This is a genomic window from Clostridium sp. 1001283B150225_161107_B6 (assembly GCF_015556325.1).
Taxonomy (GTDB): domain Bacteria; phylum Bacillota; class Clostridia; order Lachnospirales; family Lachnospiraceae; genus Enterocloster.
In genome coordinates this window covers 1-57,671 of the sequence record NZ_JADNMD010000003.1, presented here as the reverse complement: position 1 = coordinate 57,671, position 57,671 = coordinate 1, and the positions used below count along the sequence as shown (strand labels likewise).

The window sequence follows — 57,671 nt, the reverse complement described above, 5'->3', positions numbered from 1 at the left end:
GCTCCTTACCGCGTGGTGGATAAGACCACTGACCCGGCGAGCCCGAGGGTAACGGATGAGGTGGTGTACCTGACTGCTGACGAGGAAGATAACTTCGTTGTGGCACAGGCAAATGAGGCCCTGGATGAGGAAGGCCACTTCATACACAACAATGTATCCGGACGTTTCCGTACAGAGACATCCGAGTTCCAGAAAAAGACCATTGACCTGATGGACGTATCTCCCAAGATGGTATTCTCCGTTGCTACGGCCATGATTCCTTTCCTGGAGAACGACGATGCCAACCGGGCCCTGATGGGTTCCAACATGCAGCGTCAGGCAGTGCCCCTTCTGACCACAGAGGCTCCTGCCGTTGGTACTGGTATCGAGGCCAAGGCGGCTGTTGACTCCGGCGTGTGTGTGGTAGCCAGGAATGCAGGGGTGGTAGAGCGCTCCGCATCCAATGAAATCATCATCCGCAGGGACAGCGACGGCAACCGCGATGTGTACCATCTGACCAAGTTTAAGAGAAGCAACCAGAGCAACTGTTACAACCAGAAGCCGATTGTATATAAGAACGACCACGTGGAGGCCGGAGAGGTAATCGCAGACGGTCCGTCCACTGATAACGGCGAGATTGCCCTTGGCAAGAACCCGCTCATCGGATTCATGACATGGGAAGGCTACAATTACGAGGATGCGGTTCTTCTGTCCGAGCGTCTGGTTCAGGAAGACGTCTACACCTCCGTCCATATTGAGGAGTATGAGGCGGAAGCCCGTGACACCAAGCTGGGACCGGAAGAAATCACCCGCGACGTACCGGGCGTGGGCGAGGATGCCCTGAAAGACCTGGATGAGCGCGGTATTATCCGTATCGGCGCAGAAGTCCGCGCAGGAGATATCCTGGTAGGAAAGGTTACTCCCAAGGGCGAGACTGAGCTGACCGCAGAGGAGCGCCTGCTGCGCGCTATTTTCGGCGAGAAGGCAAGAGAAGTCCGCGATACCTCCCTTAAGGTGCCTCACGGCGCATACGGAATCATCGTGGATGCAAAGGTATTTACCAGGGAGAACGGAGACGAGCTGTCGCCGGGCGTGAACCAGACCGTGCGTATTTACATTGCCCAGAAGCGTAAGATTTCTGTTGGTGATAAGATGGCAGGACGTCACGGCAACAAGGGTGTTGTTTCCCGTGTGCTTCCTGTTGAGGATATGCCTTTCCTGCCCAACGGACGCCCTCTTGACATCGTGCTTAACCCGCTGGGCGTGCCTTCCCGTATGAATATCGGACAGGTGCTGGAGATTCACTTAAGCCTTGCTGCCAAGGCTCTGGGCTTCAACGTATCCACTCCGATTTTTGACGGTGCAAACGAGAATGACATTATGGATACCCTGGAAGTGGCCAATGATTACGTGAACACGACCTGGGATGAATTTAAAGCAAAATACGAGGACCTGCTGAAGCCTTCCGTTATCGACTACCTGGGCGCCCACCTGGAGCACAGGGAGCTTTGGAAGGGTGTGCCCATCAGCCGGGACGGTAAGGTGCGTCTGAGGGACGGCCGTACCGGCGAGTACTTTGACGGCGCTGTTACCATTGGGCACATGCATTACCTGAAGCTGCACCATCTGGTTGACGATAAGATTCATGCCCGTTCAACCGGCCCATACTCCCTGGTTACACAGCAGCCTCTGGGCGGTAAAGCCCAGTTCGGCGGACAGCGTTTCGGAGAGATGGAGGTTTGGGCACTGGAGGCATATGGCGCTTCCTATACCCTGCAGGAAATTATGACCGTTAAATCCGACGACGTTGTGGGCCGTGTGAAGACCTACGAGGCCATCATCAAGGGAGAGAATATCCCTGAGCCGGGCGTACCCGAGTCCTTTAAGGTACTCCTTAAGGAGATGCAGTCCCTTGGCCTGGATGTACAGGTACTGAGGGATGACGGCACCGAGGTCGAGATGAACGAGAATATTGATTACGGCGATACAGAGCTGCGGGCCATGTTAGAGGGCGACCGCCGCTTCGAAGAGAAAGAGTCCTATGCCGAATTCGGCTATCAGGAGCAGGAGTTTAAGAATGACGAGCTTGTGACTGTGGACGAGGAAGAGGAAGTAAGCGCCGATGATTACACCGAAGAGGCTGATGACGAGGATGAGTTATTCCTGGATGAAGCTGCTGACGGTGAAGACGAAGAATAGAAGGGAGTAAATGCTCATGCCAGAAACTAATGAAACTTATCATCCAATGACATTTGATGCCATTAAGATTGGTCTGGCCTCCCCTGATAAGATTCTGGAGTGGTCCCACGGTGAGGTGAAGAAGCCGGAAACCATCAACTACAGGACATTGAAGCCTGAGAAGGACGGTCTGTTCTGTGAGAGAATCTTCGGGCCTAGTAAGGACTGGGAGTGTCATTGCGGTAAATATAAAAAGATTCGTTATAAAGGTGTTATCTGCGACCGCTGCGGCGTAGAGGTGACAAAGGCAAGTGTCCGTAGAGAGCGTATGGGCCACATCAAGCTGGCTGCTCCCGTATCCCATATATGGTATTTTAAGGGGATTCCCAGCCGTATGGGCCTGATTCTGGACATCTCCCCCAGGACACTGGAGAAGGTGCTGTACTTTGCATCCTATATTGTTCTGGACCCAGGCTCCACCAGCCTGCAGTATAAGCAGGTCCTGTCCGAGAAGGAGTACAGGGAGGAAGTGGAGAAGTACGGCGGCACCGGCGGTTTCCGTGTGGGAATGGGCGCCGAGGCCATCCAGGAGCTGCTTAAGGCCATTGACCTGGAGAAGGATTCCGCTGACCTCAGAAGGGCCCTGGCGGATTCCACCGGACAGAAGCGCGCAAGAATCATCAAGAGGCTGGAGGTAGTGGAGGCATTCCTTACCTCTGGCAACCGTCCTGAGTGGATGATTATGGATGTGATTCCCGTTATCCCGCCGGATATCCGTCCCATGGTACAGCTGGACGGCGGACGTTTCGCCACCTCTGACTTAAATGACTTATACAGAAGAATCATCAACAGGAACAACCGTCTGGCAAGACTGCTGGAGCTTGGCGCGCCGGATATCATTGTCCGCAACGAGAAGCGTATGCTCCAGGAGGCAGTGGACGCCCTGATTGACAACGGACGCCGCGGCAGGCCTGTAACCGGCCCGGGCAACAGGGCTCTTAAGTCCCTTTCCGATATGCTAAAGGGTAAGCAGGGCCGTTTCCGCCAGAACCTGTTAGGCAAGCGTGTGGACTATTCCGGACGTTCCGTTATCGTGGTTGGACCTGAACTTAAGATATACCAGTGCGGTCTTCCAAAGGAAATGGCCATTGAGCTGTTCAAGCCCTTTGTAATGAAGGAGCTGGTTTCCAACGGAACCGCCCATAATATAAAGAACGCCAAGAAAATGGTAGAGAGGCTGCAGCCCGAGGTGTGGGATGTGCTGGAGGATGTTATCAAGGAGCATCCCGTTATGCTGAACCGCGCCCCTACGCTCCACAGACTTGGTATCCAGGCATTTGAGCCTATTCTGGTAGAGGGCAAGGCCATCAAGCTGCATCCCCTGGTGTGTACGGCCTTCAACGCTGACTTTGACGGCGACCAGATGGCTGTCCATCTGCCCCTGTCCGTAGAGGCCCAGGCAGAGTGCCGTTTCCTGCTCTTAAGCCCTAACAACCTGTTAAAGCCTTCTGACGGCGGCCCTGTGGCTGTTCCTTCCCAGGATATGGTGCTGGGTATCTACTACCTGACCCAGGAACGTCCGGGAGCAAAGGGCGAGGGCATGGTATTTAAGAGTGTCAACGAGGCAATCCTGGCATATGAGAACCAGGAGGCAACCCTGCATTCACGGGTTAAGGTAAGGGTCAGCAAGACCATGCCGGACGGCACGGTGAAGACGGGAACCATTGAATCCACCATTGGACGTTTTATCTTCAATGAAATCATTCCCCAGGACCTGGGATTTGTGGACAGAAGCATTCCGGAGAACGAGCTGAAGCTGGAAGTGGATTTCCACGTTGCAAAGAAGCAGTTAAAGCAGATTCTTGAAAAAGTCATCAACGTACACGGCGCAACCCAGACAGCCGTTACCCTGGATGACATCAAGGCCATTGGATATAAATATTCCACCAGGGCGGCCATGACCGTATCCATTTCCGACATGACCGTGCCTGAGAGCAAACCCAAGCTGATTGAGGAAGCACAGGCAACCGTGGACCGTATTGCGAAGAACTACCGCCGCGGACTCATCACCGAGGAAGAGCGCTACAAAGAAGTTATCGAGACCTGGAAGACCACCGATGACCAGCTGACACACGACCTGCTGACCGGCCTGGATAAGTACAACAACATCTACATGATGGCTGACTCCGGAGCCCGTGGTTCTGATAAGCAGATTAAGCAGCTGGCAGGTATGCGGGGACTGATGGCAGATACCACCGGCCATACCATTGAGCTTCCTATCAAGTCCAACTTCCGTGAGGGACTGGACGTATTGGAGTACTTTATCTCGGCTCATGGAGCACGTAAGGGTCTGTCTGATACGGCTCTGCGTACGGCTGACTCAGGTTACCTGACCAGACGTCTGGTAGACGTATCACAGGATTTGATTATCCGTGAAGTGGACTGCTGCGAGGGCAGGGATATCCCATACATGGAAATCAAGGCTTTCATGGATGGAAACGAAGTAATCGAGGACCTGGAAGAGAGAATCACAGGACGCTATATCGCTGAGACCATCACTGACCCGGATACGGGAGAGGTTGTGGTCAAGGCTAACCATATGTGTACGCCGAAGCGCGCAGCAGCTGTCATGAAGGTGCTGAATAAGACAGGACGAAAGTCTGTAAAGATTCGTACCGTCCTCAGCTGCAAGTCCCATATCGGTGTGTGCGCCAAGTGTTACGGCGCCAACATGGCAACGGGCCAGCCTGTACAGGTGGGCGAGGCTGTCGGCATCATCGCGGCACAGTCCATCGGCGAGCCCGGTACACAGCTTACCATGCGTACCTTCCATACGGGCGGCGTGGCCGGCGGCGATATCACACAGGGTCTTCCCCGTGTGGAGGAGCTTTTCGAGGCCCGTAAGCCAAAGGGCCTTGCCATCATCACCGAGTTCGGCGGCGTAGTGCAGATTAAGGATACAAAGAAGAAGCGCGAGATTACGGTAACCGACAATGAAACCGGCAATGCCAAGACCTATCTGATTCCTTATGGTTCCAGAATCAAGGTAATGGACGGCCAGGTGCTGGAAGCCGGCGACGAGCTGACAGAGGGCAGCATTAACCCCCATGATATCCTTAAAATCAAGGGTGTCCGTGCGGTGCAGGATTACATGCTCCAGGAAGTACAGCGTGTATACCGTCTCCAGGGCGTGGAAATCAACGACAAGCATATTGAGATGATTGTTCACCAGATGCTTAAGAAAATCAAGATTGAGGAGAGCGGCGACAGCGATGTGCTGCCGGGCGTATCCATGGATGTTCTGGATTATAACGAGATGAATGAGGCATTGATTGCCGACGGCAAGAAGCCGGCTGAAGGCAGACAGGTCATGCTGGGTATCACCAAGGCATCCCTGGCAACGGATTCCTTCCTGTCAGCAGCATCCTTCCAGGAGACCACCAAGGTTCTGACCGAGGCAGCCATCAACGGCAAGGTGGACCACCTGATTGGCCTTAAGGAGAACGTAATCATCGGCAAGCCGATTCCGGCAGGTACGGGCATGAAGCGTTACCGCAAGGTGAAGCTGGACACAGACGATTTGATTTCCGATGAAATCATGCTGTCTGAGGACGACGAACTGGTACTCTCCTCTGAGGATGAGAGCGGCAGCGGGCTCACTGAGGACAATGTTGCCGAGGAAGTGCTGGGAATGGACGATATGGCGGATGTGGATGAGGAAGACGCTGTCATAGAGGAAGAATAATCATAATGCTCTGGGAAGGGACATAAAATGTTTCTTCCCGGAGCATTTTTTTGTGTGCGGATTCTGCTGTTTTTTGCTGTTATTAAGGCATATACTGCCCTGCCAGGCGTGTTTCAAGGGGATTGGAGCTGGAAATTGCGAAAAAAATAAAGAAATTCCTTGACAGAATTTTTTTGCATGTATATAATGATATGGCGTGCTGAAACACGTAATGTTTTCGTGCGCAAAAAGCTGATATACAGCAACCGCAGACAATATCACAGGAGGTGAAAAGAATGCCAACATTTAACCAGTTAGTGAGAAAGGGAAGACAGACCAGCGTTAAGAAGTCTACTGCACCTGCTCTGCAGAGGGGTTACAACTCCTTACAGAAAAAGGCTACAGAGGTTTCCGCTCCACAGAAGCGTGGTGTTTGTACAGCTGTTAAGACAGCTACCCCTAAGAAGCCTAACTCAGCACTCAGAAAGATTGCCAGAGTACGTCTTTCCAATGGCATCGAAGTTACAAGCTACATCCCAGGAGAGGGTCACAACCTTCAGGAGCATAGCGTTGTACTGATTCGTGGAGGAAGAGTAAGGGACCTTCCAGGTACCAGATATCATATCGTAAGAGGTACCCTGGATACAGCAGGTGTTGCAAACAGAAGGCAGGCCCGTTCCAAGTACGGCGCTAAGAGGCCAAAAGAGAAGAAATAATTTAGTTAGACCGCAAATTTAACTTGTAGGAATTATGCCGGAATGATGATATTGACCTGTAGGTTGCAGGATTATATATTGTAGTACCGTGCATGAGACACATAAGTGGGCCAGGCGGGAGATACAAGGAAGCACCATGCGTGGTGTCGCGCAAAAAGACGCGTCCGTTTCGCAGGTGCACTTGATCGCTGGACTCGTGAGAGACCTCGTCAGGCGCTCAATGTGAGTACCTATGATTTAATGAAACGCTGTTAGGAATCTGCAGCGCAGGTTTTAACAGTTCTATTAAGGAGGGAAGTAACGTGCCACGTAAAGGACATACTCAGAAAAGAGACGTTCTGGCAGACCCAATCTACAATAACAAGGTTGTTACCAAGCTGATTAACAACATTATGTTAGATGGTAAGAAGGGTGTTGCACAGAAAATTGTATACGGCGCATTTGACCGTGTTGCAGAGACAACCGGCAGGGACGCTATGGAAGTTTTTGAAGAAGCAATGAACAACATCATGCCTGTTCTGGAAGTTAAGGCAAAACGTATCGGTGGAGCTACCTACCAGGTGCCAATCGAGGTTAGGCCTGAGAGAAGGCAGACACTGGCTCTTCGCTGGATTACCCTCTACTCCCGTAAGAGAGGCGAGAAGACCCAGAAGGACAGACTGGCAAATGAAATCATGGATGCTGCCAACAACACAGGTGCGTCTGTAAAGAAGAAAGAAGACATGCACAAGATGGCAGAAGCAAACAAGGCATTTTCACATTTCCGTTTCTAATCTCTGGAATGTGTTTAACCTGTTTGATTATTTAAGGAGGAAAATCCCTTGGCTGGAAGAGAATATCCATTGGAGAGAACCAGGAATATCGGAATCATGGCCCATATCGATGCTGGTAAGACCACAACGACTGAGCGTATTCTGTATTACACTGGTGTAAACTATAAAATTGGCGATACCCATGAAGGTACTGCTACCATGGACTGGATGGCTCAGGAGCAGGAGAGAGGTATCACCATTACTTCCGCTGCAACCACTTGTCACTGGACCCTGCAGGAAAACTGCAAGCCGAAGCCAGGTGCATTAGAGCATCGTATCAACATCATTGATACTCCAGGACACGTTGACTTCACTGTTGAGGTTGAGCGTTCCCTGCGTGTACTGGACGGCGCTGTAGGCGTGTTCTGTGCAAAGGGCGGTGTAGAGCCACAGTCTGAGAATGTATGGCGTCAGGCAGACACCTACAATGTACCCCGTATGGCCTTCATCAACAAGATGGACATTCTGGGTGCGAATTTCTACGGCGCAGTAGACCAGATTAAGACCAGACTTGGCAAGAATGCAATCTGCATTCAGCTGCCAATCGGCAAGGAAGATGATTTCAAAGGAATCATTGACCTGTTTGAAATGAAAGCCTACATCTATAATGATGATAAGGGCGACGATATATCCATCATTGATATCCCTGAGGATATGAAGGATGATGCCGAGTTATACCGTTCCGAGTTAGTAGAGAAAATCTGCGAGCTGGATGACGATTTAATGATGACATATCTGGAGGGCGAGGAGCCTGACAATGATGACCTTAAGAAAGCCTTAAGGAAAGCTACCTGTGAGTGTGCCGCTATTCCGGTATGCTGTGGTACTGCTTACAGAAATAAGGGCGTTCAGAAGTTACTGGATGCAGTTATCGAATTTATGCCTTCACCGTTGGATATCCCTTCTATAAAGGGTACTGACCTGGACGGCAACGAGGTTGAGCGTCATTCCTCTGATGATGAGCCATTTGCTGCTCTTGCATTCAAAATCATGACCGACCCATTTGTTGGTAAGCTGGCATTCTTCCGCGTGTATTCAGGAAGCCTGAACTCCGGTTCCTATGTACTGAATGCAACAAAGGGCAAGAAGGAGCGTGTTGGACGTATCCTTCAGATGCACGCCAACAAGAGAAACGAGCTGGACAGGGTTTACTCCGGTGATATCGCAGCAGCAGTTGGCTTTAAGGTGACTTCCACCGGTGATACCATCTGTGATGAGAAGAATCCGGTTATCCTGGAGTCCATGGAATTCCCAGAGCCGGTTATCGATATCGCTATCGAGCCTAAGACCAAAGCAAGCCAGGATAAGATGGGCGATGCGCTGGTTAAGCTGGCTGAGGAGGACCCGACCTTCCGCGTACGTACCGATGAAGAGACTGGCCAGACCATTATCTCCGGTATGGGCGAGCTCCATCTGGATATCATTGTTGACCGTCTGCTCCGTGAGTTTAACGTTGAGGCAAACGTAGGCGCGCCTCAGGTTGCTTACAAGGAGACATTTACCAAGGCTGTTGATGTTGACAGCAAGTATGCGAAGCAGTCCGGCGGACGTGGACAGTACGGTCACTGTAAGGTTCACTTCACACCAATGGAAGCAAACGCAGAAGAAACCTTCAAGTTCACTTCCTCCGTTGTGGGCGGTGCTATTCCGAAGGAATACATCCCTGCTGTAGGAGAAGGTATTGAAGAGGCATGCAAGACCGGTATCCTTGGCGGATTCCCAGTGCTGGGCGTTCACGCTGATGTATACGATGGTTCTTACCATGAGGTTGACTCCTCTGAGATGGCATTCCATATTGCCGGTTCCATGGCATTCAAGGAAGCTATGCACAAGGGCAACCCAATCCTGCTTGAGCCTATCATGAAGGTGGAAGTAACCATGCCGGAAGACTACATGGGTGATGTTATCGGTGATATCAACTCACGCCGTGGACGTATTGAGGGTATGGAAGACATCGGAGGCGGCAAGATGGTCCGCGCATACGTTCCGCTGTCAGAAATGTTCGGATATTCTACGGATCTTCGTTCCAGAACACAGGGACGCGGAAACTATTCCATGTTCTTTGATAAGTATGAACCGGTTCCGAAGAATGTACAGGAAAAAGTACTTTCCGACCACAAGAAATAAGATAGATTCTTGATAAAAGGCTTGTAAACTAAAGGAAAATAGAATATAATGGTTGATAGCCTGACATTAACTATAATAGCCCACTATACAGGGCGCAAATTAAGGAGGACGTTATAAAATGGCTAAAGCTAAGTTTGAAAGAAACAAACCTCATTGTAACATTGGTACCATCGGACACGTTGACCATGGTAAAACAACTTTAACCGCAGCAATCACAAAGACTCTTCATGAGAGATTAGGTACCGGCGAGGCTGTTGCTTTCGAGAATATCGATAAGGCTCCAGAAGAGAGAGAGCGTGGAATCACTATCTCTACTGCACACGTTGAGTATGAGACAGAGAACAGGCATTACGCACACGTTGACTGCCCAGGACATGCTGACTACGTTAAGAACATGATTACTGGTGCTGCTCAGATGGACGGCGCTATCCTGGTTGTAGCTGCTACCGATGGTGTTATGGCTCAGACAAGAGAGCACATCCTGCTGTCCCGTCAGGTAGGCGTTCCTTATATCGTTGTATTTATGAATAAGTGCGACATGGTTGATGACCCAGAGCTGCTTGAATTAGTAGAGATGGAAATCAGAGACCTGCTGAATGAATATGAGTTCCCAGGCGATGACACTCCTGTAGTTCAGGGTTCTGCTCTGAAAGCACTGGAAGATCCCAAGAGCGAGTGGGGCGACAAGATTCTTGAGCTCATGAAGGCTGTTGACGAGTGGGTACCAGACCCAGTTCGTGAGACAGACAAGCCATTCCTGATGCCTGTAGAGGACGTATTTACCATTACCGGCCGTGGTACTGTTGCTACCGGTAGAGTAGAGCGTGGAACTCTGCACCTGAATGACGAAGTTGAAATCATCGGTATCCATGAGGATGTTCGCAAGAGCGTTGTTACTGGTATCGAGATGTTCCGTAAGCTGCTTGACGAGGCTCAGGCCGGCGATAACATCGGCGCTCTGCTGCGTGGCGTTCAGAGAACTGAAATCGAAAGAGGACAGTGTCTGTGCAAGCCAGGTTCCGTTAAGTGCCACAACAAGTTTACCGCTCAGGTTTACGTTCTGACCAAGGACGAGGGCGGCCGTCATACTCCTTTCTTCAACAACTACCGTCCACAGTTCTACTTCAGAACAACTGACGTTACTGGCGTTTGCGATTTGCCAGAGGGTGTTGAGATGTGTATGCCTGGCGATAACGTAGAGATGACCGTAGAGCTGATTCATCCAGTAGCTATGGAGCAGGGTCTTCGTTTCGCTATCCGTGAAGGCGGAAGAACCGTTGGTTCCGGCAGAGTTGTAAGCATCATCGAATAATCCCGGTAAGCTTATACCTTTATTTATCATAAATTGATATATCTGAATTGATATTATGCCCAAACAGTAAGATTCCCCCGGAAGATAATCTTCCGGGGGTTTTTGTGATGCATGGGGTGAAGGCTGTCCCCAAGCAGTTATCAGTTTACCAAAATGTGAACCAAATCATCCCAGGCACAGGTCCGTGTCCCATGTATAGGCTCCTTTTGAGGTGTCAAAGCCATAGAAGTCAGCAAATGACAGTCTGAAGATGCTCCGGCCGTCTGTTGGCAGCTTAATCTGGTTTTTAATCAGATACTGGTAAATGCCGCTGCCGGATATATTTCCCACCAACAGTATGCTTTTCAGTACGCCGTCCTCCACCAGGGCTTTCCTGTAGTTTTTGCTGTCCTCCTCTGTTATGGTCATGGTGGTGCTGTCCAGCCGGTTAATGTCCCCGATGCAGAGAGCCGGCAGGCCGAAAAAGTTCATGGTGTTCTTCATGGCATATGTGTCCTCATAGGGAGTGGAGATGCCGTACATGTTTTTGGCGGCAATAACGCCCTGCTTCATGGCATTGGGCCAGATGCCGGACAGGCCGCATACATCCCCGGCTCCATAGATTCCTGGAACAGAGGTAGCAAGATACCGGTCCACCGTGACGGCCCTGCCTGTCTCCACGCCGCAGTGCTCCAGAAAACGGATTTCCGGGCGGACCCCTGCGGCTGCAATGATAAAGTCGCAGGCCAGCTCTTCCCCGTCTTCCAGAACCAGGGCGCTTACATTGCCCTGGGAATCCAGGCGGGTCCGGGCTGCCCTGGCTGACAGCCGGAAGCTGCATCCGTGGTCTTCAAAGAGCCTCTGGTACTCAGCGGCAGCTTTGGCATCCAGCTGCAAGGGAAGGATGCGGTCAGCCATTTCCACGATTACAGGGGAGATTCCACGCTCCATAAGGGCGTAGGCTGCGTCCATGCCCACCAGGCCGGAGCCGATTATCACCGCCTTGGTCCCGGGCTTTACAGCCTTGTCAATGGCCTGGGCGTCGGATAAATCACGGAAGCCATAGACATTTCCCGCCTCCTTAAGACCAGGTACGGGCGGAAGAAGGTAATAGGCGCCGCTGGCCAGGAGGAGCCTGTCATAGGAGAGGGAAGAGCCGTCGTCAAGACGGATGCAGCTTTCACCGCAGTCCAGCCCCACCATGGCCTTACCGGGGTGCCAGGTGATGTTATTTTCTTCAAAAAAGCCGGGAGAGATAAAGCTGATTCCCTCTGCATCCCGTTGGCCGCTCACGTATTTGTGGAGCATACAGCGGGAGTGGACCTGGCTGTCCTTTGATACCAGGATGATTTCACCGTCCCTGTCCAGCTGGCGCAGTGTCCTGGCTGCGCTGATGCCGGCAGGGCCGGCTCCTACGATAACATATCTCATGACTGCACCTCCTCAATCCAGATTGCTTTTTTGGGACAGGCCTTTACACAGCTGGGTTCGCCGCCGCTGTCTTTACAAAAGTCGCATTTGATGATGCGGCTTCTGGTGGAGGTGTCAGGCTTAAGGACACCAAAGGGGCAGTTCATCACACACATAAAACAGCCGGCGCATCGTTTTTCATCGTATTCCACCATTCCTGTTTCCGGGTTTTTTGATAGAGCGCCGCTCATGCAGGAGCTGGCGCATTCCGGTTCATCGCAGTGGCGGCAGAAGATTGGGCGGTAGGAACCGTCCGGCTGCCGCCGTATGAAGCAGCGGCTTTCATTGGAAGGGTCTGTCAGGTCCAAATCATATATACTGCCTTTGTCCGCCCTGTGGGCATTCATACAGGCAAGTGTGCAGTTCAGGCAGCCGTCGCACTTGCCGGCGTCAATCCATATCCGTTTCATAGCCACCCCTCCTATAGGTTTAATGCCTGTCTTTTCTCAATGATAATCTGTTCAAGGATATCCGCGGACCGGACAGCGTCGCTGTTTACGATTACCTGTCCGCCTGTAAGGGACTTCATGTCTTCGGTGAGGACCTTTGTCACCAGGCTGCTGCCGGTGATAAACGGAGGAAGTCCCAGATGGAGGGGCAGGCCCAGGGCCAGTCCGAAAGCGCCGTCTGCCAGTGCCTGTTCCTCCAGCCACTGGGCGGCTGAGAGCACCAGGGGGAGCTGAGGAATATCGATGTTAAGGGCCTGGGCCAGTTCCGTGGCAACCATTTCCAGCCTTCCGATGGCCAGACAGGGGCCGAAATTCAGCACCGGAGGAATTCCAAGGGATTCACAGACCGCCCGGAGTCTGGGACCTGCCAGGCTGGCTGCCTCAGGTGTCATGAGACCGCAGTTTTCCAGGCCCCCTGAGGAACATCCCGCTGTCAGCACCAGAATATCCCTGGCAATCAGCTCCTTTGTCAGTTCCACGGTCAGCACGTCATGGCCGCCTGCTGTCAGGTTGGAACATCCGACCACCCCGGCGATTCCCTTGATATCCCCGGATGCAATAAGGTCAATAAGAGGTTTCCAGCTGCCGCCCAGGAACTTTTTCAGGGATACTTCGCTGACGCCGGTGATGGTGTTGGCATTGCCGTGCTCCGGGAAAAGGTTTAAAGGAACCTCCGCTCTGCGGGTTTTATAGGATTCCAGTATCTCATCCAGGATTTCACGGCTGATGCGTTCGCGGTCCTCAAACACAAAGGGCTTTAACTGGGCATTCTGCTTCTTGGCCACGTCGTCCAGGCAGATTTGCTTTATATTCAGACGGTCGCAGATTGGCTCAATGCCCGGAAGGGTGCAGTTGAACTCGCTGAGTACAGCGTCAATGGCGCCTGTGGCCAGGACAGCCTCGCTGGTGTAGTTGTTGCCTGCATGTCCGCTGAATATATCCTGATAGTGGACGCCCCGCAGCTGCAGGTCCTGGCCCACGCAGGTGCATCCCACCAGACGGAATCCCCTGGCTCCCGCTTCCTTCGCCATCTCCTGGATTTTGGGGTCCTTAAGCTGTTCCTGGAGATGGACAAAGATGGAGTGCTGGTGTCCGGTAATCATGATGTTGATGTAGTCCGGGTCAATGACTCCAAGGCCTACCGGGGCAGGGATGATTTCGGGCTCGCCCAGCATAACGTCATTGATCAGGTTGGTCAGCATCAGCCCGTATACGCCGGTGGAAATGCCCAGCTTAAGGCAGTGCAGCAGCATGTCCGTTGGGTCTGAATTCAGGTTGGTGGAGCATTTTACCACACCTGCGCAGACCTCGGACTTGGCGCCTCCGGGCAGGATTCCCAGCTCCTTCCATCTGGCCAGCCGGGGGGCATAGGCCAGCTTCTGCTGGAGCTTCATGGGGATGTAGTCAGGAAGATATAAGTCGTCTAAAACTGCCTGGGCCACGGCTGCGGCACGGGTGTGCGGGTCGCCCTGGGGGATTCCGAAGAGTCCGCAGAGATGCTCTAAGGCATTCATTCCCTTTATGGGGCCTTTGGACAGGGCTGTCTGCTTTAAATTCAGGGCGGTTGTCTCCACTACGTGGATATAGCAGCCTGAACCTGCAGCCACGGCGCGGAGAAAATTCCTGGCCACAATTACGTCGGCGGAAGCGCCGCAGATTCCATGAGGCGCTTCAGGCGTGATGCGGCAGGGACCGTTGGAACAGAGGCGGCAGCATACGCCCTGCAGGCCGAAGCCGCATTTGACGGACTGTCCTTCAACCCTGTGGTGGGATGTTTCCATGGGAAGACCTGCTATGTAACCTTCCAGTGGTTTGTCTGCGCTTTTGCAGGTGGTGCAGCTGTAACAATGATTCATGATGGATACCTCCTGTTTAACTGTATGGTTTGGTGGGTTAATATATTGTTAAGTGGATAAAAATTATCTACTTTAGAAACGAATAAAAAGGCTGTACTGGCCGGGAATAGCTGAGACAGCCGGGGAAGGTGGGAAAGCCGGGAACAGATGGAGCAGCCGGATATCAGCACGGTCCGTTGAAAAGCTGTTCCAGAGATGTGCGCCGCAGTTCCTCCTCCAGCACATGCTGCACCCTGGCCAGTTCCCAGTGGACACTGCAGCCGTTGGAATTGGCGGCATAGCCGCACTGGAATTGACCGCCCAGGCAGGGGTTGAGAAAAAATTCCTCGTCCGCAGCCTGTATAATGTCCAGAAGGGTCAGGCCCTCCAGGCTCCGGCTCAGCATACACCCGCCACCGGCGCCCCTGCGTATGGACACCAGGCCGGACCGCTCCAGCTTTTTCAGTATCTTGTATGCAAACTGCTTCGGCACCTTTTCGCGCAGGCATATCTGCTCAATGGTAAGCTGTTCCCCATCCTTCAGGGCGCGGATGATGCGGATTGCATAGTCGGATTCACGTGTTATCATCATAGTAAGGCCACCTTATTGTTAAAAATGTAACAAATCATATATACTATTATAACAAAGTTGACAAAAATTATCAAGTATAAAAATGGTTTTTATACAAATTGTTGACACTGCGGGGGCAATGTGGTATGCTAATTCTCCATCCGGCTTTTACGCCAAAAGCACACTGTTTTTGGGGATAAAGCCCATTTGGTATAACAGGATTGTGGATAAAACGGATTGTGGATAAACAGGGGGTATCATGAGCAGAGAGCACAGCTTGACAGAGGGAAACATTCTTACATCTCTGATGGGATTTGCGCTGCCGGTTTTGGCGGCGCTGTTTTTGCAGACCATGTACGGGGCAGTGGATATGATGATTGTGGGGCAGTTCAGCCATGCCGCGGAGGTGTCTGCTGTGTCCACGGGCAGCTGGATTATGCAGACCATAACAACGGCCATTGTGGGGCTGGCCATGGGTACCACCATTCTTCTGGGAAGGAGGATTGGGGAGGGGCAGCCTGAGGAAGCCGGCCGGGTCATGGGCGCCAGCATATGGATATTCGCAGTTATCGGCATCCTGGTCACCGGGGCCATGCAGTTTTTGGCGGTTCCCTGCACTGCATGGATGCGGGCGCCCAGGGAGGCCTTTGACAGTACGGCGGTGTATGTGAAGATATGTTCCGCGGGCTCGCTGTTCATCGTGGCCTACAATCTGCTGGGCAGTATATTCAGGGGACTGGGAAATTCCAGGCTTCCCCTTATATCCGTGTCCATTGCCTGTCTGGTAAATATCGCAGGGGACCTGCTGCTGGTGGGAGTATTCCACATGGCCTCCGCCGGAGCGGCCATAGCCACGGTCTTTGCCCAGGCAGTCAGCGTGGTGCTGTCAGTTATGATTATAAAGAAACAAAAGCTCCCCTTTGCCTTTCGCAAGGAGAGCATCCGCTATGACAGACAGCTGGCCGGCCGGGTGGTAAAACTGGGATTCCCCATTGCCTTCCAGGATGTGCTGGTGTCCATATCTTTCCTGGTCATATCCGCCATTGTCAATACGCTGGGAGTGATTCCGTCCGCCGGTGTGGGCGTGGCTGAAAAACTCTGCGGTTTCGTACTGCTGGTGCCGTCTGCCTACGGACAGGCCATGTCGGCGTTTGTAGCCCAGAATATCGGCGCCAGAAGGCCGGACCGGGCCAAACGGGCCCTGGCGTACGGCATACTCACCTCCCTGGGGGTAGGGGTGTTCCTGGCATATTTTGCATTTTTCCATGGGGATGTGCTGGCAGGCGTTTTCTCCAGGGACCGGCAGGTGGTGCTGGCGGCAGCGGACTATCTGCGGGCATATGCCATTGACTGTCTGCTGGTGTCCTTCATGTTCTGCATGACAGGCTTCTTTAACGGGTGCGGAAGGACTGCCTTTGTCATGTTTCAGGGAATCGCAGGGGCCTTTGGGGTCCGCATACCGGTATCCTATCTCATGAGCCGCCTGGTACCGGTGTCCCTGTTTAAAATCGGGCTGGCCACACCTGCCTCCACCCTGCTCCAAATCCTGCTCTGCGGCATATATCTGAAGGTGCTGAACCGGGACCCGCTGCTGCGGGGAAAGGGGGATTCTACCAGTCTCCCTCGTCAGACCGGATAATCCGGATGAACCTGGCTGTAAGCGGTATATAACTTATGACAAAAGATAGGAAGACGGCTCGCAGGACCGTCTTTTTCTTTTCCGCAGGCACGGTCATGCCGATGCAGATGCCCAGGGACAGGAGACAGAATTTTAACAGTCCGATGGTTTTCCAGTCGGACTCCCAGATGTACTGGTTGGCGCAGCGAATCAGTTTTTTCATAGGTGTTCCTCCTTCTTTTGAGCGCTTATTATATGGTTTCTTATACCTACAGTTTAGCACAAGGAAGGGCCGGATGGAAGGGGTCCTTGACAGGTTCGAAAAAACATGCTACCATAAAATGCAGGATTTACTATACGGAACAGAGAACGGACAGAACATAATGGTACTGAAAGCATACAGGGAAGGGCCCGGGCAGAAACGGGAGCCTATATATAGAAGAATCGGAGCATCAGGACGGCAGAGAAATCTGCCGTCTTTTAATTTGCGAATTTATTCCGATGCAGTGAGAAAGGACTAAAATCATGGAAAAGAAAAAAACAACGGCCAGGATTGCATTCAGCCTGGGAGAGATTGTGCTGGGAAATGTGATGTATGCAGCGGCAGTGGTGCTGTTTATCGTGCCAAACGGGCTGATTACCGGGGGGACCACGGGACTGGCCCTCTTTGTGAACCATACCCTGGGCATCCCCATCAGTCTCTTTGTCAGCGTGTTCAACGCGGCCATGTTCCTTCTGGGCGCATGGGTGCTGGGGAAGCAGTTCGCCCTGACGACCGTACTCAGCACCATTATATACCCGGTCATCCTGGGCGTGCTGGAGGGAAGCGGATTCGGTGGCTTTGTGCTGGAGGAGAAGCTGGTGGCAGTGCTCTATGCGGGCCTGTTTATTGGCGGAGGAATCGGTATTGTGATGCGGGCCGGAGCATCCACCGGAGGCATGGACATACCTGCCCTGGTGCTCAAGAAAAAGCTGGATGTAAATGTGTCCATGACCCTGTATCTTATGGACTGCGTGGTTCTGGGGCTCCAGCTGATTGCGGCTGATTCCCACGCCATTCTCTACGGAATCATACTGATTATTGTATACACCATGGTGCTTAACCAGGTCCTAATGTCGGGAAATGCCAGGATACAGGTGAAGATTGTCAGCAGAAAGCATGAGGAAATCAACCGCCTCATAGCGGAGCGCATTGACTGCGGAACCTCCCTTCTGCACATGGAGACCGGTTATCTCCACAGGGAGCAGGAAATGATACTGGCAGTCATTTCCAGGAGGGACTTGCCCAGACTTAACAATCTGGTTATGGATGAGGACCCGGAAGCCTTCATGATTATCAACCAGATTAATGAAGTAAGGGGAAGAGGATTTACCCTGAAAAGGGTGTATAAGGATGCCCGGCAGTAAAGCACATGCAGCCTGCATCACATGCTGCGGAATACGGGTATGTAGAGCAGCAGGGTAATGGCCATGGCTGCCGCGCACAGCAGAATCAGCGCATTGACCGCAATTAAGGACATATGGGGGAAGAGCAGCAGGAGGAACAGCACCACAAAGAGCAGTGCGGTACAGCACTTGCCGAACCATTTGGCGCCGTTCAGCTTCTTGCCTTCCCTGAGCTTGATGGCTCCCATGACCAGCATAAAGCCTTCCTTCAGTACAAAGAGTACCAGAAGGAGCAGAATCAGGGGATAACGGCTCCACAGGCAGAGCAGGATGGCCCCGTGGGTCAGCTTATCCGCAAGCGGGTCCAGAAATTTGCCGAACTCTGTAATCATGTTGAATTTTCTGGCAATCATTCCGTCGAACATGTCGGTGATTGAGGAGACGCCCATGACAATGGCAGCCCTGTAATAGTCTGCGTCTGTGGAGGCTTTCAGGTACAGCCACACAAATACAGGAATCATGATTAAACGGAAATACCCCATCAGGTTGGGGATGGACAAAAGCTCTTTTTTCGAAATACGCCTCATAATACAGCCCCCCTCTTTGAAAATGGCAATTATTTAATTTAATTTTACTACATTTCTTGCTAAAAGAAATATTTTTTTTTATAATAAGATTAAATTAAATTTTCATAGGGCGGGCGGCATAAGGAGGAAGGAAAATGGCAGAAGATTTTTTGTTGAAAATAAGAGGCGGGTATAACCAGTTTACAAAAGCGGAGAAAAAGGTGGCTGATTATATCCTGGGCAGCCCCAGGAAAGTTCTGTTCATGTCCATCACGGAGCTGGCTGAGGCCTGCGGGGTAGGGGATACCAGTGTGTTCCGCTTTTGCAAAACCATGAACTGCAAAGGATACCAGGAGTTTAAGATGCTTCTGTCCCTGAGCCTCCATGAAGGAAAGCAGGGGTTCGGACAGATGGAGAGCGACATAAGCCTGGAGGACTCCTTCTCACAGGTGGCGGAGAAGGTGCTGAATTCCAATATAAAGGCCCTTAAGGAGACTCAGTCCCTGTTAAAGGAGGACGTGTTCAGACGGGTTATCGAGTCCTTCCACAAGGCCGGACGCATCTGCTTTTACGGAGTGGGCACCAGCATGACAACGGCCATGAAGGCGGCGGATAAGTTCCTTAAGATTGAGCCGAAGGTTTACTGCTCGCCTGATTCCCATATGCAGGCCATGATGGCATCCACCATGTCCAGGGGCGAGGTGGCTGTTATTTTCTCCTATTCCGGGGCGACCAAGGATACCATCCATGTGGCCCAGCTGGCCAGGCAGGCAGGGGCGGCCATTGTCTGCGTAACGCGGTTCATCAAATCCCCGCTTACGGCCTATGCGGACCTGACGCTCCTGTGCGGCGCCAACGAAAGCCCCCTGCAGGCAGGCTCGTCCTCGGCGGAAATCAGCCAGCTCTTTCTGATTGACATGCTGTATACGGAATATTACAGGACCTACTACGACCGGTGCAGCGTGAACAATGAAAAGACCTCGGCATCTGTCATGGCAAAGCTGTGCTGAGAGGGGGAAGGTACGAAGCCCGCGGAAACCAAACGGAAAATTATTCAGGAAACCAATCAGGAAACCAATCAGAAAACCAATCAGATACGTGTCTAAACACAGATGTTCCAGGCCGCGCCCCATAATCGGGGAGTCTGCCTGGAACCTTTGGTTTAAGACACGCTTTTTATTATAAATCAGTATGGAGGAATTGCTCATCGTACAGCTTCTGGGCATAATTCAGTGCGTCCTCTGGCGTCATGACCTGGCTGTAGGCATTTTTTACTGCCATGCCTATGATGCTCAGGAAGCTGCGCTCATCAAAGGGCTGGGTGGAGAATTCAGGAGTGCGGCGCCCGTGCGCCAGGCCGAACCCGTCCTTGGCCAGGTTCAGCCAGGGGAAGGTATTGAGTATCTCGTAATTGTCATAGGACTTGCGGCAGGGAGAAACGCTGCCCAGCAGAGTGGCTGCAGAGGCCACCGGCTCGCTGCACATCCATTTGATGAAGGAAAGGGCGTCTTCGGGCCGTCTGGTATACTTGGCCACGCCCAGGGAACCGCCTCCAATGACAGGATTGCTGCCCGGCGTCAGGGCGTACCCGATGTTTCCCGCCACACGGGAGGAGTGGCTTAAAAGGTCCGAGGCATAGTTACTGTACAGGATGGCCATGGCCACATTGCCTCCGGCAAAGGTGGTGGCTGTGTTGGTCCACCAGGAACAGTACTTGGGGTCCGAGTATTCCTTCAGGGCAATGAGCTCCTTCAGGGAGCCGATGGCTGCAGGGGAATTAAGCGTGACCCGGCAGTCCCCGCCGTACAGATTCTCCTGGTGGCTGAACAGGCGGGCCAGGTATTCGGAACCAGCCACTCCGGTGGAGCCAAGGGTCATGGTGGCCCCATATTCCACCGGGGAGGATGGGGTACAGGCCTTGGTGAAGAACCGTGCAATCTGGTTGAACTCCTTGAAATCCTGGGGCGGCCTCAGCTCCTGGCGGTAGGTTTCGTGGTACATCCTGCGGTAGATGGGACTTTCGAACAGATCCTTGCGGTAATAAAGCAGCTGTACGCTGGGGGTGGACGGCAGGGCGTATACCCTTCCTCTGACAATGGAATACTGGTTGATGGTCCCGTCCAGGAAGGTGTCCAGGCAGCTGGAGATGTGGGGGTCAATCTGGTCCAGGGGCTGCAGAATTTTGTCCGCAAACCAGGACAGCCACGTCACATCCAGACGCAGCACGTCAAAGACCGAGTCGTGGCGCATGTGGTTGAATGCCTCGTATATCTCCTCATAGGAATAGATGGTGATGTTCACGGGAACCCCTGTCTTTTTTGTGTAAATGCGGGACAGGTTGCGCATGGTGTAAGCGCTGGGACTGTCCAGGGTCAGTACATTTAGGGGCTTCTTGGAGGAAGGGATAAGGATGCCTGCAAACCAGTCCCTGAAACCGGAATTTTCCAGCAGCAGACAGGGATGACTGCTGTGGGGCCTTGCCCGGCGGCCTGGTTCCTCCTGTTCTCCGGCGGCCTCCGTTTTTGCCTTTTTTTCCTGTCCTATGTCCTCAATCAGGCATTCTGCCGCAATCTTTCCCAGCTGCCGGTAGTTCAGCTCATATTTCTGGAAGTCATTTTCCGGCATGGTGAACATGGGGGAAACCGTGTAAATCTCAGGGCTGTCCCCGGAATAAAAGGTGTTCCATATATCCTTGACACTCTCGGCAAAGCCGTAATTGGAAATAAAAATGGCCTGGGGCGCAGCGCCGCCGAACATCTGCATGATATTCTGCAGCTTGCGGTACGGGTCTGTCTGAATGTGGTTTACCCGGCAGCCGGCTGAACCCATGACTCCCATGAATCCGTTGCAGAAGTCGGATTCATTGGGCAGCTGGAGACTGCCTGTAAGAAGACACAGGCTGGAAAAGCCGCGCTCCAGCGCCCTTGACGCCAGTTCGCTTCCGGCCTTGTGGTAGTCAAAGCCCACATAGGGGGCCGGAAAGGGAGGACGGCGTTCTGCAAACACCACATGGTCTGCCAGCATGCCCTGCTCGTCCAGGTAAGGATTTACGTCGGTGAAGGAACAGCAGGAAACAGCGGCCATGCCCTGGGCCATGGAGGAACGGACCTCCTGGATGGCTGCGTATTCCGCTTCCCGGTTGTCATCGCTGGTCAGGTACTGGGACACGCTGTAGCCGTGGCTTTCAGCATACGCCTTAAAACTCAGATAAAAGTCTATATATTGTTTGGAACGGATGTTGGGTAGAATGACCGCAAGGGTATTGGAATGGCCTTTCCTCAGCAGCTTGGCCCGTTCATTGGGCACATAGCCAAGGGCGGCGGCGGCGTCCATGACCTGCCTTATTTTTTCGCTGCTCACATTTCCCTTTCCGTTGAGAACGTTGGACACAGTGCCCTGGGCCACCCCGGCCGCCTTTGCAATGTCTTTGATGGTAGTCATCTGCCGGCTCTCCTTTCGAGTAATACGTTTGGTTCAATTTTACCATATGTCGGAGAATTTGTAAAACTGTTGTAACTACGATTCAATAAAAATGGGCAATCACATATAGGATGGATTGATTAAAATACGTTAAAATGTAAAAAACATGCAAAAAGTAGAAAAAGTTAATGTAAAATCCGTTTAAAACATAAATTAAATGTGCAAAATGCCTTAAAATAATATTGACACGTTTCAAATACAATGCTATGATGAAATTACAGAACTGATGACAAATTCCCAATAGTATAAGAGGAGGTATGTATTGTGAAAAAAACAAAGAAGATTGCAGCAGCAGTCCTGGCCATGACCATGGCAGCAGGCCTTGCCGTCACAGGATGTTCCGGAAAGGGAGGAAGTACCGGGACTGACGGGGCGCCGGCAGAGCAGTCTAAGGAAACCGGGGGGGGGGCACGAATGACTCCAAGGATGATGCAGCCAAGGCTGACGACGGCGCGCTGCACCTTACCTTTTATTACCCGGTCAATGTGGGCGGTTCCGCGGCGCAGCTGATTGAGAAAATCTGTGCGGATTTCAATGCAGAGAACCCTGATATTTTCGTGGAGCCTGTTTATACGGGCAATTATGACGATACAGTGACAAAGATTCAGACAGCCATGCAGGGCGGCACGCCTCCGGATGTGTTTGTAAGCCTTGCCACCCAGCGCTTCACCATGGCTTCCACCGGCATGGCCATGCCTCTTGACGAACTGATTGAGGCTGACGGAGATGAGGGAAAGGCTTATATCGATGATTTCCTTCCGGGCTTCATGGAAGACTCCTATGTGGACGGAAAGATTTACTCCATACCGTTCCAGAGAAGCACCATGGTGCTGTATTACAACAAGGACGCGTTCAAGGAAGTGGGGCTGGATCCGGAAGCGCCTCCCACCACCTGGGAAGAGCTGGCTGAGTACGGCCAGAAGCTGACGGACGACGGACGCTACGGCGTGGGAATCGCTCTGAACTCAGGTTCCGCACAGTGGGCGTTTACAGGCTTCTGCCTGCAGAACAGCACCGACGGACAGAACCTGATGAGCGAGGACGGGAAGAGCGTGTATTTCAACACGCCTGAGAATGTGGAGGCGCTTCAGTTCTGGCTGGACCTTCAGAATGAGTACAAATGCATGGCGGAGGGTATTGTACAGTGGACCGACCTGCCCACCCAGTTCCTTGCAGGGGAGGTGGCCATGATTTACCACACCACAGGCAATATGGCGAATATCCATGACAATGCGGACTTTGATTTCGGGACAGCCTTCCTTCCGGCCCACAAGAGAGTGGGAGCGCCTACAGGAGGCGGCAACTTCTATATCTCCAGCGGCATTTCCGAGGACAGGGTGCAGGCTGCCTGGAAGTTCATCAAGTTCGCGACCTCTACGGACAGGGCGGCGCAGTGGAGCCTGGATACTGGTTATGTGGCCACAAGGCAGTCCTGCTTTGACACGGACCTGATTAAGGATTATTATGCAGAGGTTCCCCAGGCATCTGTTGCTTACGAGCAGCTTCCCTACGCAAAGCCTGAGCTTACTACATACAATGCAGCTGAAATCTGGAGGGTGTTAAATGATAACATCCAGGCAGCCGTGGTCGGCGATATGTCTGCCCAGGAGGCCCTGGATGCAGCCCAGGAACAGGCAGAGGAGGTTCTGTCCGAGTATCAATAGACCGGATGAAACATGAACGTAATACCTGTTAGGAACAAGTAAGGCGCTGTGGCCCGGTGCCATGTGGGGCGGAGGCAAGGTTTCCGCCTCCATGACCGGGCATACACAGCGCCTTAAGAGACCGGGGCGTGTCACAAAACCCGGCCCGGCAGGCGGAATATGAAAAGGCTGGTGAGAGGATGAAAACCAAGACAAAGAAGCAGCGTGAAATCAGGAATAATGCGACGGCCTGGGCCCTGATGGCCCCGGCGCTTATATTTATGCTGGCATTTACAGTGTTCCCCATATTCAGGAGCCTGTATTTAAGCCTTTCAAAGTACAAGCTTGGTATGGACAGCGCCGAGTTCATCGGCCTTGAGAATTATGTGAAGCTGGCCGGTTCCAAGCTGTTCTGGAAGGTGATGAAAAATACCATCGTATTCGCCCTTATGACGGTGATTCCCAGTATGGCGGTGGGCCTCGGCCTGGCGGTTCTGGTAAACCGCAAGGGCAAACGGGTGGGATTTATCCGCACGGCTTATTTCTACCCGGTGGTCATGCCCATGATTGCCATTGCCAGCGTGTGGATGTTTATTTACATGGCAAAGAACGGACTCTTTGACCAGCTGCTGATAGCCATGGGGTTAAAACCCATGAATGTGCTGTCCAGCAAGAATACGGTGCTCCCGGCCATGGCGGTGATGTATGTATGGAAGGAGGCCGGATACCTGATGGTATTCTTCCTGTCCGGTATCCAGAGCATATCCGACGAGGTGATGGAGGCTGCCAGGATTGACGGGGCAGGCAACTGGACCGTGTTCAGGCGCATCACCATTCCCCTGCTGGCGCCCACCTTCCTGTTTGTGTCCACCATCGCCTTCACCAACTGCTTTAAGCTGGTGGACCATGTGGTCATCATGACAGAGGGAGCGCCCAACAATGCAAGCACCCTGCTTCTGTACTATATTTACCAGCAGGGCTTCACCAATTTCAACTACGGCGTATCATCGGCCCTGACCGTAATCATGCTGGGACTTCTTCTTGTGGTGTCCCTGCCAAGGTTCATCAGCCAGGATAAGAAGATACATTATAATTAAAGGAGGGAGCCGGTATGAAACAAGTTAAAAGTACTGCAATTTCTGTTTTCGCCCTGGCCCTGGCGCTTATGTGGCTGGCTCCCCTGGTATGGCTGGTGGGGACTGCCTTCAGCGAACCCACCTTCCACATGACCTTTCTTCCCAACAGCAGCTTTACCTTTGGGAACCTGGCCTATGTGTGGAATGCCATTCCTTTTGCCCAGTATTACCTGAACACGCTTATTCTGGTGGCAGTGACCTTCTGTGTGCAGTTCGTCACCTCCACCCTGGCCGCCTATGCGCTGGCTGTCATGGATTTTAAGGGGCAGACCCTGGTGTTTGCAGTCATTTTTATGCAGATTATCATTCCCAATGACGTGCTCATCACCCCTAACTTCATGACCCTGGCTGACCTGGGACTCACCGATACCAAGGTGGGCATCATGCTGCCGTTCTTTGGAAGCGCCCTGGCCATTTTCCTGCTGAGACAGCATTTTAAATCCATACCAAAGGCCCTGGCCGAGGCTGCCAGGATTGACGGGGCCAACACATGGCAGACCATCTGGAGGGTGTATATGCCCTGCGCAAAGCCCGCCTATATGTCCTTTGCGGTCATTTCCGTCAGCTATCACTGGAATAATTACCTGTGGCCTCTGATTGTGACCAATTCACCCTCCAACCGTACACTGACCGTGGGACTTGCCATCTTCGCAAAGTCCAAGGAGGCCAACATGCAGTGGGCCAATGTCTGTGCAGCCACCTTCATCATTATCCTGCCGCTGCTTATAGCGTTCTTCTTCCTGCAAAAGCAGTTTATGAACAGCTTTGTCAGCGCCGGAATCAAAGAGTGATGAAGGAATAAAGGAGGGCATGAGAGAGCATAAGAGGAGGAGCGTTATGGAACAATATTTAGACCTGCATTTTTTCGGATGCGGCAGCGCCTTTAATCCTGCCATGGGAAATACATCCGCCTGGTTTGAGGCGGAGGGATGCCTGTTTCTGGTGGACTGCGGCGAAACGGTTTACGAGCTTCTGATGAAACGCAGCAATCTCAGGGAATACAGGCAGATATATGTGCTGCTGACCCATTTGCACGCAGACCACGTGGGAAGCCTGGGCTCCCTGATTTCTTACAATTATTGTATTCTGGGAAGAAAAATCAGCGTCATTCATCCCAGGGACACCGTGGTGGAGCTGCTGCGGCTTATGGGCATCAAGGATGGATTTTACGATTATTACCGGGAGCTTCCGGGTGAAGTGGACTGTGTCAGGGCAGAGCCGGTGCCGGTGGAGCATGCGGACAACATGGACTGCTTCGGATATCTTCTGGAGGCGGAAGGAAGGCGTATTTATTACAGCGGTGATTCCGCCCGGATGCCGGAGCGGATTGCCGGAATGCTTAAGGAGGGGAAGCTGGACGCCGTGTACCACGACACATCCCTTCACAATCCGCCCCATCCCAGCCACTGTTACGTGGGCGTCCTGGAAGAAACGGTTCCAAAGGAGCTGAGACACAAAGTATACTGCATGCACCTGGATGGGGAGTGCAGGGATATGCTGGAGTCCAAGGGCTTCCGGGTGGCGGAGGCCGGATGAGGCATTGTGAAATATGAAAAAGCTCCGGCGGAGGATGAGAGAATCCTCTGCCGGGGCTTTTTTTGTGCGGGAACGGATGCGCTGCTGTGCGGTCTTGCCGTGAACCGCAGATGACCGGAAATATGCAATCCATGCCAACTATGGGCGCCCGGGGCGGCATCCGGGTTATACTGGGTTCAGAAAAGCTTTTCTAAATAAAATATAAGGAGCAGGATATAATGAGTGGAAAATACAGCAGCCATAAAGAATGGACCTTTGGCATGGAGTGCGAACTGCCTTATAAGGTGCGCTTCGACCTGGAAAAATCACCGGACAGCATGACCTTTTTAGAAGTAAAGCATGGGGCAGATACGGTAATCCGTCTGTTCTCCGATATGGGAGATACAACCAGGACCATTGAAATGATTACAGAGCCTCTCAAAATAGGACAGGATAAAGAACGGAACCAGAATCTCAGAATCATGGCGTTTCTGGAGGACTTTCTGGAGCGTTACTCCTCAGAGCAGGGAGCGGTTCTGTACCAGGTGACTGCAAAACAGGTCAATGGTGGATTTTCTGTTTACACGGACCTGGAGGAGAATGCTGATTTGAAGGAATATAAAATAAAACTACTGCACAGCTTTTTTGCATTAAAGGACGCCGGCAGAAGCAACCAGATATCCTTCGGCATGGGGTTTGATGAAATCCGGGCTTTCTTTGAGGAATACGGAAGAAGTCTGTGGTGGACTTATGACGCTTCCTATATACCTTCCGAAGGCGCGGCGAGTGAGCTGGATAAGGAGATATATAACTATATTCTGTGTGCCATTACCCATCTGGCCGGTATTTACATGGCTGACGCCAGGGCGGATATTACAGGGCCTCAGGTAAAGAACACCTGGGGTTTGATGCCAAGGATGGCTCCGGCAGAACTTCTGGCCTATGCCTCCAACCGTACAGTCATGATGAAAGACCTGGAAACGGCGGTGCGCAGGCTGCCGGGAATGACAGATGAAATCTTTAAAAATACATATACATATCTGGTGTATTCAAGGCTGACCGTGGGCGGGCATACGGGAAGTATACAAAGGACCATTAAGGAAGCAGGCAGAATTCCGGTGGTATTCGAAGTCAGAAGCCCGGGAGGTGAATTTGATTCATATTTTGATTATTCATCCTACAGAGGAAGATGGGTGCCTGACAGCGGCCGGGATTACAGTTTTATGTTCAACATGCATCCGGGCGGAGAGGAAAGCGAATCCGACAGCGGGGATGAGTCGGACAGCAGCTGGTAAAATACGGCGCAGTGACTTCGGAGTGTCCAAACATCTAAAAACACCCCACAAAATATAAAAATCACCTCATTGAAAGACAACTGTGCATAATGTATGATTGGTGTGTAGAAAATAACTAAGAGTTGTATAAAATGTACAGGAGGAGAAAACGGGATGAAACGAAGACTAGCATTGCTGCTTGCAGCAGCAACCACAATCTCTCTGATGGGGTGCGCCACTTCCAACCAGAAGCCGGCAGAGACTGCCGCTGCAGCCCAGACACAGGAGGCCAAGGAGGAGACAAAGCAGACAGAGAAGGCGGAGGAAACCAAGGCGGAGGAGAGCCGGGAAACTGAGACGGAAAGCACGGAAGGCGTAGGGTATGCTGTCCAGCCGCGCTCCATCAAGGACAGGACCCTGAAGGTGGGGCTGATTCCGGTTACTATGAACACAGCCTATACCATGACCATAAACGGAGCAAAGAAACAGATAGAGGATAAGGGGCTGGATATAGAACTGCTGGTACAGGCTCCCTCCAGCAACACAAGCACCATCACGGAGCAGGGCAACATCATGGAGAGCATGATACAGCAGGGAGTGGATGCCATTGCCCTGGCAACGGAGAGTGATAATTCCATGCTCCCCTATCTGAGGGCGGCGGCAGAGGCGGATATTCCGGTATTCCTGTTTAATATGACGGAGCTGGACAAGGACAATATTTACTATGTATCCAGCATTGGATACGACCAGTACAACGCCGGACTGGAAATCGGCAAATACGTGGCAGAGCATTACGGGGACAAGGATGTGAAGCTGGCGGTTCTGGAGGGTTATGCAGGCATTGTAAACACCATGAGAATCGACGGCTTTAAGGAGGGAATCCAGGGCAGGGACAATATACAGATTGTGGCTTCCCAGACAGCTGACTGGACAAGGGAAAAGGGACAGAGCGTCACCGAGAGTATCCTTACCTCCAACCCTGACATCAACCTGATTTTCGGCGATTACGATGAAATGGTGCTGGGCGGCCTGGTATCCATCAAGGAGAGAGGGCTGTTAGACCAGATTGACACCATCGGATACGGATGCACCAAGGACGGCGTGGCAGCAATTGAAAACAATGAGATGACCGCCACCATCGACGTAGGTGAGTACGGAACGGGCATGGATATCATTGACGCCGTAAACGACTTCTGCATCGAGGGCAAGAACGTGGAAAAGGTAATCAACCGGCCTTCCAAGGTATATGACAAGAACAACATAGGCGAGCTGGACCGGGTAATATTTGAATAATCAGGGACTCATGGGCACAGCAGGGATGATTGCTGTGCCCGTCTTATATCAGGAGGAATCTGTATGGGGAATAAGAGGATGTTTATTATACCGGGAGGTATGATTGAATGCGACCTGGCCAATATGGTGGCCATGCCCACACTGGCGGATGCAGAGCACAGGGAGACAATGAGCCGCTGGGTAAAATCGCCGGTCTACTATGTGCTCATAGAAAATGAGGAGGGACCTGTCCTGTTTGATACGGGCTGTCATCCCGGGGCCATGACAGAACGGTGGGATATGGGAAACAGGAAACGGACCCCGGTGGCCCTGGAGGAAAGCCATTTTGTGGTAAATGCCCTGGAGAGTCTGGGATACAGGCCTGACGATATTATGTGGGTGGTGGTATCCCATCTCCATGAGGACCATGCAGGGGGACTGGAATTTTTCAGAAAGTCCAGGATTCTGGTAAGCGACCAGGAATTCACCCAGACCATGCGCATGTACGGACTGGGAAGGACCTCGGGCGGCTACATAAAAAAGGACATTGAGGCCTGGCTGGCAGCGGAACTTAACTGGGAAACCATGGACGAGGAGGAAATGGAGCTGTATCCGGGCATCCGCGTCCTGAATTTCGGACCGGGCCATGCCTATGGGATGATGGGGCTGCTGGTGACCCTGCCGGGAAGCGGGAACTATATTGTGGCATCGGACGCTGTCAATACCGCCATGAACTACGGTCCGCCCATGCAGTACCCGGGGCTGGCCTATGATACAAGAGGATTTGAGCGGACCATTGACCGTATACGGAAGCTGGAAAACAGGTATCACGCCCAGGTGCTTTTCAGTCATGACATAGACCAGTACGGGACATACAGGAAGGCGCCCTTTGAGTGGTATGAATAGTAAGAGCGAGGTGGATGGATGTTTTCAGAAAAAGATGTTGTTTTAAAAATGGAGGGTGTCTATAAATCCTTTGGAAGCGTAAGGGTGCTGGAGGGAGTGGACCTGACTCTTCACAGAGGCGAGGTCCTGGGGCTTATCGGTGAAAACGGGGCCGGTAAATCCACCCTGATAAAGATACTGTGCGGAATCCACAGGATGGATAAGGGTTCCGTTATTCTGGGCGGAAATAAGGTGGATATCCAGAATGCATCCCATGCCCAGAGATTGGGAATCAGCACCATATACCAGGAATTAAGCGTGATGCCGGACCTGAATGCAGTGCAGAACATATTCCTGAACCGGGAACTGACCGACAGGAGGTCCCTGGTATCGCACCTGAAGCAAAAGCAGATGAGGGAGATTGCAGGCAAGGTCCTGAGGGAAAGCCTGAATGTGGACATGGATTTGGACAGGCCCCTGCGCTATCTGCCCCTGGCCCAGAAACAGATGGTGGAGATAGCCAGAACCGTGTACGCGGATGCGCAGATTATCATTATGGACGAACCGACTGCGGCCCTGGAGGCAGGCGACAGGGAGCAGCTGTTCAAGGTTATCAGGCGGCTGAAGGAAGGGGGACACTCCATCATATTCATTTCCCATCACCTGGATGAGCTGATGGAAATCTGCGACCGGGTCAGTGTGCTGCGGGACGGCCGGAAGGTGTCGGAGGGGTATGTGAAGGATTATACGGTGGACCGAATCATATCGGCCATGGTGGGAAAGGAACTGAAAAACCAGTATCCAAAAACAAAGGTCCCCATGGGGGAAACCCTGCTGGAGGTGAAGGGGCTTACAAAAAAGGGACTTTTCGAGGACATTTCCTTTGAACTTCACAAAGGGGAAATATTAGGCCTGGCCGGCCTGGAAGGCTGCGGTAAAAACGAGGTCATAAGAGCTGTGTTCGGAGCCATGGCCTATGACAGCGGGGCGGTGAGGATACATGGAGGAAGCCTTAAGGCCGGCGCAATCAGGGCGGCCATGGACGCGGGAATTGCATTTGTTCCGGCGGAACGGAAGGTGGACGGCCTTTTCCTGAAGCAGGACATAGCATGGAATATAACCATCGCGTCCCTGAAGCAGATTTCCAGAGGCAGGACCCTGACGCGCAGGCTGGAGAACAGGGCCTCTGGGGATTATATGGAAAAGCTGCGGGTAAAGGCAAAGGGAACCAGGCAGTGCATAAGCGCGCTGAGCGGAGGAAACCAGCAAAAGGTAATGCTGGCCAGGTGGATGATGATGGGAGGGGATGTGTTCCTCCTGGAGGAACCTACCAGGGGAATTGACGTAAACGCGAAGACAGAGGTCTATGAAGCCATCGGTGAATGCGTGAAGTCGGGAAACGGCGTTGTCATTGTGTCCTCAGAGGAAGAGGAGGTCCTGGGCATCTGCGATAAGATTCTTGTGATGAAGCAGGGAAGGGTGACTAAGGCCATGGATGCAGCATCAGCCACAACGGAAGAAATCAAGCATTACTCCGTGTAGCTGTATTTGATTGTAATTCTTATATCTGATATAATGGAGGGCATATGAAAAATAAAGCATTAAAAAATGTACTCAATGTAAACGGGGTGGGAATCATAGGCATGTATCTGGTGGTGTTCATCGGACTCAGCATTGCATGCCCTAATTTCCTGAAATTCTCCAATATCATGATTGGGATACGGCAGGCGGTTTATACGGCCATTGTGGCTTTTGCAATGACCTTTGTCATTTCCCTGGGAGGAATCGACCTGTCCGTGGGTTCCACGGTGGGAATCAGCGGCATGGTACTGGCGGCCATGATACTGGGCGGCTACAATATTTATCTGGCCATTGGCGTGGTAATCCTGCTGGGGGCATTCATCGGTCTGATTAACGGCCTTCTGGTGACAAAGCTCAGGATTGCATACTTTATTGCCACCCTGGGAACCATGAGCATACTGCGCGGCCTGATTTATGTGTACACAAAGGGAATCCCTCTCTATGGACTGAAATATCCGGAAATCCAGTTTGTGGGCCAGGGATATATCGGGGTCATCCCATTTCCAATTATTCTCACCCTGATTATTCTTCTGGTATGTTATTATCTTTTCTATAAGACAAAGTTTGGGAGATATACGGTTTCCATCGGCAGCAACGAGGACGCGGCCAAGCTGGTGGGAATCAATGTGGATAAAATAAAGATTCTGGTATTCATGCTCAGCGGAGTGCTCTGCGCCATAGTGGGCGTGATACTGGCGTCCAGAAGCGAGGCCGCTGTGCCTGAGGCCGGTAATGCGTATGAGATGGATGCCATTGCAGCCACGGTCATAGGCGGAACCAGCATGTCGGGAGGAAAGGGAAATATGGTGGGCACTGCCTTTGGGGCAATACTCATGGCAACCATTAAGAACGGCCTGAGCCTGCTGAACGTCAACACCTTCTGGCACCAGGTTGTCATTGGCATCTTTATCCTGTTTGCAGTGGCGCTGGACGGGTATGCATCCAACCGGGCAGCCAAGAATGGATGATGGTCTGGGGAGGGACAAGTCTGTTGAAGGTTCTGATTGCTGACGATGAGATTAATATTATATTGCTGATAAAAAGCCTGATTGACCGCCAGAAGACAGATGTGGAAATCATAGGGGAAGCAGGGGACGGAATCACTGCCCTGGAAATGGTGCGCCGGCTGAAGCCGGACGTGGTGATAACAGATATCAGGATGCCGGGAATGAGCGGAATGGACCTGATACGCCATGTGAGGGAAGAGCAGATTCCCGTGGAATTTGTGATTATCAGCGGATACAGTGAATTCGAGTATGCCAGAAGCGCCATTCAGTACGGCGTGTCGGACTACCTGTTAAAGCCTGTCAGGAAGGATGAGCTGAACGATGTCCTTACCAAGCTGGAGAGCCAGAGGGCCAGCAGGAAGGAGCAGCAGATGCAGTTTAACCGTATGGAGGACCGGCTGGCGGCCAACAACGGGATACTGCGCAAGAACCTTCTGCAGAATCTTCTGGTGGGGGATGGAGTGCAGTTTGGCCAGGCGCTGAGGTCTGGGAGAACTAAGGATATCTTTGATTTCAGGGGCAGCTGTTTCACCATGGCGGCAGTCAAGCTGGACTGTGTGTCGGATTCCGAATACCAGGTGCCTGAACAGGCCGTTGAGACCATAACCGTTAAAATCATGAGGAAGCTGAAGGCCTGCTGCCATGATACGGAGTTCATCATCAGCCGGTCCTGGGGCTATATCTGCCTGAACTACGACGGCGGCCAGCCTGCCCTGGACCACATATGCTCCGAACTGGAGGAGATGCTGGAGCGCACGGAATACAAGAATGATTTGTTTGAGATGACAGTGGGAATCGGCAGCCGTGTTTCCTCCCCGGAATACCTGCCGGCTTCCCTGGACACGGCTGTGAAATCCGTGATGCTGCGCATTGACCTGGGCGTGGGAAATGTTATCCGCCATGACAGGCTGCCGGAGAATTATAAGAAGGATTCTTATGCCCTTCCCAAAGAATTTGAAGCAAAGCTGGAACGGCAGGTTCCGCTTCTGGCGCCGGGGAAGCTTGTGCTCATAGGGGAGGAGGCCATGAACCGGGCGGTGGAGGGACAGTACCGGTATTACAGGCTTTACGGCTTTCTGGAGGAGATGCTAAAGAGGGCCGGCCTTGTATTTTCAGACATTATGAAGGACTATGAGATTCCCGATACCGAGCCGTATATCAGGCGGCTGGAAAACTGCACTGCCTTGAATCAGCTGAAACAGGTATGGGCGGATTACATCAATGTGAGCTGCCAGCTGTGCCAGCGGCAGAAGGACGGCATGGGAAGCCGCCCTGTGCGGATGATTAAGGAGTATATCGGCGAGCATTACAGTGAGAATATCACCCTCAATGACATTGCCGATATCGTGTTTCTGAACCCCGCCTATCTGAGCGCCATGTTCAAAAAGGAGACAGGCCAGACCCTGACCCAGTACCTGATTGATGTGCGTATTGACAAGGCAAAGGAAATGCTCAGGAGCCCTGAGAAGTCCATCGGAGAGATTGCCTGTCTGGTGGGGTATCAGGATGAACGGCATTTCAGCAAGCTTTTTTCCAAAATGACCGGTGTGAAACCAACGCAGTACCGCAGGTTTTATGTTTGATGGGTGGTGCCTATGATGAGGAAGCTGCAGACCAACCGTTCCTATTTTTATCTGCTGCTGGCAGACCGTATCGTTGTGATGCTTCTGTTTCTTTTCCTGTTATTCGGGCCTTTTAGGACCAGGACAGGAATTTTTGTGCTGCTGCTGTTTTTCCTGTACCAGGCAGTGATGCTGGCAGTGTTCTGCGTCCGGTTCCTGGGCCCTCTGCGGGAGATAGAGAAGATTTCTGAAATGATTGCAGAGCCTGAGAGCCATATGGCGGATTTAAAAGGCGGCAGGCCCATACACCGTCTGATTCAGTATGTAAAGCAGTCAGTGGAAAATGAATATACCTCCCAGATGCTGGCGTCCCAGGCAGAAATCCACGCCCTGCAAAGCCAGATTAACCCCCATTTCCTCTACAATACCCTGGATACCATCCGGAGCATGGCCATTATACGGGATTCAGAGGACATAGCCCAGATGGCAGAGTCCCTGTCCATGCTGTTCCGGTACAGCATAAGCAGGCCCGGGGAGATGGCCACCCTTAAGGATGAGCTGGGCAATGTGAAAAATTATCTGCTGATTCAGGGATACCGCTTTCCGGGCAAATTCAAATACCAGCAGAAGATAGAGGATGAGGAACTGCTGCAGTACAAGCTTCCTGTGCTCACCATACAGCCTGTGATTGAGAACGCCATCCACCATGGGCTGGAGACAAAGGTGGGAGGGGGGCAGGTCAGCGTGTACGCTTACAGCACACAGGAACGCTTCATTATCCGCATTGCCGACAACGGCATGGGCATGACGGAGCAGCAGGTGGATGATATCAGGGAAAGGCTGGCCAAAGGCAGTCATATTTACCGGCAGGACAGGGACATAAGAAAGCGGGGGAATACCGGAATTGCCCTTCCCAATGTGAACCAGAGGATTAAGTTTTATTACGGAGATGACTACGGAATCAAGGTATACAGTACGGCGGGCATTGGCACCATTGTGGAAATCATTCTTCCCACTGCCGCTGATTCGAAGGGCGGTGAGTCATGAGAATCGAAAAGATACGGCTGGATGAGATAAAAAAGGCATATGGGGATATAAAGGCCCTGGAGGATATCAGTCTCTCCCTGTACAAGGGGGAGCTGCTTTGCGTTGCAGGACTCAGCGGAAGCGGCAAGTCCGTGCTGGCGGATATCATCAGCGGCAGGACTTCCATGAGCGGGGGAAGGATGTATGTGGACAGCAGACCGGCAGCCTTTGCCTCCATCCGCCAGGCCCAGACCGCCGGAATATTCTGCGTCCGGTATAAGACATCGGTCATCAATGATATTTCCGTGGAAGAAAACCTGTGTCTGCTGCAGAAACAGGGCTGCCTGGCCTTTCCGGCCAGGCAGGGAACCATCCGCATGAGGGAAACCCTTAAGGCGCTGGGGGTGGAGTGCAGGCTCCAGGCCCCTGTGGGCAGCTTAAGCCTGATGGAGCGCCATACCATAGAGATATGCAGGGCCTGCTGCGCCGGCATGAAGGTGCTGGTGCTGGACGGAATCGCAAGGGATTATACACTGAAGGAAATCCAGTATATGAAGGAGCTTGTTGCGCGGCTTAAGGAGAGGGGCGTCTCCATTGTGTGGATAGACACAAGGCCGGAAATCATGCTGGATGCAGCGGACCGTCTGGCCATCCTGAGAAAAGGGAGCCTTGCGGCGGTATTGTTCCGGGAGGAATTTGACCGGCAGGTAATTGACCGCATTATAATCGGAGGGAACCGGAAGGCAGGACGGGAAATCACCCGGTCCCAGGCAGAACGCAGCGGGCGAACAGAGCTTCTCGCGGTACGGGAGGTGCGGGCCAGGGAATTGCGGGACGTGAGTTTTCACGTGTGCCCCGGCGAGGTGGTGGGCTTCATCCATCCGGAGGAAACATACTGCCGGGAAATTGTGCGGCTTCTCAGCGGGGAACTGAAGGTGGAATCGGGAAGCGCCTGGCTGGCCGGGCGTCAGGTGGAGCTGTCAGGCGGAAGGAAGAACATGGTCAGATACGGCTTTGGATATATTGAGGATTACAAGAAGAGCCTTTTTCCAAAGCTGGATGTTGCCGAAAACCTGACCATTGCCGGTCTGGAATACTTTGCACCCGGAGTGGGGGTGCGGGAGAAGCTGGAGCAGGCGGTTGCCTGTGATTACCTGGCATTGCTGGACATCCGGGAGGAAGATTTGAAACGTCCCATAGAGACGCTGAGCCACCGGTGCCAGCTGAACGTGGCCCTGTATAAGTGGATTATAGCCAGGGCAAGGCTGATTGTCATGGACAATCTGTTTTCGGGCACGGATATATTGATGAGGAATTCGGTCAGGGAATTTCTGGAGTTTGCAAAGAGCAGGGGAATCGGAGTTGTATACTGTTCACCCAATGAAAGTGAGCTGGCGTCGGTGTGCGACAGGCTCTATGAATTGGCGGAAGGAAAGGTTTCCAGCAGATAGAAGCGTATGAGCCGCGTAAAAGCGTCACTCCCAGCAGATGGAAAATTAAGAGACATGTAATAAAAAGTTCAGTGAAAAAGTAAACTTATTTATGTATGATGTATCATGTATCCTATTTTGGAGAAAGTTGGGAGGAATTCATAAATGAAGAAACCATTCATTCAAGGAGGTAAGGCCCTGACCCTGGCGGCGGCCCTGTTGTGCGGCACGGCATTTATGGGAAGCTTTACGGCCTTTGGAGCCACGGCCCAGGCGGAGAGCCAGGCAGAGGCCCAGGCATTTACGCCGCTGGTGGCGGGACAGATTACTTCCTGTAAGATTTCAGGAGATAAACAGAACGTAGAGATTGGATTTTCCAGCAGCGGGGATGCGACGGGCACGGACGGCAACGTCTATGTATTTGAGATGCAGCCCTATGAGGAAGAGCTGGGAAGCCGCAGCGACTTTATTGCTTCCGCCCCGGCCTTAAGCGGCGCCTCGGTAAGCGTGCCCCTGAACCTGGGCACACCCCAGGATAAGCTCTACAGCCGGTTTGTCCTGGCTGTATTTGACGGGACCAGGTTTACAAAGGTCAGCCAGCCCCACTACATAACCAATCCTGAGCTGATTGCCGGGAACCAGACGCCCTTTAACGACCCGCTGACCAAAAAGGGGCTTGTGATTGAGATTGACATGCTCAGCGATGCCTTTGACCTGGGCGTGAAGCATGTCACCACCAACATTGCATTTTCCCAGATTATGGGAACGGGAATTGAATACCAGTATGACGGCAAAACCTACCATTTTAACAAAGGCGTGGTGGACGCTTATGACAAGACCATCAGCGCGCTGTCAAACAAGGGAATGACTGTAACGGTTATCCTGCTCAATGACTGGAACCCCAATACGCCGGATTTGGTGTATCCCGGCACCCAGAAGAATTCCAATGCATTCTACTATATGTTCAATGCTGAAACCGAGGCCGGATTTGACCAGACAAAGGCAATCGCCTCCTTCCTGGCCCAGCATTACAGCGGCAATAACCCCAATTACGGGAAGGTGTCGAACTGGATTATCGGCAATGAGATTAACAACCAGCAGTGGAACTACATGGGTCCCATGGACCTGACAAACTATGTGAAGGCATACCAGAAGGCTTTCCGCGTTATCTACACAGCCATTAAGAGCACCAATGCCAATGACCGGGTATATTTCTCGCTGGACTATAACTGGATGAACGAGATTGACGGCAAGCTTAAATACGGAGGCAAGGAGATAGTGGACAGTTTTAACTCCATAGCCAACACCCAGGGGCAGATGGACTGGGGCCTGGCCTATCATCCCTATCCATGCCCCATGACAGAGCCGGAATTCTGGGATGACCCGCAGTCCACAGGACTGTTTACAAATGATTTCAATTCACTGGTTATCAATTTTGCCAACTTAAACGTGCTGACGGATTACTTCGTACAGGATACCCTGAGGGCGCCTGCAGGCAATGTGCGCCACATCATCCTTACGGAGCAGGGCTTTACATCCTACAGCCCCACCAGGGGCAATATTCCGGAGATTCAGGCTGCGGCTTACGCCTATTCCTATTACCTGGTGGACAGCAATCCGTATATTGATGCCTACACGGTCAGCCGTCAGGTGGACGCTCCCTCTGAGGCCAAAGACGGACTGAAGTTTGGTCTGTGGGAGTGCGACATGAACCAGCCCAACCTGATTGTGGCTACCAAGCGCAAGAAGATATGGCAGGTATTCCGGGATATCGACAAGAAGAACGCCACCCTGGAGGCCGCTGAGTTTGCAAAGCCAATTATCGGCATTAATAAGTGGTCGGATGTGGTTCCGGACTTCAAGTGGAAGAACCTGGAGAAATAGCAGATAAGGCCGGATTTGGTTGACAAACAAAATCCAGCGTGTAAAATATTTAAATATAAGCGCTTGCTGGCGGCGGCCTTTGGGGCCGCCGCTTTTTGGCGGGATACAATGTATGGACGAAAGGAATGACATATGGGCTTAATTGTACAGAAATTCGGAGGAACCTCTGTGGCTGATGCCGCCCGGCTGCGCCATGTGGCTGAAATCATCACGGATACATACAAGGCCGGCAACCAGGTGGTGGCGGTGCTGTCCGCCCAGGGGGATACCACCGACGAGCTGATTGAGAAGGCAAATGAAATCAATCCCCTTGCCTCCAACCGGGAGATGGATATGCTGCTGTCCACCGGGGAGCAGATGTCCGTGGCCCTCTGCGCCATGGCGGTGGAGGCGCTGGGATACCCGGTTATTTCCCTGACCGGATGGCAGGCCGGTATGGTTACCAATACCGTTGCCAGGAATGCCAGAATCAAGAAGGTGGACACGGAGCGCATTGAGACAGAGCTGAATCAGAAGAAAATCGTGATTGTCACAGGATTTCAGGGAATTAACCGTTACGAGGACATCACCACCCTTGGCAGGGGCGGCTCCGATACGTCGGCGGTTGCGCTGGCTGCTTCCCTCCGGGCGGACCTGTGCCAGATTTACACGGATGTGGACGGGGTGTATACGGCTGACCCAAGAATTGTGAAGGACGCAAGGAAACTGGATGAGGTTACATACAATGAGATGCTGGAGCTGGCTACCCTGGGGGCCCAGGTGCTCCACAACCGTTCCGTGGAAATGGCAAAGAAATACAATGTAAAGCTGGAGGTGCTCTCAAGCTTTACAGGGCATCCGGGTACAAAGGTGAAGGAGGTTGCAAAACGCATGGAGAAATCATATATCAGCAGTGTGGCTAAGAATGTAAATATCGCAAGGATAGCCCTGATTGGGGTGCCCAATGAGATTGGCACATCCTTTAAGGTGTTCTCCCTGCTGGCTCAGAACCATATTAATGTGGATATCATATTACAGGGAATCGGTCATGAGGAAGGCAAGGACATCTGCTTTACCGTGGCCCAGTCCGACCTGGAGGCAGCAGCCGTGCTGTTAAGGGAGCATCAGGAGTCCATTGGCTTTGGCCGCCTGGAGACCAACAGCCATATTGCAAAGGTTTCCGTGGTGGGAGCCGGCATGATTAACCATCCCGGCGTGGCGGCAACCCTGTTTGAGGCGCTTTACGACGCCAACATCAATATCAATATGATATCCACCAGCGAGATTAAGATATCCGTACTGGTGGATGAAAAGGATGCGGAGAAGGCCGTACAGGTCATTCATGACAAATTTTTTTCCATGGGCTAAATGAATAATGGGTTTGTAACAAAAAAGAGTTGCGGCTGTTCATATATTTTGTGAAAGCCACAGCTCTTTTCGTATTTACGAATCTTAAAATTCGTTAATATTTTCACCTTTTTCGAGGAAAAGAGCTTGCTATTTGACAAATTTATTATTATAATTGTATGTGGCAATATTTCTGCTTTTTTTTGCAGCGGGCCTGAGAATGGGTTTTCCGTTGCTTAGATATTGTTAAACTTATGAATGATGGAGGACTGGAAAATGAGTAATTCAGCACAAACTTCAGCAAGCAGCCGCATAGCAGCCCTGCTTGATGAGAACAGTTTTGTTGAAGTCGGAGCCTATATAAAGGCCAGAAGCACTGACTTTAACATGACTGAGCAGGAGACCCCCGCTGACGGCGTGGTTACCGGCTACGGTACCATAGGCGGATGCCTGGTGTATGTATACAGCCAGGATGCGTCTGTATTAGGCGGCTCCATGGGCGAAATGCATGCAAAGAAAATCTGCAACATCTATTCCATGGCAATGAAGATGGGAGCACCTGTAATCGGTTTGGTAGACTGTGCAGGTCTGCGTCTTCAGGAGGCGACCGATGCCCTGGACGGCTTCGGCAAGCTGTACTTAAGCCAGACCATGGCTTCCGGCGTGATTCCTCAGATAACAGCAATCTTTGGAACCTGCGGCGGCGGCATGGCAGTATCTGCCGGCATCACAGATTTCACCTTCATGGAAGAGAAGTCCGGCAAACTGTTTGTTAATTCACCTAATGCCATTGACGGCAATTATAAAGAGAAGTGTGATACCTCCAGCGCAGATTTCCAGAGCAGGGAATCCGGACTGGCAGATTTCACAGGAGACGAGGATTCCATCATCGCCCAGATACGCGCCCTGGTTTCCATCCTTCCCGCCAACAATGAGGACGATATGTCATACGGCGAGTGCCAGGATGATTTAAACCGTATCTGCGATAATATCGAGGGATGCACCGGTGACACGGCCCTGGCCCTGACACTGATATCCGATAACAGCTTCTTCATGGAGGTTAAGAAGAATTATGAGCCTTCCATGGTGACCGGTTTCATCCGCCTGAACGGGACAACCATCGGTTGTGTGGCAAACCGTACGGAACTCTATGAGAACGGCGAAAAGAAGGAGACATTTGAGCCTGTACTGTCCGGCAAGGGCTGTGACAAGGCCACTGATTTCATCAATTTCTGCGACGCATTCAACATTCCTGTGCTTACACTGGTGAATGTAAAGGGCTACAAGGCCAAGATGTGCAGCGAGAGAAGGATTGCAAAAGCTGCTGCGCGTCTTACCTATGCATATGCAAATGCCAGCGTTCCCAAGGTAACGGTAGTTGTCAAGGAAGCATTCGGAAGCGCATACCTGACCATGGGCAGCAAGTCCATTGGCGCTGATGTGGTTTATGCATGGCCAAACGCTGTCATCGGCATGATGAATCCATCCGATGCAGTTAAAATTATGTATGCCAAGGAAATCGCCGCATCCGGTGATGCCGCCGCACTCATCAATGAAAAGACAGCAGAGTACACTGCACTTCAGTCCAGCGCTGCTGCAGCAGCGGGAAGAGGATATGTAGATGACATAATCAAGGCAGGTGAGACCCGCCAGCGGGTAATCGCAGCCTTTGAAATGCTGTTCACAAAGAGAGAGGACCGTCCGTCTAAGAAGCATGGCACGGTTTAAAGAGAGGTGACAGGTATATGAGACGATTAATGAAACGAGTGGCAGCAGCAGTTCTGATGGCCGCCTGCCTGTTGAGCCTGTCGGCCTGCTCAGCAAAACAGGAGGAAACCGCGGCAGCTTCCCGGATTGCCACGGATGGAACTCCTGCAGATGATATGATGGCGGAGTACGCCAAGCTGACAGCAGTCCAGTCACTGGGCGTCAGCACGGAAGGGCTGATTGCACAGAAGGTTATGGCAGAGGCCCAGGGAAATGCAGTCATGGCAGCCATCTGTGACGAGCAGATTAATGCAAGGAAGGAACTGGGAGAAGTCAGGAGCATTGATATTGACGACGCAAGCGTGGTACAGATGGCAGATGGTTCATACACCGTTATGCTGCCTGTTGCCTTCACCGAGGGTTCCATGCAGTATGTCATGAATCTGAATATGATTTCCCAGCAGATTGTGGACGCTGAGTTTACGGAGCTTGCTTCTAATGAAGAAGAGGGCAAGACCATCGGACAGCTGATGGAGACAGCAACGGTATATGCGGTAATCGGCATAGGCACCGTGTTCGCGGTTCTTATCTTTATCAGCCTGCTGATTGCCTGCTTTAAGTTCATCCACAAGTGGGAGACAGGAAAGAATACAAAGGCAGAGCCTGCACCGGCGGCACCTGCACCGGTTAAGGCGGCAGCGCCGGCTCCCGCACCAGCCGCAGGCGGTGACCTGATGGGCGATGCAGAACTGGTGGCAGTGATTTCAGCAGCCATTGCAGCATATGAGGGAACTTCTTCTAACGGACTGGTGGTTCGTTCCATCCGCCGTGTACAGAGGTCGAAAGGCAGATAAGAGGACGGGAAACGTTCCATAACTATTTTCATTCAGGAGGAATTGAAATCATGAAGAATTATACAATCACAGTTAATGGTAAAGCATATGCAGTAACCGTAGAAGAAGGCGCTGTATCCGGCATTGCGGCAGCACCTGCAGCACCCGTTGCGGCTCCCGCAGCACCAGCGGCAGCTCCGGCGCCTGCAGCAGCACCTGCACCCGCAGCACCAGCAGGAACAGCAGGTTCCGTCAGCGTATCCGCACCCATGCCCGGCAAGGTAGTGGCTGTTAAGGCAGCTGTGGGACAGGCTGTGAAAAAGGGCGACGTAATCCTGGTTCTGGAAGCTATGAAGATGGAAAACGACATCGTAGCTCCTCAGGATGGAACAATTGCCAGCATTAATGCGTCCACCGGCGATTCCGTTGAATCTGGCGCGGTATTAGCTACTCTGAACTAACTATAGAGATGAGCCCATAGCAATGTGGGATTCATTATGGAGGGAACATTATGGATTTTGGCAATATAATTAATAACCTGCTGAATCAGATGGCCTTTTTCCATCTGGAAGCAGGCAACTATGTAATGATAGCAGTGGCCCTGGTGTTCTTATACCTTGCTATCAGAAAGGGATTTGAACCCCTGCTGCTGATTCCGATTGCATTCGGTATGCTGCTGGTTAATATTTATCCGGATATCATGTATTCTCCGGAGCAGACGTCCAACGGAACCGGCGGACTTCTGTGGTACTTTTTCCAGCTGGATGAGTGGAGTATCTTACCATCCCTTATCTTCCTGGGCGTTGGAGCCATGACAGACTTTGGCCCCCTTATCGCAAACCCAATCAGTTTCCTCATGGGCGCTGCGGCACAGCTGGGCATTTATTCCGCATATTTCCTGGCTATCCTGCTGGGATTCTCAGGCAAGGAGTCTGCCGCCATCTCCATTATCGGCGGTGCAGACGGCCCTACATCCCTGTTCCTGTGCAGTAAGCTGGGGCAGACCCAGATTATGGGCCCCATTGCAGTTGCAGCTTATTCCTACATGGCGCTGGTGCCCATTATCCAGCCGCCGTTCATGAAGCTGCTGACAACTGAAAAAGAGCGCAAGATTAAGATGGAGCAGCTTCGTCCCGTATCCAAGCTGGAGAAGATTCTGTTCCCCATCATCGTAACCATCGTGGTTTGTCTGATTCTGCCGTCCACAGCGCCCCTTGTAGGTATGCTGATGTTAGGCAACCTGTTCCGCGAGAGCGGTGTTGTAAAGCAGCTGGCTGATACGGCAAGCAACGCCCTGATGTATATCGTGGTTATCCTGCTGGGTACATCCGTAGGCGCCACCACCAGTGCGGATGCATTCTTAAATGTGACTACCATCAAGATTGTTGCCCTGGGCCTGACTGCATTCATCTTCGGAACCATTGGCGGCGTTCTTTTAGGCAAGCTCCTCTGCAAGATTACCGGAGGAAAGATTAATCCGCTTATCGGTTCTGCCGGCGTGTCCGCAGTTCCTATGGCAGCCCGTGTATCCCAGAAAGTGGGGGCTGAAGCAGACCCCACCAACTTCCTGCTGATGCACGCAATGGGACCAAACGTTGCAGGCGTTATCGGCACAGCAGTTGCGGCCGGTACTTTCATGGCAATCTTTGGGGTATAATGACATTAGATTTTAAACGAGGAGGATTAGAACTATGGCAGAGATAGAGAAGAGGCCAGTGAAGATTGTGGAAACCGTCCTTCGTGACGCCCACCAGTCTTTGCTTGCGACCAGAATGTCCACTGAGCAGATGCTGCCCATTATTGATAAGATGGACAAGGTAGGCTACCATGCGGTTGAGTGCTGGGGCGGAGCTACCTTTGATTCCTGCCTCCGTTTCCTGAAGGAAGACCCATGGGAGAGACTGAGGAAACTGAGAGACGGATTTAAGAACACCAAGCTGCAGATGCTGTTCCGCGGACAGAACATCCTGGGATATAACCATTATGCAGACGATGTTGTGGAGTACTTTGTACAGAAGTCCATTTCCAACGGTATTGATATTATCCGTATCTTTGACTGTCTGAATGATATCCGCAACCTGGAGACAGCTGTAAAGGCCACCAACAGGGAAAAAGGACATGCGCAGATTGCACTGTGCTACACCCTGGGCGATGCCTACACCCTGGACTACTGGAAGGATATTGCCAAGAGGATTGAGGACATGGGCGCTGATTCCCTGTGTATCAAGGACATGGCAGGACTGCTGACTCCATATGCGGCGGCAGAGCTGGTACAGGCCCTGAAGGAAGGAACAAAGCTTCCAATCGACCTGCATACCCACTACACATCAGGCGTTGCTTCAATGACCTACTTAAAGGCAGTGGAGGCAGGATGTGAAATCATTGACTGCGCCATGTCGCCTCTGGCCCTGGGAACCAGCCAGCCGGCTACCGAGGTTATGGTGGAGACTTTCCGCGGCACACCATATGATACGGGCTATGACCAGTCACTGCTGGCCGAGATTGCAGACCACTTCCAGCCCATACGTGAGCAGGCCCTTAAGAGCGGCCTTCTGAACCCGAAGGTACTGGGCGTTAATATCAAGACCCTCCAGTATCAGGTGCCGGGCGGCATGCTTTCCAACCTGGTAAGCCAGTTAAAAGAGGCTGGACAGGAAGACAAGTACCGTCAGGTTCTGGAGGAGATTCCGAGAGTGCGTAAGGACTTTGGAGAGCCTCCGTTAGTTACCCCGTCTTCCCAGATTGTGGGTACCCAGGCTGTTATGAACGTTATCATGGGCGAGCGCTATAAGATGGTTCCCAAGGAATCCAAGAAAATCATGCTGGGTGAATTCGGCCAGACTGTTAAGCCCTTTAATCCGGAAGTACAGAAAAAGATTATCGGAGACGAGACGCCGATTACCTGCCGTCCGGCAGACCTGCTTGCTCCGCAGCTTCCTCAGTTTGAGAAGGAATGCGCACAGTGGAAGCAGCAGGATGAGGATGTCCTCAGCTATGCGCTGTTCCCGGCAGTGGCCAAGGATTTCTTCGAGTACAGGGCTGCCCAGCAGACCAAGGTGGATGGCAGTGTGGCCGACAAGGACAGCAAGGCTTATCCGGTTTAATTGTGCAGAAGAACCATGGTGGAGAAGTAAGAAGAAATACACAGCGGTACAGATGAAATAGAAGAAATAGAAGAAGGCAGCTTTCATATCTGTTGCAGATATGGGGGCTGCCTTTTTATATAGCCTGTGTGTTATGAGCCTTACTGCCGTCCCCACTGCATAGCCCCGCCCGCATCCAGCATTCCGCCGCATAATACCTTGCCATTCAGACTGTCCATCTTGCGGGCTGAGGCCAGGATTATGTTTTTGATGTCCGGCAGGCTTAATTCCGGCCTGGATGTATAGAGCATGGCAGCAACGCCGGTGACCATGGGGGCTGCCATGGAGGTGCCGCTCATAAAGGCATATCCATTGTCAGGCGTAATCCCCAGGATGAAGGTGCCGGGAGCAGCGATATCCACGCTGCCGGGGCCGAAGTTGGAACTCTCATCCAGGGTGCCGTCAAACATCAGGTTGGCTACGGTTATCACGTTGTCAAAGGGAAGGGAGGCAGGGTAAATGGGGGAGGCGTCTATGTTGTAGCCGATGCCGTTGTCATCCCCGTTGCCTGCAGCCACAATGAACAGCATGCCGGAGTCCCGGATGGCTGCCCTGAACTCTTCCGTACAGTTCTGGGACCCGAAGCTCAGATTGCATATCTGGGCTCCGTTGGCTTCCGCGTATTTGATGGCCGCAATCACATTTTCGGGGGAGCCCTTTCCCTCTGTTCCGCCCAGGGCCTTTACCGGCATGATTTTCACATAATGATTGTCAGCGATGCCCACAATGCCGCCGTTATCCCTGGGCGCCGCAATGGTGCCTGCCGCATGGGTGCCGTGGACATCCTCCGCGCCTTCATATACCTGGCCGTTGTTGCTGTAAAAGTTCCAGCCGTTTACATCGTCCACAAACCCGTTGCCGTCATTGTCAATGCCGTCTCCGGGAATCTCATCCTCGTTGACCCATATGGAGCCCTGTAAATCCGGATGGGAGATATCCACCCCGGTGTCAATGACCGCCACGGTCAGGGGACGCTTTGTCTCTGTCCGGGCGTAGGCCTGCCATGCAGGCTGGATATTGATGTCAATCCCGGGGACGGCGTCAATGGCGCTGGTCAGGATATTGGCCGGTTCCAGCGGGGGAAGGGCGATGGCGTCCACCTTTCCGCGTTTGTTTCTGTGAACATAGGCCGGGTCCAGGGAGTCGATATCCAGTTCCTGGACTATTTTTTGTGCCTGGCCGTCATTTTTCAGAGCCCACTGGTAGGATGCCTTGTCATCCTTGACGGACAGGTTGTTGAGGCCGGGGCCTACTGCAAAGGCGGAGAAAGAGTTATCTGCCGCATTATAGGGGACGGCCCCGGACGCTGTGGCAATTGCCAGGAAAAGCGCCGTGGCCGTAATCAGTTTTTTCATGATTATGCTCCTTCTTCATGTTTCATTATACCATTGTACTAGTATAACACATAAGATAGCATAAGACTTTGAACATTTTATGAAAATCCTTCCGATTTTATTACAAATTATGGTACAAGCCCTGTGTCCAGCTTCCATATATCCCGGTTGTACTCTTCAATGGTACGGTCAGATGAGAAATAACCGGCCCTGCTGATATTGATTAGCATTTTCCTGGCCCAGGCAGTCCGGTTCTCATAGTCGCAGTAGGCCTGTTCCCTGGTCTGGCAGTAGGCTTTAAAGTCAGGGAAGGTCATGAACCAGTCTTTGCTTAGCAGCTCGCTGTACAGGCGCTCCAAGTGCTCCCTGGAACCAACAGACAGCATGGCCGGGCCGACGATGAAGTCAACGGCTTTCTTAAGGTCCGGGTCTGCCTCATAGTAGGAACGTGAGCAGTAGCTGCCCTCTGCGTACCGCCGGATGACTGTCTCGCTGGATTCGCCGAATATATAGATGTTGCCGTCGCCCACCAGCTGGTGGATTTCCACATTGGCTCCGTCGTCCGTACCCAGGGTCACGGCTCCGTTGAGCATGAATTTCATGTTGCTGGTGCCGCTGGCTTCCTTGGAGGCCAGGGATATCTGCTCTGAGATATCGCAGGCAGGAATCAGCTTTTCAGCCAGGCTTACATTGTAGTTGTTTACCATTACCACCTTCAGCCAGGGATTTACGTCCGGGTCCTGGTCAATGACCTGCTGGAGGCAGAGTATCATGTGGATGATATCCTTTGCAATGGTATACGCAGGCGCTGCCTTGGCTCCGAAAATGGCTGTGATGGGAGTGGTGGGCCTGCTGCCCCCCTTGATTTCCAGGTATTTGTGTATCAGGTAAAGGGCGTTCATCTGCTGGCGCTTGTATTCGTGAAGCCGCTTTACCTGGATGTCAAAAATGGATTTGGGGTCAATGTCCAGGCCCTGGGTATCCTTCAGGTAGCCTGCCAGCTCCTGCTTTTTACTGTCCTTGATGGCTAAGAGACTGTGCAGGGTCTTTATGTTGGCTGTAAATGCCTTGTCATCCAGTTTCTTAAGTTCAAATGCATCCTTCTTAAAACCATCGCCAATGAGTTCCGACACATAGCCTGCCAGCTGGGGGTTGCAGTGAAGCAGCCACCGGCGGAAGGTGATGCCATTTGTCTTGTTATTGAATTTCTCCGGGTAGAGCCTGTAAAAATGATTCAGTTCATTGTTCTTCAGTATATCCGTGTGAAGGGCAGCCACGCCGTTGACGCTGAAACCGTAGTGGATGTCAATGTGGGCCATGTGAACCCGGTCGCCCTTGTCAATGATATATACGGATGGGTCCTCAAATTTCCTGCGCACCTTGTCATCCAGTATTTCCATAATGGGTATCAGCTGGGGAACCGCTTCCTTAAAATAGTCCATGGGCCAGGTCTCCAGGGCTTCCGCCAGGATGGTGTGGTTGGTGTAAGCGCAGGTATTCATCACCACCTGGATGGCGTCATCCATTTCCATGCCATGCTCCGTGGTGAGAAGACGAATCAGTTCGGGAATGACCATGGTGGGGTGGGTGTCATTGATTTGGATAACAGCATAGTCGGGCAGGTCGTAAAGGGTGGAGCCCTTTGCCGCTGCCTCGTCCAGTATGAGGCGGGCAGCGTTGCTTACCATGAAGTACTGCTGGTAAATGCGCAGTATCTGGCCTGCCCTGTCGCTGTCGTCCGGGTAGAGGAACAGGGTCAGGTTCTTCCTGATATCGGTCTTGTCAAAGGAAATCCCTTCCTCCACAAGGGATTCATCCACGGTCTCCACGTCAAATAAATGGAGCTTGTTGGTGCGGCTGCCATAGCCGGTGACCTCAATGTCATACATCCGTGAGGTAAGGGTAAAGTTCCTGTATGGAATCTGGTAGGTGACATTAGTCCTGTTGAGCCAGGAGGTATGTTCCATCCATGGATTCGGTTCCTCGATCTGGAGATTGTCCCTGAATAACTGCCTGAACAGGCCGAAATGGTAGTTCAGCCCGATACCGTCCCCGTTCAGCCCCAGGGTGGCGATGGAGTCCAGGAAACAGGCTGCCAGCCTGCCCAGCCCGCCGTTGCCCAGGGATGGTTCCGGCTCCAGCTCCTCCAGGACGCAGAGGTCCCTGCCGTGGCCTGCCAGAATGGATTTCACCTGGCTGTAGATGCCCAGGTTTATCATATTGTTGGATAACAGCTTTCCTATGAGGAATTCAGCGGAAATGTAGTATAATTTCTTTTTGCCCTGGGCGGATTCCCGGTCCCCGGACAGTTTATTTACCAGACAGAGCAGTCCGGTGTACAGCTCTTTGTCGGTACAGCTTGAAATATCTTTTTTGCATGCTTCTGTCAGCATTTGTTCCAATTGGTTTTGATTCATGATTTGCATTCCTTTCCCTAAGGTGCGCCCGTTGCGGCATGATTGTACGTTTGTCTGTATTATAATGGGATGGAAAAAGAAAATCTTGCATAATTATGTGATGATATAGTACAATACTATCAAAAATGCGAAAAAGGTGGTTTACAAATGCAGGACGTCCTTAAAATGGGGAGCGGATATCAGGGGGATGGCAGGGCTGGAGCTCAGGGGGAAGATGCATGGGAGCAGGACAGAAGCAGCCGGCGCGGGGAATATGGCTACCATGAGGTAAAAGAACATGCGGGAAAGGATTTCCCTTTTAACATTTACCCCTGTTCCATTCCTGCGGATTTCAGGCAGGTCCCGGTTCACTGGCATGAGGATATGGAGATTATTGCTGTAAAAAAGGGGCGCGGCATGGTGACTGTGGATATGGAGCTCTATGAAGCGCGGGAGGGGGAGGCTGTGGTGGTTTTTCCTGGGCAGCTTCACGGCATCAGCCGGTGCGGTTCTGAGGTGATGGAGTATGAAAATATTATTTTCCTCCCTTCCATGCTCATGACGGATGAATCAGACCTGTGCACCTATGATTTTCTGCGGCCCATGACAGAGGGGGGAATAGGGGAGCCCCTTCATATTACAGACAGGCTGCCGGATTATGCGGCCTTTATGGAATGTATCAGGAAAATGGACCAGCTGTGCGGTCAAAAGAGCTATGCCTACCAGATGGGGGTAAAGGGGGCCCTGTTCTGGTTTCTGGGCCTGATTGCAGGTATCCGGGGACCGGGAGCAGCGGGGCAGCCGCGCAAATCCAGGGAGAGGATGAAGCGGCTGCTGGAGTACATGGAGGAACACTACGGGGAGAGAATAACCGTGGAGGACGGGGCGCAGCTCTGCTTTTACAGTAATTCACATTTTATGAAGTATTTTAAACAATATATGGGGGTGCCGTTTACACAGTATCTCAATGAATTCCGTCTGGAAAAAGCAGCGGGAATGCTGCTTACCACCACGGAGCCGGTGACGGCCGTGGCCCAGAGATGCGGGTTTGATAATATATCCTATTTTAACAGGCTGTTTCGGAGAAAGTACGGTAAGACGCCGGGGGAATACCGGAAGAAAGGGGATAATTACTTGTAGGTGCTGTGAAAGTGTGATAAAATGAAGCGGTATTTTCCGGGGCCAACAGGTGCGCCGGACATAAAGGAGATTATCATTATGCGGGAATGCGGTATGCTGCTTCCGGTTGCCAGCCTGCCTTCGCGGTATGGCATCGGGGCATTTTCTAAGGAAGCATATGATTTTATTGATACATTGAAGGCAGCGGGCCAGAGCTGGTGGCAGATTCTGCCCCTGGGTCCCACCGGGTTTGGGGATTCGCCCTATCAGTCCTTTTCGGCCTTTGCAGGCAATCCTTATTTCATTGACCTGGAAAAGCTGACAGAGGAAGGGCTTCTCACAAAGGAGGAGTGCCGGGATGTGGATTTTGGAAGTAATGAAAGGGACATTGATTATAAGAAGATATACGATGGAAGGTTTCCCCTTTTGAGAAAAGCCTATGAGCGCTGGAAGGACGGACGGGCCGCGGAGCAGGTCCATGGCCTGGCAGTCCAAAAGCTGGGGCATGAGACCAGGGAGTATTGTTTCTATATGGCGGTAAAGAACCACTTTGATTCCTGCAGCTGGAACCTGTGGGATGAAGGAATCCGCCTGAGAAAGCCGGAGGCGCTGGAGGCATACAGGGCCAAGCTGACGGATGAGATTGGATTTTATGAATTCCAGCAGATGAAATTTGAGGAACAGTGGGATGCGCTTAAGGGATATGCCCATGAGCAGGGAATCCGGATTATAGGGGATATCCCTATTTACGTTGCATTTGACAGTGCCGACAGCTGGTCGCATCCTGAACTGTTCCAGTTTGACGGCAATAATATGCCCGGAGCAGTGGCAGGCTGTCCGCCGGACGGTTTTTCGGCCACAGGACAGCTGTGGGGGAATCCACTGTATAACTGGGATTACCACAGGAATACGGAATTTGCCTGGTGGATGCGGAGAATGGAGTACTGTTTCCGCATGTATGATTTGGTGCGGGTGGACCATTTCCGGGGATTTGACGAGTATTACGCCATTCCTTACGGCGATGCCACAGCGGAGTTTGGCCGCTGGGAAAAGGGGCCGGGAATCGAAATCTTCCGGAAGATGCAGGAACATTTCGGCGGGGACAAGCTGCCCATCATTGCAGAGGACCTGGGATTCCTTACGCCTACTGTAAGGCAGCTGCTGAGGGATACCGGATTTCCTGGGATGAAGGTGCTGGAGTTTGCTTTTGACGCAGGTGAGGACAGTGATTACCTGCCCCATAAGTACGGGACCAACTGTGTGGTGTACACAGGCACCCACGACAATGACACCGCAGAGGGCTGGTATGTATCCCTGGATGAACATGACAGGCGTTTTGTCAGGGAGTACATAGGCTCCGGCTGCACGCCGGAGGGGGAAATGCACTGGGATTTAATCAGGGCTGCCCTTGGAAGCGTGGCTGACCTGGCTGTGATTCCGGTCCAGGATTATCTGGGATTGGATACCGCTGCCAGAATCAATGAGCCCTCTACCCTGGGAAAGAACTGGCGGTGGAGGATGAGAGCGGAAGATTTGGATGAGGATATTGTGAAACGCTGCAGGCGGATGGCCGGGATATACGGGCGGCTGGGGAAGTAGCGGGCGGCCGGGGAAGTAGCGGGCGGCCGGACGCCTGGGTGGCAAAACCGAATTAAGCAGGCACTAAAGCCTGTCCGCCGGTATAAACGGCTCCGGCTGCGCCGGATGGGGGCCCAGCATTTTTTCCATCCATACCATATCCCACCACCGGCCCAGTTTATAACCGCATTTGGTGAAATGTCCTACGGTGCGGTAGCCATGTTTTTCGTGGAAGGCAATGCTGCCGGGATTGGGGTAGGCGATACAGGCATTGACATTGATGACATTCTGACGTTTCAGACAGTCCTCCAATGCCTCATAGAGAAGGGAGCCGGCGCCGGTGCGCCGTGCGTCCTCCGACACATAGACAGAGGTCTCCACAGCCCAGTCATAGGCAGCCCTTTCCTTAAATTCGGATGCATAGGCATACCCCAGGATGCGTCCATCCCGGACAGCGGCCAGATAGGGGTACCGCTTCAGGGTGGAGGCGATGCGGTTTTTGAATTCCCGGACCGTGGGGACCTCATATTCAAAGGTAATGGCGGTTTTTTCCACATAGGGTGCATATATGGACAGAAGGGCGGCAGCGTCTGCTTCCTCTGCCGTACGGATGGTGACAGCTGTGTCTGGCATTTGGGTGACTCCTTTCTAAACGGGTATTTCTTCTTATTTTGATTTCTGCGAGGCTGAATCGTAACATACATTTTAGCACTGATTTCACATTTTTTCCATTGGGTGTTCATAAAATTTTCAATCTTTGACTGATAAATAAAAATTAAGTAATTCTTACACAATTTTTCCCCTTTCTCATCCTGTTATTTCCCTCCGTTATCTGATAAAATGATACTATAAGGAGGTGGAGGATATGACCAGACGAAGGATGCTGACAGGATGGGCCATAGGATTACTGATGGGGATAATGGCTGCCGGTACTGCTTTGGGAGCGGAATCCGGGTGGAAGACAGAAGACGGAGTCCTTAAATTCGTGGATACCAAGGGAAATTATGTGACAAATGAATGGAGGACCCGGGACGGAAAATCATACTTCCTGGGAAGCGACGGGGAGATTGAAAAGAGTACCTGGATTGAGAATACATATTATGTGGATGACAAGGGAGTCATGGTGAAGAATTCCTGGGTCCATACAGACGGAAGGGACGGCCTGAAGGAAGAGGGCTGGTATTTCCTGGGCAGGAACGGCAAGACAGAGGAAGGCTGGAAGAACGTGGGAGACGGCCGCTATAATTTTGACAGCGACGGTAAGATGCGCACGGGCTGGTTTTATGAGGGCGATCATATCTATTATCTGGGCGGCAAGGACGACGGGGCCATGAGACGGGGATGGGTATGCCTGGAATTTGATGAGGATAACCTGCCTGAGATTGGTGATATATCCAAGGAGTATAAGAAGGCGGATGAGAATTCCCGTTGGTTTTTCTTCCAGAATAACGGCAAGGCCAAGCGTTCCCTGACAGGCAGCTATGACCAGGAGACAATCCATGGAGAAAAGTTTTATTTTGACCGGAATGGAGTCATGCTCACTGGCTGGCATGCTGTGAAGGAAAAAGCGGACAGTGACGATGCCACGGGCATCAGCCGCTTTGTGTATCTGGGCGGTAAGGACGACGGAGCCATTGCAAAGGGACAGTGGAAACAGCTATCTGAACATCCGGGTGATTCCGGCGACGGGGCAGCCATCTCCAGGAAAGGGGAAGAGGAGCTTCCTAAGGAAGGGGATAAGGAGTGGTATTACTTTGAGAAAAACGGCACTCCCGCATACCTTAAGACCGGTATCGCCACCATGAATGCGGCCACAATCCGGGTGGACGGTGAGAATTATTTTGTGAACCAGTATGGATGCAGAAGGAACGGTCTGGTTAAGATTGTTTCCGGCGGCCGTGTGATGGTGGGGTATTTTGGAGAGAAAGGGTCTGACGGCAGGATGCGCACCGGCAGGAATACCGGCATTGCGGATGACGACGGCAAGCGCTGCACCTTCTACTTCAACACTTCCGGCTCCAATAAGGGCGCTGGCTTCAGCGGAGAAAAGGATGGATTCCTGTACTATAACGGACTGCTGGTGACAGCGGACGGGGATTCCCGGTATGAGGTTTACAAGGTGGAGGGAACGTATTACCTGGTCAATGAATCAGGTAAGGTACAGACCGATGAAAAGGCCTACAAGATTGACGGTGATTATGCCTATTATGTGGAGGACAGGGAAGTGTTTTATACGGATGAAGGCGGAAAGAAGACGAAAAAGGCAGACAGCAGTTCCTCACTTCCGGATTTCACCTGTGACCAGGTATATGAGCTTTGATGAGATATGGGTTTTAATGAGATATGGGCTTTGATGAGATACGGGCTTTGAAAGCATATGAGCTTAAGCGGCCCGCAGAGGTTGGAAAGGGACGGCTTCCGCCATGGTGGCGGAGGGGACGTCCCTTTTAGGTTGTAGTTGAAAAAAGAAATACGGTCTGATATACTGAAATGGCGGGAAGTATCTTGTATACAGTATAAAGATAAGCCGGGGGCTTTCAGCCTCATGGCAGCTTGAAAACGCCTTATAAAATGAGGAGACCCCGATTGTATAACAACCGGGGCAATTATGAAAAATCTATGTGCAATTTTACTATTTATCATTTGTAAATGTAACTTGTTCTTATGAAAATAGTATAAAAAATAAATGTGAACGAAATGTGAATTTGTTGTAAACAGATTATGAAACATTATATATTACCATAGATGCAGAATCGAGGGAGAGAAAATGGAACAGGAATTAAAGAGAAAGACAACGGTCATCGGACACAGGAATCCTGACACGGATTCCATTTGTTCGGCCATCTGTTATGCCAACTTAAAGAGGGCAATTACAGGGGATGCCTATGTTCCGGCCAGGGCAGGCCATGTGAACGGGGAGACTAAGTTTGTCCTGGACTACTTTGGCATGGAGGAGCCCAAGCTGGTGGAGGATGTGAGGACCCAGGTAAAGGACATTGAAATCAGGAAGACCAGAGGGGTGGCGGACAATATTTCCCTAAAAAAGGCATGGAATATCATGCAGGAAAACAATGTGGTGACCATTCCTTCGGTCAGGCCCGACGGCACCCTGGTGGGACTTATCACGGTGGGCGATATCACAAAGACCTATATGAATATTTACGACAGCAGCATCCTGTCTAAAGCCAATACCCAGTATTCCAATATTATTGAGACGCTGGAAGCCGACCTGGTGGTGGGAAATGCGGACGTGTATTTTGACAGGGGAAAGGTGCTGATTGCAGCCGCCAATCCTGACCTGATGGAATTTTACATTGAACCCCATGACCTGGTCATACTGGGCAACCGCTATGAGTCACAGCTCTGCGCCATTGAGATGGGGGCTGACTGCATTATTGTGTGTGAGGGAGCAGGCGTGTCCATGACCATTAAGAAGATTGCCCAGGACAGGGGATGCACGGTTATTGCCACCACCTATGACACGTATACGGCGGCCCGTCTGATTAACCAGAGCATGCCCATCAGCTATTTCATGACCAGGGAGCATCTGATTACCTTTAACAGCGATGATTACACGGATGAAATCCGGGAGGTCATGGCCAGCAAGCGGCACCGGGATTTCCCCATCCTGGACAAGGAGGGAAGGTATCTGGGCATGATTTCACGCAGGAACCTGCTGGGCGCCAAGGGCAAGCAGGTAATCCTGGTGGACCACAATGAGAAGAGCCAGGCAGTGGCAGGCATTGAGAGCGCTGAAATCATGGAAATCATCGACCACCACAGGCTGGGAACCGTCCAGACCATGGCTCCGGTGTTTTTCCGCAACCAGCCCCTGGGCTGTACGGCCACCATCATTTACCAGATGTACCTGGAAAATAAGGTGGAGATTGAGCCGAAGATTGCCGGACTGCTGTGCAGCGCCATTGTGTCGGATACCCTGCTGTTCCGCTCTCCGACCTGTACCCCGGTGGATGAGATGGCAGCCAGGTCCCTGGCCTCCATTGCGGGCCTGGATATTGAGAAATATGCCATGGAGATGTTCGGAGCCGGCAGTAATCTGAAGGATAAGTCCGACGAGGAGATATTCTACCAGGATTTTAAGAAATTCTCAGTTGGCAAGGCGCTGATTGGCGTGGGACAGATTACGTCCTTAAATGACATAGAGCTGGATACCCTGAAGGCGAAGATGCTGGGATATATGGAAAAGGCAAAGGAGAGCAACAGCCTGGATATGGTGTTTTTCATGCTGACCAACATACTGATGGAATCCACAAATCTGATTTGCCACGGGCAGGGCGCGGTGCAGCTGGCGGCCAAGGCATTTCACCTGGATATGGAGGAGGCAACACAACAGCAGGAACCGGTGCTGGGTCTGCCCGGAGTGGTATCGCGCAAGAAGCAGCTGATTCCGGAGCTGATGCTGGCAGAGCAGGATTAGGGCAGGAGGAATAAGATATGTCAAAGGAATACTGGAAACCAGGGAACATGCTCTACCCGGTGCCGGCCGTTATGGTCAGCTGCGGCAGAGAGGGGGAGACTCCTAATATCATCACAGTGGCCTGGGCGGGCACCATATGTTCAGACCCGGCCATGGTGTCCATATCCGTGCGCAAAGAGCGCTTTTCCCACAGCATCATCAAGGATACCGGAGAATTTGTAATCAATCTGGTGAATAAACGGCTGGTACGGGCCACGGATTACTGCGGCGTCAGGTCCGGCAGGGATGTGGATAAGTTTAAGGAGACAAGGCTTACACCGCAGGCATCCAGGTATGTGAAGGCGCCGGGGGTGGAGGAAAGTCCGGTGAACATTGAGTGCAAAGTGGTGGAAGTAAAGGAACTGGGAAGTCATGATATGTTCATTGCCCAGGTGCTGGGAGTGACCATTGACAACCAGTATATGGACGACAGGGGGAAATTTAATCTCAATGCATCAGGGCTGGTGAGCTATTCCCACGGTGAGTATTTTGAGTTGGGAAAGAAGCTGGGAAGCTTTGGATATTCGGTGAAGAAGCCGATTAAAAAGAAGACTGCAAGGAGGAAATAAACGTGAAACCGAATATTACCATGATAGGCATGCCGTCCTCGGGCAAGAGCACCATTGGGGTCCTGTTGGCCAAAAGGCTGGGATTTTCCTTTGTGGACGTGGACATTGTGATACAGGAAAAGGAAGGCAAGCTTTTAAAGGAAATCATTGCGGAAGAGGGCATGGACGGATTCCTGAAGGTGGAGGAGAGGATTAATGCCGGACTGGATGTGGCCCTCTCTGTCATTGCCCCCGGCGGCAGTGTCATATACGGGGAAAAGGCCATGGAGCATCTGAAGGAAATCAGCGAAGTGGTTTATCTGAAGATGAGCTATGAGGAGATGGAAAAGCGCATTGGCAATGTGGTGGACCGCGGCGTTGCCCTGAAGCCGGGTTTTACCCTTCGGGACCTTTACAATGAGCGTGTGCCCTATTATGAGAAATATGCGGACATTACCATTGATGAGGAGGGAAAGACTCCGGGCGACACAGTGGATGCTCTGAGGGACATCATAGAGGGTATGATGGACCGCAATATGATTGAGCGCATTGTGGAGGAACAGAAGAAGATTCTGGAGGAAAAAGACCGCAGGATAGAAGCTTATGAAGCTGAGATTGCGGCCCTTAAGGAGGAGCTTGCGCTTCTCAGGTCTGCCGGGACAGTATAAGCGGAGGATAGGAGTGTATGAAAATTTTTCTGTAAATAGGTATTAGCCAAAGGTCTTCTATGATAAAATAAAAAATCATAGGAGGCCTTTTATTATGGCAAGAGAAAAGAAACCGGTACACCAGG

At 52.0% G+C, this 57,671-nt stretch carries 44 protein-coding genes and 1 pseudogene (1 of these 45 running past the window's edge); 35 read left to right on the top strand and 10 right to left on the bottom strand.

Going from position 1 to position 57,671, the window contains the following annotated elements:
- The 6 genes from I2H39_RS08695 to tuf all read left to right on the top strand — a co-directional run.
- Positions 1-2,178: the 3' portion of a DNA-directed RNA polymerase subunit beta gene (locus tag I2H39_RS08695; RefSeq protein WP_138306771.1), read on the top strand. The gene continues 1,707 nt to the left of window position 1, outside the view; the window shows 2,178 of its 3,885 coding nt (coding positions 1,708-3,885); the start codon falls outside the window, past its left edge; its stop codon occupies positions 2,176-2,178.
- 16 nt (positions 2,179-2,194) lie between these two features.
- Complete coding sequence (gene rpoC, locus I2H39_RS08690) at positions 2,195-5,902, top strand: DNA-directed RNA polymerase subunit beta' (RefSeq protein WP_138306772.1); 3,708 nt, start codon at positions 2,195-2,197, stop codon at positions 5,900-5,902.
- Between the two features lie 275 nt (positions 5,903-6,177).
- Positions 6,178-6,597, top strand: coding sequence for a 30S ribosomal protein S12 (gene rpsL / locus I2H39_RS08685; protein ID WP_002570241.1), 420 nt, complete (start codon positions 6,178-6,180; stop codon positions 6,595-6,597).
- A 302-nt stretch (positions 6,598-6,899) separates the two neighbouring features.
- Positions 6,900-7,370 carry a 30S ribosomal protein S7 gene (rpsG, locus tag I2H39_RS08680; RefSeq protein WP_195626266.1) on the top strand — a complete coding sequence of 157 codons (471 nt, stop codon included), beginning with the start codon at positions 6,900-6,902 and terminating at the stop codon, positions 7,368-7,370.
- A gap of 48 nt (positions 7,371-7,418) precedes the next feature.
- Positions 7,419-9,536, top strand: a complete 2,118-nt coding sequence (gene fusA / locus I2H39_RS08675; protein ID WP_138306773.1) for an elongation factor G — start codon at positions 7,419-7,421, stop codon at positions 9,534-9,536.
- 118 nt (positions 9,537-9,654) lie between these two features.
- Positions 9,655-10,848, top strand: a complete 1,194-nt coding sequence (gene tuf, locus I2H39_RS08670) for an elongation factor Tu (protein WP_138306774.1) — start codon at positions 9,655-9,657, stop codon at positions 10,846-10,848.
- 165 nt (positions 10,849-11,013) lie between these two features.
- Here the strand turns inward: tuf and I2H39_RS08665 are convergent, their stop codons facing one another.
- The 4 genes from I2H39_RS08665 to I2H39_RS08650 all read right to left on the bottom strand — a co-directional run bounded on the left by I2H39_RS08665 (position 11,014) and on the right by I2H39_RS08650 (position 15,173).
- On the bottom strand, positions 11,014-12,258 hold the full coding sequence (locus tag I2H39_RS08665; RefSeq protein WP_138306775.1) for an FAD-dependent oxidoreductase: 1,245 nt from the start codon (positions 12,256-12,258) through the stop codon (positions 11,014-11,016).
- Entirely contained in the window at positions 12,255-12,707 is a 453-nt protein-coding gene (locus tag I2H39_RS08660) for a 4Fe-4S dicluster domain-containing protein (protein WP_138306776.1), read from the bottom strand. The genes I2H39_RS08665 and I2H39_RS08660 overlap by 4 nt, the downstream gene beginning before the upstream one ends.
- An 11-nt stretch (positions 12,708-12,718) precedes the next feature.
- On the bottom strand, positions 12,719-14,602 hold the full coding sequence (gene cooS, locus I2H39_RS08655; RefSeq protein WP_138306777.1) for an anaerobic carbon-monoxide dehydrogenase catalytic subunit: 1,884 nt from the start codon (positions 14,600-14,602) through the stop codon (positions 12,719-12,721).
- Positions 14,603-14,765: 163 nt separating this feature from the next.
- Positions 14,766-15,173, bottom strand: a complete 408-nt coding sequence (locus I2H39_RS08650; RefSeq protein WP_138306778.1) for an Rrf2 family transcriptional regulator — start codon at positions 15,171-15,173, stop codon at positions 14,766-14,768.
- A 238-nt stretch (positions 15,174-15,411) separates the two neighbouring features.
- Here I2H39_RS08650 and I2H39_RS08645 point away from each other — a divergent pair, with 238 nt between their 5' ends.
- The gene (locus I2H39_RS08645) at positions 15,412-16,791 is read left to right on the top strand and encodes an MATE family efflux transporter (RefSeq protein ID WP_138306779.1); all 1,380 of its coding nucleotides are present in this window, start codon (positions 15,412-15,414) and stop codon (positions 16,789-16,791) included.
- On the opposite strand, the gene I2H39_RS08640 is transcribed toward I2H39_RS08645, so the two are convergent.
- The gene (locus I2H39_RS08640; protein ID WP_138306780.1) at positions 16,763-16,993 is read right to left on the bottom strand and encodes a permease of phosphate ABC transporter; all 231 of its coding nucleotides are present in this window, start codon (positions 16,991-16,993) and stop codon (positions 16,763-16,765) included. The two genes, I2H39_RS08645 and I2H39_RS08640, sit on opposite strands and share 29 nt — an antisense overlap.
- 302 nt (positions 16,994-17,295) lie before the next feature.
- Between I2H39_RS08640 and I2H39_RS08635 the strand changes: the two genes are divergently transcribed.
- The gene (locus I2H39_RS08635) at positions 17,296-18,177 is read left to right on the top strand and encodes a YitT family protein (RefSeq protein WP_195626265.1); all 882 of its coding nucleotides are present in this window, start codon (positions 17,296-17,298) and stop codon (positions 18,175-18,177) included.
- Between the two features lie 17 nt (positions 18,178-18,194).
- Here the strand turns inward: I2H39_RS08635 and I2H39_RS08630 are convergent, their stop codons facing one another.
- A complete protein-coding gene (locus I2H39_RS08630; RefSeq protein ID WP_138306782.1) occupies positions 18,195-18,743 on the bottom strand; it encodes a CDP-alcohol phosphatidyltransferase family protein in 549 nt (182 codons plus the stop codon).
- A gap of 134 nt (positions 18,744-18,877) precedes the next feature.
- Here I2H39_RS08630 and I2H39_RS08625 point away from each other — a divergent pair, with 134 nt between their 5' ends.
- Complete coding sequence (locus tag I2H39_RS08625; RefSeq protein ID WP_195626264.1) at positions 18,878-19,732, top strand: MurR/RpiR family transcriptional regulator; 855 nt, start codon at positions 18,878-18,880, stop codon at positions 19,730-19,732.
- Between the two features lie 169 nt (positions 19,733-19,901).
- On the opposite strand, the gene I2H39_RS08620 is transcribed toward I2H39_RS08625, so the two are convergent.
- Positions 19,902-22,163 carry an extracellular solute-binding protein gene (locus I2H39_RS08620; RefSeq protein WP_178332226.1) on the bottom strand — a complete coding sequence of 754 codons (2,262 nt, stop codon included), beginning with the start codon at positions 22,161-22,163 and terminating at the stop codon, positions 19,902-19,904.
- A 303-nt stretch (positions 22,164-22,466) separates the two neighbouring features.
- Here I2H39_RS08620 and I2H39_RS29155 point away from each other — a divergent pair, with 303 nt between their 5' ends.
- From I2H39_RS29155 to I2H39_RS08520, 20 genes are all read left to right on the top strand, one after another.
- Positions 22,467-22,712 carry a hypothetical protein gene (locus tag I2H39_RS29155; RefSeq protein ID WP_243281793.1) on the top strand — a complete coding sequence of 82 codons (246 nt, stop codon included), beginning with the start codon at positions 22,467-22,469 and terminating at the stop codon, positions 22,710-22,712.
- The gene (locus tag I2H39_RS08615) at positions 22,688-23,866 is read left to right on the top strand and encodes an ABC transporter substrate-binding protein (RefSeq protein ID WP_347563802.1); all 1,179 of its coding nucleotides are present in this window, start codon (positions 22,688-22,690) and stop codon (positions 23,864-23,866) included. Before I2H39_RS29155 ends, I2H39_RS08615 begins: the two co-directional genes overlap by 25 nt.
- Positions 23,867-24,045: 179 nt before the next feature.
- Positions 24,046-24,942, top strand: a complete 897-nt coding sequence (locus I2H39_RS08610; protein ID WP_065551786.1) for a sugar ABC transporter permease — start codon at positions 24,046-24,048, stop codon at positions 24,940-24,942.
- A gap of 14 nt (positions 24,943-24,956) precedes the next feature.
- Positions 24,957-25,772, top strand: coding sequence for a carbohydrate ABC transporter permease (locus tag I2H39_RS08605; RefSeq protein ID WP_138306785.1), 816 nt, complete (start codon positions 24,957-24,959; stop codon positions 25,770-25,772).
- A 46-nt stretch (positions 25,773-25,818) separates the two neighbouring features.
- Positions 25,819-26,517 carry an MBL fold metallo-hydrolase gene (locus I2H39_RS08600; protein WP_138306786.1) on the top strand — a complete coding sequence of 233 codons (699 nt, stop codon included), beginning with the start codon at positions 25,819-25,821 and terminating at the stop codon, positions 26,515-26,517.
- Positions 26,518-26,735: 218 nt separating this feature from the next.
- Positions 26,736-27,791: a hypothetical protein gene (locus I2H39_RS29150; protein ID WP_227146407.1), complete on the top strand. Its 1,056-nt coding sequence runs from the start codon at positions 26,736-26,738 to the stop codon at positions 27,789-27,791.
- A 153-nt stretch (positions 27,792-27,944) separates the two neighbouring features.
- On the top strand, positions 27,945-29,063 hold the full coding sequence (locus tag I2H39_RS08585; RefSeq protein ID WP_138306788.1) for a sugar ABC transporter substrate-binding protein: 1,119 nt from the start codon (positions 27,945-27,947) through the stop codon (positions 29,061-29,063).
- Between the two features lie 63 nt (positions 29,064-29,126).
- Positions 29,127-29,948, top strand: coding sequence for an N-acyl homoserine lactonase family protein (locus tag I2H39_RS08580; protein WP_138306789.1), 822 nt, complete (start codon positions 29,127-29,129; stop codon positions 29,946-29,948).
- Positions 29,949-29,996: 48 nt separating this feature from the next.
- Positions 29,997-31,469: a sugar ABC transporter ATP-binding protein gene (locus tag I2H39_RS08575; protein ID WP_243129872.1), complete on the top strand. Its 1,473-nt coding sequence runs from the start codon at positions 29,997-29,999 to the stop codon at positions 31,467-31,469.
- 44 nt (positions 31,470-31,513) lie between these two features.
- Positions 31,514-32,476 (top strand): ABC transporter permease, encoded by a 963-nt coding sequence (locus tag I2H39_RS08570; protein WP_138306791.1) that lies wholly within the window; start codon positions 31,514-31,516, stop codon positions 32,474-32,476.
- Complete coding sequence (locus tag I2H39_RS08565) at positions 32,473-34,098, top strand: response regulator (protein ID WP_240305278.1); 1,626 nt, start codon at positions 32,473-32,475, stop codon at positions 34,096-34,098. The genes I2H39_RS08570 and I2H39_RS08565 overlap by 4 nt, the downstream gene beginning before the upstream one ends.
- Before the next feature lie 12 nt (positions 34,099-34,110).
- A complete protein-coding gene (locus I2H39_RS08560) occupies positions 34,111-35,124 on the top strand; it encodes a sensor histidine kinase (RefSeq protein WP_138306792.1) in 1,014 nt (337 codons plus the stop codon).
- Positions 35,121-36,554: an ATP-binding cassette domain-containing protein gene (locus I2H39_RS08555; protein WP_138306793.1), complete on the top strand. Its 1,434-nt coding sequence runs from the start codon at positions 35,121-35,123 to the stop codon at positions 36,552-36,554. The genes I2H39_RS08560 and I2H39_RS08555 overlap by 4 nt, the downstream gene beginning before the upstream one ends.
- A gap of 144 nt (positions 36,555-36,698) precedes the next feature.
- Positions 36,699-38,417 carry a DUF5722 domain-containing protein gene (locus I2H39_RS08550; RefSeq protein ID WP_195626261.1) on the top strand — a complete coding sequence of 573 codons (1,719 nt, stop codon included), beginning with the start codon at positions 36,699-36,701 and terminating at the stop codon, positions 38,415-38,417.
- A gap of 132 nt (positions 38,418-38,549) precedes the next feature.
- Positions 38,550-39,764 (top strand): aspartate kinase, encoded by a 1,215-nt coding sequence (locus tag I2H39_RS08545; protein WP_195626260.1) that lies wholly within the window; start codon positions 38,550-38,552, stop codon positions 39,762-39,764.
- Between the two features lie 255 nt (positions 39,765-40,019).
- The gene (locus I2H39_RS08540; protein ID WP_138306796.1) at positions 40,020-41,471 is read left to right on the top strand and encodes a carboxyl transferase domain-containing protein; all 1,452 of its coding nucleotides are present in this window, start codon (positions 40,020-40,022) and stop codon (positions 41,469-41,471) included.
- Between the two features lie 17 nt (positions 41,472-41,488).
- On the top strand, positions 41,489-42,304 hold the full coding sequence (locus I2H39_RS08535) for an OadG family transporter subunit (RefSeq protein ID WP_195626259.1): 816 nt from the start codon (positions 41,489-41,491) through the stop codon (positions 42,302-42,304).
- 50 nt (positions 42,305-42,354) lie between these two features.
- Positions 42,355-42,744 carry a biotin/lipoyl-containing protein gene (locus I2H39_RS08530; RefSeq protein ID WP_195626258.1) on the top strand — a complete coding sequence of 130 codons (390 nt, stop codon included), beginning with the start codon at positions 42,355-42,357 and terminating at the stop codon, positions 42,742-42,744.
- A 50-nt stretch (positions 42,745-42,794) separates the two neighbouring features.
- Positions 42,795-43,940, top strand: a complete 1,146-nt coding sequence (locus I2H39_RS08525; protein WP_138306799.1) for a sodium ion-translocating decarboxylase subunit beta — start codon at positions 42,795-42,797, stop codon at positions 43,938-43,940.
- Between the two features lie 34 nt (positions 43,941-43,974).
- A complete protein-coding gene (locus tag I2H39_RS08520; RefSeq protein WP_138306800.1) occupies positions 43,975-45,387 on the top strand; it encodes an oxaloacetate decarboxylase subunit alpha in 1,413 nt (470 codons plus the stop codon).
- 140 nt (positions 45,388-45,527) lie between these two features.
- Here the strand turns inward: I2H39_RS08520 and I2H39_RS08515 are convergent, their stop codons facing one another.
- Both I2H39_RS08515 and I2H39_RS08510 read right to left on the bottom strand, forming a co-directional pair.
- Positions 45,528-46,781 (bottom strand): S8 family peptidase, encoded by a 1,254-nt coding sequence (locus I2H39_RS08515; protein WP_195626257.1) that lies wholly within the window; start codon positions 46,779-46,781, stop codon positions 45,528-45,530.
- Between the two features lie 107 nt (positions 46,782-46,888).
- A complete protein-coding gene (locus tag I2H39_RS08510) occupies positions 46,889-49,177 on the bottom strand; it encodes a glycogen/starch/alpha-glucan phosphorylase (RefSeq protein ID WP_195626256.1) in 2,289 nt (762 codons plus the stop codon).
- A gap of 165 nt (positions 49,178-49,342) precedes the next feature.
- On the opposite strand from I2H39_RS08510, the gene I2H39_RS08505 reads away from it, so the two are divergent.
- Positions 49,343-50,296, top strand: coding sequence for an AraC family transcriptional regulator (locus tag I2H39_RS08505; protein ID WP_330640729.1), 954 nt, complete (start codon positions 49,343-49,345; stop codon positions 50,294-50,296).
- 78 nt (positions 50,297-50,374) lie between these two features.
- Positions 50,375-51,874, top strand: coding sequence for a 4-alpha-glucanotransferase (gene malQ, locus I2H39_RS08500; protein ID WP_195626254.1), 1,500 nt, complete (start codon positions 50,375-50,377; stop codon positions 51,872-51,874).
- Between the two features lie 63 nt (positions 51,875-51,937).
- Here the strand turns inward: malQ and I2H39_RS08495 are convergent, their stop codons facing one another.
- A complete protein-coding gene (locus I2H39_RS08495; RefSeq protein WP_138306805.1) occupies positions 51,938-52,486 on the bottom strand; it encodes a GNAT family N-acetyltransferase in 549 nt (182 codons plus the stop codon).
- Positions 52,487-52,718: 232 nt separating this feature from the next.
- Here I2H39_RS08495 and I2H39_RS08490 point away from each other — a divergent pair, with 232 nt between their 5' ends.
- The 4 genes and pseudogenes from I2H39_RS08490 to I2H39_RS08475 all read left to right on the top strand — a co-directional run.
- Positions 52,719-54,173, top strand: coding sequence for a cell wall-binding protein (locus I2H39_RS08490; RefSeq protein WP_138306806.1), 1,455 nt, complete (start codon positions 52,719-52,721; stop codon positions 54,171-54,173).
- A 447-nt stretch (positions 54,174-54,620) separates the two neighbouring features.
- Positions 54,621-56,291, top strand: coding sequence for a putative manganese-dependent inorganic diphosphatase (locus tag I2H39_RS08485; protein ID WP_195626253.1), 1,671 nt, complete (start codon positions 54,621-54,623; stop codon positions 56,289-56,291).
- Positions 56,292-56,308: 17 nt separating this feature from the next.
- On the top strand, positions 56,309-56,899 hold the full coding sequence (locus tag I2H39_RS08480; protein ID WP_195626252.1) for a flavin reductase family protein: 591 nt from the start codon (positions 56,309-56,311) through the stop codon (positions 56,897-56,899).
- A 20-nt stretch (positions 56,900-56,919) separates the two neighbouring features.
- Positions 56,920-57,396, top strand: a pseudogene (locus I2H39_RS08475) (shikimate kinase); the annotation flags it as partial.
- Positions 57,397-57,671: the final 275 nt, after the last annotated feature.

Excerpts from the sequence above, each read along its gene's own strand:
- I2H39_RS08525 (WP_138306799.1), top strand. The coding sequence starts at position 42,795 with ATGGATTTTGGCAATATAATTAATAACCTGCTGAATCAGATGGCCTTT.
- I2H39_RS08495 (WP_138306805.1), bottom strand. The coding sequence starts at position 52,486 with ATGCCAGACACAGCTGTCACCATCCGTACGGCAGAGGAAGCAGACGCT.
- I2H39_RS08560 (WP_138306792.1), top strand. The coding sequence starts at position 34,111 with ATGATGAGGAAGCTGCAGACCAACCGTTCCTATTTTTATCTGCTGCTG.
- I2H39_RS08575 (WP_243129872.1), top strand. The coding sequence starts at position 29,997 with ATGGAGGGTGTCTATAAATCCTTTGGAAGCGTAAGGGTGCTGGAGGGA.
- I2H39_RS08505 (WP_330640729.1), top strand. The coding sequence starts at position 49,343 with ATGGGGAGCGGATATCAGGGGGATGGCAGGGCTGGAGCTCAGGGGGAA.
- I2H39_RS08485 (WP_195626253.1), top strand. The coding sequence starts at position 54,621 with ATGGAACAGGAATTAAAGAGAAAGACAACGGTCATCGGACACAGGAAT.
- I2H39_RS08645 (WP_138306779.1), top strand. The coding sequence starts at position 15,412 with ATGAGCAGAGAGCACAGCTTGACAGAGGGAAACATTCTTACATCTCTG.
- I2H39_RS08565 (WP_240305278.1), top strand. The coding sequence starts at position 32,473 with ATGATGGTCTGGGGAGGGACAAGTCTGTTGAAGGTTCTGATTGCTGAC.
- I2H39_RS08585 (WP_138306788.1), top strand. The coding sequence starts at position 27,945 with ATGAAACGAAGACTAGCATTGCTGCTTGCAGCAGCAACCACAATCTCT.
- I2H39_RS08480 (WP_195626252.1), top strand. The coding sequence starts at position 56,309 with ATGTCAAAGGAATACTGGAAACCAGGGAACATGCTCTACCCGGTGCCG.
- I2H39_RS08570 (WP_138306791.1), top strand. The coding sequence starts at position 31,514 with ATGAAAAATAAAGCATTAAAAAATGTACTCAATGTAAACGGGGTGGGA.
- I2H39_RS08650 (WP_138306778.1), bottom strand. The coding sequence starts at position 15,173 with ATGATGATAACACGTGAATCCGACTATGCAATCCGCATCATCCGCGCC.
- I2H39_RS08640 (WP_138306780.1), bottom strand. The coding sequence starts at position 16,993 with ATGAAAAAACTGATTCGCTGCGCCAACCAGTACATCTGGGAGTCCGAC.
- I2H39_RS08660 (WP_138306776.1), bottom strand. The coding sequence starts at position 12,707 with ATGAAACGGATATGGATTGACGCCGGCAAGTGCGACGGCTGCCTGAAC.
- I2H39_RS08530 (WP_195626258.1), top strand. The coding sequence starts at position 42,355 with ATGAAGAATTATACAATCACAGTTAATGGTAAAGCATATGCAGTAACC.
- I2H39_RS08520 (WP_138306800.1), top strand. The coding sequence starts at position 43,975 with ATGGCAGAGATAGAGAAGAGGCCAGTGAAGATTGTGGAAACCGTCCTT.
- I2H39_RS08515 (WP_195626257.1), bottom strand. The coding sequence starts at position 46,781 with ATGAAAAAACTGATTACGGCCACGGCGCTTTTCCTGGCAATTGCCACA.
- I2H39_RS08630 (WP_138306782.1), bottom strand. The coding sequence starts at position 18,743 with ATGAGGCGTATTTCGAAAAAAGAGCTTTTGTCCATCCCCAACCTGATG.
- rpsL (WP_002570241.1), top strand. The coding sequence starts at position 6,178 with ATGCCAACATTTAACCAGTTAGTGAGAAAGGGAAGACAGACCAGCGTT.
- cooS (WP_138306777.1), bottom strand. The coding sequence starts at position 14,602 with ATGAATCATTGTTACAGCTGCACCACCTGCAAAAGCGCAGACAAACCA.
- I2H39_RS08605 (WP_138306785.1), top strand. The coding sequence starts at position 24,957 with ATGAAACAAGTTAAAAGTACTGCAATTTCTGTTTTCGCCCTGGCCCTG.
- malQ (WP_195626254.1), top strand. The coding sequence starts at position 50,375 with ATGCGGGAATGCGGTATGCTGCTTCCGGTTGCCAGCCTGCCTTCGCGG.
- I2H39_RS08540 (WP_138306796.1), top strand. The coding sequence starts at position 40,020 with ATGAGTAATTCAGCACAAACTTCAGCAAGCAGCCGCATAGCAGCCCTG.
- rpoC (WP_138306772.1), top strand. The coding sequence starts at position 2,195 with ATGCCAGAAACTAATGAAACTTATCATCCAATGACATTTGATGCCATT.
- tuf (WP_138306774.1), top strand. The coding sequence starts at position 9,655 with ATGGCTAAAGCTAAGTTTGAAAGAAACAAACCTCATTGTAACATTGGT.
- I2H39_RS08545 (WP_195626260.1), top strand. The coding sequence starts at position 38,550 with ATGGGCTTAATTGTACAGAAATTCGGAGGAACCTCTGTGGCTGATGCC.
- I2H39_RS08625 (WP_195626264.1), top strand. The coding sequence starts at position 18,878 with ATGGCAGAAGATTTTTTGTTGAAAATAAGAGGCGGGTATAACCAGTTT.
- I2H39_RS08550 (WP_195626261.1), top strand. The coding sequence starts at position 36,699 with ATGAAGAAACCATTCATTCAAGGAGGTAAGGCCCTGACCCTGGCGGCG.
- I2H39_RS08510 (WP_195626256.1), bottom strand. The coding sequence starts at position 49,177 with ATGAATCAAAACCAATTGGAACAAATGCTGACAGAAGCATGCAAAAAA.
- I2H39_RS08665 (WP_138306775.1), bottom strand. The coding sequence starts at position 12,258 with ATGAGATATGTTATCGTAGGAGCCGGCCCTGCCGGCATCAGCGCAGCC.
- I2H39_RS08600 (WP_138306786.1), top strand. The coding sequence starts at position 25,819 with ATGGAACAATATTTAGACCTGCATTTTTTCGGATGCGGCAGCGCCTTT.
- I2H39_RS08535 (WP_195626259.1), top strand. The coding sequence starts at position 41,489 with ATGAGACGATTAATGAAACGAGTGGCAGCAGCAGTTCTGATGGCCGCC.
- I2H39_RS08610 (WP_065551786.1), top strand. The coding sequence starts at position 24,046 with ATGAAAACCAAGACAAAGAAGCAGCGTGAAATCAGGAATAATGCGACG.
- I2H39_RS08620 (WP_178332226.1), bottom strand. The coding sequence starts at position 22,163 with ATGACTACCATCAAAGACATTGCAAAGGCGGCCGGGGTGGCCCAGGGC.
- I2H39_RS29150 (WP_227146407.1), top strand. The coding sequence starts at position 26,736 with ATGAGTGGAAAATACAGCAGCCATAAAGAATGGACCTTTGGCATGGAG.
- I2H39_RS08580 (WP_138306789.1), top strand. The coding sequence starts at position 29,127 with ATGGGGAATAAGAGGATGTTTATTATACCGGGAGGTATGATTGAATGC.
- I2H39_RS08555 (WP_138306793.1), top strand. The coding sequence starts at position 35,121 with ATGAGAATCGAAAAGATACGGCTGGATGAGATAAAAAAGGCATATGGG.
- I2H39_RS08490 (WP_138306806.1), top strand. The coding sequence starts at position 52,719 with ATGACCAGACGAAGGATGCTGACAGGATGGGCCATAGGATTACTGATG.
- I2H39_RS08635 (WP_195626265.1), top strand. The coding sequence starts at position 17,296 with ATGGAAAAGAAAAAAACAACGGCCAGGATTGCATTCAGCCTGGGAGAG.